General features: G+C 60.5%; 41 protein-coding genes and 1 pseudogene (1 of these 42 running past the window's edge). 22 read left to right on the forward strand and 20 right to left on the reverse strand.

What is annotated here, in order from left to right:
• The 7 genes from EGJ27_RS23245 to EGJ27_RS23275 all read left to right on the forward strand — a co-directional run.
• On the forward strand, positions 1 to 1,569 hold the 3' portion of the coding sequence (locus EGJ27_RS23245; RefSeq protein WP_125833083.1) for an ABC transporter substrate-binding protein. Its footprint begins 30 nt before the window's first position; 1,569 of the gene's 1,599 nt are visible here — the last part of the coding sequence; its start codon lies off the left edge, out of view; it ends in the stop codon at positions 1,567 to 1,569.
• 156 nt (positions 1,570 to 1,725) lie between these two features.
• Entirely contained in the window at positions 1,726 to 3,102 is a 1,377-nt protein-coding gene (locus EGJ27_RS23250) for an OprD family porin (protein WP_125833084.1), read from the forward strand.
• Positions 3,103 to 3,180: 78 nt separating this feature from the next.
• Entirely contained in the window at positions 3,181 to 4,776 is a 1,596-nt protein-coding gene (locus tag EGJ27_RS23255) for an ABC transporter substrate-binding protein (RefSeq protein ID WP_125833085.1), read from the forward strand.
• Between the two features lie 72 nt (positions 4,777 to 4,848).
• Positions 4,849 to 5,859: an ABC transporter permease subunit gene (locus EGJ27_RS23260; protein ID WP_125833086.1), complete on the forward strand. Its 1,011-nt coding sequence runs from the start codon at positions 4,849 to 4,851 to the stop codon at positions 5,857 to 5,859.
• 10 nt (positions 5,860 to 5,869) lie between these two features.
• On the forward strand, positions 5,870 to 6,781 hold the full coding sequence (locus EGJ27_RS23265; RefSeq protein ID WP_125833087.1) for an ABC transporter permease subunit: 912 nt from the start codon (positions 5,870 to 5,872) through the stop codon (positions 6,779 to 6,781).
• 10 nt (positions 6,782 to 6,791) lie between these two features.
• Positions 6,792 to 7,760 carry an ABC transporter ATP-binding protein gene (locus EGJ27_RS23270; RefSeq protein WP_125833088.1) on the forward strand — a complete coding sequence of 323 codons (969 nt, stop codon included), beginning with the start codon at positions 6,792 to 6,794 and terminating at the stop codon, positions 7,758 to 7,760.
• On the forward strand, positions 7,760 to 8,734 hold the full coding sequence (locus EGJ27_RS23275; protein ID WP_125833089.1) for a peptide ABC transporter ATP-binding protein: 975 nt from the start codon (positions 7,760 to 7,762) through the stop codon (positions 8,732 to 8,734). Before EGJ27_RS23270 ends, EGJ27_RS23275 begins: the two co-directional genes overlap by 1 nt.
• A gap of 110 nt (positions 8,735 to 8,844) precedes the next feature.
• On the opposite strand, the gene EGJ27_RS23280 is transcribed toward EGJ27_RS23275, so the two are convergent.
• Entirely contained in the window at positions 8,845 to 9,549 is a 705-nt protein-coding gene (locus tag EGJ27_RS23280) for a hypothetical protein (protein WP_125833090.1), read from the reverse strand.
• A complete protein-coding gene (locus tag EGJ27_RS23285; protein WP_125833091.1) occupies positions 9,546 to 10,709 on the reverse strand; it encodes an alpha-xenorhabdolysin family binary toxin subunit A in 1,164 nt (387 codons plus the stop codon). Before EGJ27_RS23285 ends, EGJ27_RS23280 begins: the two co-directional genes overlap by 4 nt.
• A gap of 364 nt (positions 10,710 to 11,073) precedes the next feature.
• Here EGJ27_RS23285 and EGJ27_RS23290 point away from each other — a divergent pair, with 364 nt between their 5' ends.
• Positions 11,074 to 12,297, forward strand: a complete 1,224-nt coding sequence (locus EGJ27_RS23290; protein ID WP_125833092.1) for an alpha-xenorhabdolysin family binary toxin subunit A — start codon at positions 11,074 to 11,076, stop codon at positions 12,295 to 12,297.
• Positions 12,294 to 13,337: an alpha-xenorhabdolysin family binary toxin subunit B gene (locus tag EGJ27_RS23295; protein WP_125833093.1), complete on the forward strand. Its 1,044-nt coding sequence runs from the start codon at positions 12,294 to 12,296 to the stop codon at positions 13,335 to 13,337. The genes EGJ27_RS23290 and EGJ27_RS23295 overlap by 4 nt, the downstream gene beginning before the upstream one ends.
• 58 nt (positions 13,338 to 13,395) lie before the next feature.
• Here the strand turns inward: EGJ27_RS23295 and EGJ27_RS23300 are convergent, their stop codons facing one another.
• Entirely contained in the window at positions 13,396 to 14,559 is a 1,164-nt protein-coding gene (locus EGJ27_RS23300; RefSeq protein ID WP_125833094.1) for a type III PLP-dependent enzyme, read from the reverse strand.
• 857 nt (positions 14,560 to 15,416) lie between these two features.
• Here EGJ27_RS23300 and EGJ27_RS23305 point away from each other — a divergent pair.
• Complete coding sequence (locus EGJ27_RS23305) at positions 15,417 to 17,531, forward strand: TonB-dependent siderophore receptor (protein ID WP_125833095.1); 2,115 nt, start codon at positions 15,417 to 15,419, stop codon at positions 17,529 to 17,531.
• Between the two features lie 114 nt (positions 17,532 to 17,645).
• Here EGJ27_RS23305 and EGJ27_RS23310 read toward each other — a convergent pair whose 3' ends face one another.
• From EGJ27_RS23310 to EGJ27_RS23325, 4 genes are read right to left on the reverse strand one after another with little or no spacing between them, the layout of a single operon-like run.
• Entirely contained in the window at positions 17,646 to 18,815 is a 1,170-nt protein-coding gene (locus tag EGJ27_RS23310) for a betaine/proline/choline family ABC transporter ATP-binding protein (protein WP_125833096.1), read from the reverse strand.
• Positions 18,812 to 19,465 carry an ABC transporter permease gene (locus tag EGJ27_RS23315; protein WP_125833097.1) on the reverse strand — a complete coding sequence of 218 codons (654 nt, stop codon included), beginning with the start codon at positions 19,463 to 19,465 and terminating at the stop codon, positions 18,812 to 18,814. Before EGJ27_RS23315 ends, EGJ27_RS23310 begins: the two co-directional genes overlap by 4 nt.
• A gap of 13 nt (positions 19,466 to 19,478) precedes the next feature.
• On the reverse strand, positions 19,479 to 20,372 hold the full coding sequence (locus EGJ27_RS23320; RefSeq protein ID WP_125833098.1) for a glycine betaine ABC transporter substrate-binding protein: 894 nt from the start codon (positions 20,370 to 20,372) through the stop codon (positions 19,479 to 19,481).
• A gap of 15 nt (positions 20,373 to 20,387) precedes the next feature.
• Positions 20,388 to 21,101 carry an ABC transporter permease gene (locus EGJ27_RS23325; protein ID WP_125833126.1) on the reverse strand — a complete coding sequence of 238 codons (714 nt, stop codon included), beginning with the start codon at positions 21,099 to 21,101 and terminating at the stop codon, positions 20,388 to 20,390.
• A gap of 342 nt (positions 21,102 to 21,443) precedes the next feature.
• Here EGJ27_RS23325 and EGJ27_RS23335 point away from each other — a divergent pair, with 342 nt between their 5' ends.
• Positions 21,444 to 23,027 (forward strand): peptide chain release factor 3, encoded by a 1,584-nt coding sequence (locus EGJ27_RS23335; RefSeq protein ID WP_125833099.1) that lies wholly within the window; start codon positions 21,444 to 21,446, stop codon positions 23,025 to 23,027.
• Between the two features lie 57 nt (positions 23,028 to 23,084).
• On the opposite strand, the gene EGJ27_RS23340 is transcribed toward EGJ27_RS23335, so the two are convergent.
• Positions 23,085 to 23,981, reverse strand: coding sequence for a LysR family transcriptional regulator (locus tag EGJ27_RS23340; RefSeq protein WP_125833100.1), 897 nt, complete (start codon positions 23,979 to 23,981; stop codon positions 23,085 to 23,087).
• A 240-nt stretch (positions 23,982 to 24,221) separates the two neighbouring features.
• Positions 24,222 to 24,806: an NAD(P)H-dependent oxidoreductase gene (locus EGJ27_RS23345; protein WP_125833101.1), complete on the reverse strand. Its 585-nt coding sequence runs from the start codon at positions 24,804 to 24,806 to the stop codon at positions 24,222 to 24,224.
• A gap of 184 nt (positions 24,807 to 24,990) precedes the next feature.
• On the opposite strand from EGJ27_RS23345, the gene EGJ27_RS23350 reads away from it, so the two are divergent.
• The gene (locus EGJ27_RS23350) at positions 24,991 to 25,293 is read left to right on the forward strand and encodes a putative quinol monooxygenase (RefSeq protein WP_125833102.1); all 303 of its coding nucleotides are present in this window, start codon (positions 24,991 to 24,993) and stop codon (positions 25,291 to 25,293) included.
• Here the strand turns inward: EGJ27_RS23350 and EGJ27_RS23355 are convergent.
• The 3 genes from EGJ27_RS23355 to selD are packed head-to-tail and all read right to left on the reverse strand — an operon-like array spanning position 25,280 to position 28,216.
• Positions 25,280 to 26,044 (reverse strand): sulfite exporter TauE/SafE family protein, encoded by a 765-nt coding sequence (locus tag EGJ27_RS23355; RefSeq protein ID WP_125833103.1) that lies wholly within the window; start codon positions 26,042 to 26,044, stop codon positions 25,280 to 25,282. The two genes, EGJ27_RS23350 and EGJ27_RS23355, sit on opposite strands and share 14 nt — an antisense overlap.
• 40 nt (positions 26,045 to 26,084) lie before the next feature.
• Positions 26,085 to 27,182: a tRNA 2-selenouridine(34) synthase MnmH gene (mnmH, locus tag EGJ27_RS23360; RefSeq protein ID WP_125833104.1), complete on the reverse strand. Its 1,098-nt coding sequence runs from the start codon at positions 27,180 to 27,182 to the stop codon at positions 26,085 to 26,087.
• Positions 27,182 to 28,216 (reverse strand): selenide, water dikinase SelD, encoded by a 1,035-nt coding sequence (selD, locus tag EGJ27_RS23365; protein WP_125833105.1) that lies wholly within the window; start codon positions 28,214 to 28,216, stop codon positions 27,182 to 27,184. The genes mnmH and selD overlap by 1 nt, the downstream gene beginning before the upstream one ends.
• Before the next feature lie 310 nt (positions 28,217 to 28,526).
• On the opposite strand from selD, the gene EGJ27_RS23370 reads away from it, so the two are divergent.
• Genes EGJ27_RS23370 through phnE form a run of 4 tightly spaced genes read left to right on the forward strand, consistent with a single transcriptional unit; the run spans position 28,527 to position 31,757 of the window.
• Positions 28,527 to 29,378, forward strand: a complete 852-nt coding sequence (locus tag EGJ27_RS23370) for a putative selenate ABC transporter substrate-binding protein (RefSeq protein WP_125833106.1) — start codon at positions 28,527 to 28,529, stop codon at positions 29,376 to 29,378.
• Entirely contained in the window at positions 29,375 to 30,172 is a 798-nt protein-coding gene (locus EGJ27_RS23375) for a phosphonate ABC transporter ATP-binding protein (RefSeq protein WP_125833107.1), read from the forward strand. The genes EGJ27_RS23370 and EGJ27_RS23375 overlap by 4 nt, the downstream gene beginning before the upstream one ends.
• Positions 30,166 to 30,993, forward strand: a complete 828-nt coding sequence (locus EGJ27_RS23380) for an ABC transporter permease (RefSeq protein ID WP_125833108.1) — start codon at positions 30,166 to 30,168, stop codon at positions 30,991 to 30,993. Before EGJ27_RS23375 ends, EGJ27_RS23380 begins: the two co-directional genes overlap by 7 nt.
• On the forward strand, positions 30,990 to 31,757 hold the full coding sequence (phnE, locus tag EGJ27_RS23385) for a phosphonate ABC transporter, permease protein PhnE (protein ID WP_125833109.1): 768 nt from the start codon (positions 30,990 to 30,992) through the stop codon (positions 31,755 to 31,757). Before EGJ27_RS23380 ends, phnE begins: the two co-directional genes overlap by 4 nt.
• Positions 31,758 to 31,802: 45 nt before the next feature.
• Here the strand turns inward: phnE and ggt are convergent, their stop codons facing one another.
• Complete coding sequence (gene ggt / locus EGJ27_RS23390) at positions 31,803 to 33,530, reverse strand: gamma-glutamyltransferase (RefSeq protein WP_125833110.1); 1,728 nt, start codon at positions 33,528 to 33,530, stop codon at positions 31,803 to 31,805.
• A 299-nt stretch (positions 33,531 to 33,829) separates the two neighbouring features.
• Here ggt and EGJ27_RS23395 point away from each other — a divergent pair, with 299 nt between their 5' ends.
• On the forward strand, positions 33,830 to 34,594 hold the full coding sequence (locus EGJ27_RS23395; RefSeq protein ID WP_125833111.1) for a response regulator: 765 nt from the start codon (positions 33,830 to 33,832) through the stop codon (positions 34,592 to 34,594).
• Between the two features lie 29 nt (positions 34,595 to 34,623).
• On the forward strand, positions 34,624 to 35,964 hold the full coding sequence (locus EGJ27_RS23400; RefSeq protein ID WP_125833127.1) for a HAMP domain-containing sensor histidine kinase: 1,341 nt from the start codon (positions 34,624 to 34,626) through the stop codon (positions 35,962 to 35,964).
• A 246-nt stretch (positions 35,965 to 36,210) separates the two neighbouring features.
• Here the strand turns inward: EGJ27_RS23400 and EGJ27_RS23405 are convergent, their stop codons facing one another.
• The 3 genes from EGJ27_RS23405 to EGJ27_RS23415 all read right to left on the reverse strand — a co-directional run bounded on the left by EGJ27_RS23405 (position 36,211) and on the right by EGJ27_RS23415 (position 40,755).
• Complete coding sequence (locus EGJ27_RS23405; RefSeq protein ID WP_125833112.1) at positions 36,211 to 38,181, reverse strand: TonB-dependent receptor domain-containing protein; 1,971 nt, start codon at positions 38,179 to 38,181, stop codon at positions 36,211 to 36,213.
• 116 nt (positions 38,182 to 38,297) lie between these two features.
• Positions 38,298 to 39,182 carry a 3-hydroxyisobutyrate dehydrogenase gene (mmsB, locus tag EGJ27_RS23410; RefSeq protein ID WP_125833113.1) on the reverse strand — a complete coding sequence of 295 codons (885 nt, stop codon included), beginning with the start codon at positions 39,180 to 39,182 and terminating at the stop codon, positions 38,298 to 38,300.
• Between the two features lie 46 nt (positions 39,183 to 39,228).
• Entirely contained in the window at positions 39,229 to 40,755 is a 1,527-nt protein-coding gene (locus EGJ27_RS23415) for a CoA-acylating methylmalonate-semialdehyde dehydrogenase (RefSeq protein WP_125833114.1), read from the reverse strand.
• Between the two features lie 161 nt (positions 40,756 to 40,916).
• On the opposite strand from EGJ27_RS23415, the gene EGJ27_RS23420 reads away from it, so the two are divergent.
• The 4 genes and pseudogenes from EGJ27_RS23420 to EGJ27_RS23435 all read left to right on the forward strand — a co-directional run.
• Positions 40,917 to 41,864 (forward strand): LysR family transcriptional regulator, encoded by a 948-nt coding sequence (locus tag EGJ27_RS23420; RefSeq protein ID WP_125833115.1) that lies wholly within the window; start codon positions 40,917 to 40,919, stop codon positions 41,862 to 41,864.
• Positions 41,865 to 42,237: 373 nt separating this feature from the next.
• A complete protein-coding gene (locus EGJ27_RS23425) occupies positions 42,238 to 43,401 on the forward strand; it encodes a polymorphic toxin type 44 domain-containing protein (RefSeq protein ID WP_125833116.1) in 1,164 nt (387 codons plus the stop codon).
• Entirely contained in the window at positions 43,382 to 43,792 is a 411-nt protein-coding gene (locus EGJ27_RS23430) for a hypothetical protein (RefSeq protein ID WP_125833117.1), read from the forward strand. The genes EGJ27_RS23425 and EGJ27_RS23430 overlap by 20 nt, the downstream gene beginning before the upstream one ends.
• Before the next feature lie 333 nt (positions 43,793 to 44,125).
• Positions 44,126 to 44,230 (forward strand): annotated as a pseudogene (locus EGJ27_RS23435) (LysR family transcriptional regulator); the annotation flags it as partial.
• A 31-nt stretch (positions 44,231 to 44,261) separates the two neighbouring features.
• On the opposite strand, the gene EGJ27_RS23440 reads toward EGJ27_RS23435, so the two are convergent.
• The 4 genes from EGJ27_RS23440 to recC form a co-directional block, all read right to left on the reverse strand.
• Entirely contained in the window at positions 44,262 to 44,531 is a 270-nt protein-coding gene (locus EGJ27_RS23440) for a PepSY domain-containing protein (RefSeq protein ID WP_125833128.1), read from the reverse strand.
• 121 nt (positions 44,532 to 44,652) lie between these two features.
• Positions 44,653 to 46,746, reverse strand: coding sequence for an exodeoxyribonuclease V subunit alpha (gene recD, locus EGJ27_RS23445; RefSeq protein ID WP_125833118.1), 2,094 nt, complete (start codon positions 46,744 to 46,746; stop codon positions 44,653 to 44,655).
• Positions 46,743 to 50,435 (reverse strand): exodeoxyribonuclease V subunit beta, encoded by a 3,693-nt coding sequence (gene recB, locus EGJ27_RS23450; protein ID WP_125833119.1) that lies wholly within the window; start codon positions 50,433 to 50,435, stop codon positions 46,743 to 46,745. Before recB ends, recD begins: the two co-directional genes overlap by 4 nt.
• Positions 50,432 to 53,908 carry an exodeoxyribonuclease V subunit gamma gene (recC, locus tag EGJ27_RS23455; protein WP_125833120.1) on the reverse strand — a complete coding sequence of 1,159 codons (3,477 nt, stop codon included), beginning with the start codon at positions 53,906 to 53,908 and terminating at the stop codon, positions 50,432 to 50,434. The genes recB and recC overlap by 4 nt, the downstream gene beginning before the upstream one ends.
• Positions 53,909 to 54,126 lie beyond the last annotated feature (218 nt).

Consider the following 54,126-nt stretch of genomic DNA (forward strand, 5'->3'; position numbering starts at 1 on the left):
CTCGGTATGGGTCTGTTGGCGATGACCCCTATGGCCCAGGCCGCGAGCAACCTGGTGTTCTGCTCCGAAGCGAGCCCGGCCGGTTTCGACGGCGCTCAATATACGGCGGCAACCGATAACGATGCCTCAGAACCGATCTACAACCGCCTGACCGAATTCAAACAAGGCGATACGTCGGTCGTTCCGGGCCTGGCAACTTCCTGGGATGTTTCCCCCGACGGGCTGACCTACACCTTCCATCTGCGACAAGGGGTGAAGTTCCACAGCAACAAGAACTTCACGCCCAGCCGCGACTTCAACGCCGACGACGTGTTGTTCACGTTCAATCGCATGCTCAAGCCCGATCATCCGTTTCGCGTCGCTTACCCCACCGAATTCCCGTACTTCACCGGCATGGGCCTGAACACCAAGATCAAGTCGGTCGAGAAGACCGATCCCCTGACTGTGGTCTTCACCCTGAACAACGTGGACGCGGCGTTCGTGCAGAACATCGCCATGAACTTCGCCGGCATTCTGTCCGCGGAGTACGCCGAGCAGTTGATGGCCAAGGGCAAGGCACGGGATATCAACCAGGAGCCGATCGGCACCGGACCGTTCGTGTTCCAGCGCTATCAGAAGGATTCGCAGATTCGTTACCGAGGTAACAAGGAATACTGGGACCCGAGCCGGGTGAAGATCGATCAGCTGATTTTTTCCATCAACACCGACGCCTCGGTACGCCTGCAGAAACTGCGCAAGAACGAATGCCAGGTCACCCTGAACCCGCGCCCGGCCGACCTCGAAGCGCTGAAGGCCGACAAGACCCTGAAGGTGATGGAGCGTCCGGGTTTCAACCTCGGCTACATCTCCTACAACGTGCGCCACGAGCCGTTGGGCAACCTGCAAGTGCGCCAGGCCCTGGACATGGCAGTGAACAAGCCGGCCATTATCAATGCCGTTTATCAGGGCGCGGGCCAACTGGCCGTCAACGCCATGCCGCCGACCCAGTGGTCTTACGACGACACCATCAAGGACGCACCGTACAACCCGGAAAAGGCCAGGCAATTGCTGCGCGCCGCCGGTGTGAAAGAAGGCACCGAGCTGACGTTGTGGGCCATGCCGGTGCAACGCCCGTACAACCCCAACGCCAAATTGATGGCTGAAATGCTCCAGGCCGATTGGGCCAAGGTCGGCATCAAGGTCAAGATCGTCAGCTACGAGTGGGGCGAGTACCTCAAGCGCACCAAGAACGGCGAGCACGATATCTCGCTGATCGGCTGGACCGGTGACAATGGGGACCCGGACAACTGGCTCGGCACCCTGTACAGCTGCGCGGCGATCGGCGGCAACAACTACTCGATGTGGTGCGACGAAAAATACGATCAACTGATCAAGGCGGCCATCCAGACCACCGACAAAGGCCAGCGCACCGACCTGTACAAACAGGCGCAGCAATACCTCAAGCAACAAGTGCCGATCACACCCATTGCGCACTCCACCGTCAACCAGCCATTGCGCAGCGAAGTCCAGGGCTTCCACGTCAGCCCGTTCGGTCGCAATAACTTCTCAGGCGTCAGCGTCGCCGATTAACCCCGCGTTTGAGCTTCTCGCTCGCTGCCGATTTCCGGCAGCGAGCGATATCGCCTGAGCAATCGAATACGTTACAAGCCGGACCAACCAGCCCGGCACTACCAAGCCAGCCCCAAAAAACTGGCGTTTTTATAAGAAAGACAGGAGCAATTGATCGTGAAAACCACCGGTACTGCAATATTGGCGTTGTCCCTTTCGTCATTCGGGGCCATGGCCGTGGCGGATGAGAGCACTCACAGTTTCGTACCCACCCAATTGAGCGCCACCAGCGCCCAGGCCGATGCCAACGGGTTCTTTGAAGACCAGCACGTGACAGGTTCCACGCGTAACTGGTATTCCAACGAGCTTCGTCGGCGTGACGACCGGTTCAGCTATCAGAAGAACGGGGTTGCGACACCGACTCCACGCCGGATCAACTGGGTGCAGGGCACCATCGTCAACTACAGCTCGGGCTTCACCCAGGGCACCGTGGGTTTTGCCACCGAACTGGCGCTGTACAACGCCATTGCCCTGGATCGTGATCGCAAGGATCTCGCCGGCGGCGCCAACCGCACCCTGACCGAGAACGACGGCGATGCCGTAGGCCAGTGGAGCAAGATGGGCCTGGCCAATGTCAAGGCGCGGGTGTCCAACACCACCCTGACCATGGGTCGCCAGTCGGTGAACACGCCGGTTATCGCTTACATCGGCAACCGGGCGCTGCCTTCCAGCTTCCAGGGTTTTGCCCTGCAGAGCGACGAATTCAACAACCTGTCCTTGCAGGCGGGCAGCTTCGACCGCGTGTCTCCGCGCAGTGAACAGAGCCTGGCCCGATTCCGCTCCGAATACGCCAACTCCACGGCCACCGCGGATCGCCTGGATATGTTCGGCGGCGACTACAAGCCGTTCGATAACGTGACCACCAGCCTGTACGCCTCCAACCTGGAAGACTTCTGGAAGCAGTACTACTTCGGCTTCACCCATGAAATCGGCAACAGCGATGCGCTGAGCCTGAGCACAAACCTGAACTACTACAAGACCAAGGACGCCGGTCAGAGCAAACTGGGGCCAATCGACAACGACACCTACAGCCTCTCCTTCACCGGCACGCACAAGGCGCACAGCCTGAGCATCGCCTATCAGGAAGTCGCCGGTGACGAATACTTCGATTATGCCCATGAAACCAACGCCATCTTCCTGGCCAACTCCCTGCTCTCGGACTTCAACGGACCAAACGAGAAATCGCTGCAGATCGGTTACGTGCTGAACATGGCCGAATACGGCGTGCCGGGCCTGAAATTCAACATCTACCAGGCACGCGGCTGGGGCATCGACGGTACCCATTACAAAGGCACCGCCTACGACGTGAAGAACATGGACGGTGAAACTCACTATGAATACGGAATCGGCACTTCATACGCCGTACAATCCGGCCCTCTGAAGGCCACAGCCATTCGCGCCACCTACACCACTCACCGGGCCAGCGAGTTCCAGGCCGATGGCAACCTGAACGAACTGCGCGTGGTAACGACTATTCCGTTCAACATTCTATAAGCAGCGCAAAGCCGCAGCCGCTGGCGTCATCACGCCACCGGCTGCGGCTGTACCGCTGGTATCGACAGGAGGTTTCGATTGAAAAAGCTCTCACTTCGCGCATCGATTGCCGTGGCGCTGCTCAGCACCGCCGCAGCCGTTTCGGCCAAGCCGCTGGTGGTTTGTACCGAGGCGAGCCCTGAAGGCTTCGATATCGTGCAATACACGACAGCTGTCACGGCCGATGCCTCGGCAGAAACCATCCTCGAACGCCTGGTCGCCTTCAAGCCCGGCACCACCGACACTATTCCGGGGCTGGCGGAAAGCTGGGACATCAGCGCCGACGGCCTGACCTACACCTTCAAGCTGCGACGCGGGGTCAAGTTCCAGACCACCGATTACTTCAAGCCCAGCCGCGAGATGAACGCCGACGATGTGGTGTGGAGCTTCCAGCGCCAACTGGACCCCAAGCACCCATGGCACGCATTGTCGCTGGTCGGCTTCCCGTACTTCGAGAGCATGGGTTTCCAAAGCCTGCTCAAGAGCGTCGAAAAAACCGACGACTACACCGTCAAGTTCACCCTGACGCGTCCCGAGTCGCCGTTCCTTCGCGACCTGGCGATGCCGTTCACTTCGATTTATTCAGCCGAATATGCCGACCAGCTGCTCAAGGCCGACAAGACCGCAGAGCTCAACAGCAAGCCTGTCGGTACCGGTCCGTTCATCCTGACGCGCTATGCCAAGGATGCGCAGGTCCGCTATAAAGCCAACCCGGATTACTGGAAGAGCAACGTGCCAGCCGAAGCGCTTATCTTTGCCATTACGCTGGATAACAACACACGCCTGCAAAAGCTCAAGGCCAATGAATGCCAGGTTGCGCTTTATCCGAAACCTGACGATATTGCCAACATCAAGGCCGACCCCAATCTCAAGATCGACGAGATGGAAGCCATGATGACCAGCTACGTCGCCATCAATACGTCGCACAAGTATCTGAGCGACGTGCGTGTGCGCCAGGCCATCAACCTGGCGTTCGACAAACAGTCCTACATCAAGGCGCTGTTCGGCGAAGGCAAGGCAACCGCAGGTGTCGGTCCGTATCCTCCGACCATGATCGGCTATGACCATGACAACAAAGGCCCGGCTCATGATCCGGCCAAGGCACGCGCCCTGCTCAAGGAAGCCGGCGTACCGGAAGGCCAGGTGTTCACCCTGTTCGCTCGCAATGGCGGCGCGGTGACCAACCCCAACCCGATGGTCGGAGCCCAGATGCTGCAGGCAGACCTGGCTCAGGTTGGCATCAAACTCGATATTCGCATCATGGAATGGGGCGAAATGCTCAAGCGCGCCAAGAAGGGCGAACATGACATGGTTTTTGCAGGATGGGCCGGCGACAACGGCGACCCGGACAACTTCCTCACCCCCAACCTGAGTTGCGAGGCGGCGAAGAACGGCGAGAACTATGCCCGCTGGTGCAACGAGGCGTTCGAGAAGGCGATCACCAAGGCCCGGAAAATAACCGAACCGGCTGAACGTGCCGCCCTCTATAAACAGGCACAAGATGTATTCAATCAGGAACAACCCTGGATCAGCCTGGCTTATCCGAAATTGTTCGTAGCAATGCGTAAAAATGTCGAGGGCTTTCATATCAGCCCGCTGACCAATAACAATTTCACCTCGACCGGGGTGAAGTAGAAAAAAAGCACCGCCTGCGCCCCACAAGGGCAACGGCGGTACGCCTGACCGGCTGATGAGGTACACGACCAGATGTTTAGTTTTATTGCCCGCCGGGTGGGGTTGTTGATCCCCACCTTCTTCGGCATCACGCTGTTGACCTTTGCCCTGATTCGCCTGATTCCGGGCGACCCCGTGGAAGTCATGATGGGCGAACGCCGGGTTGACCCGGAAATGCACGCCCAGGCCATGGAACGTCTCGGCCTGAACAAGCCGCTGTATGCCCAGTACATCGATTACATCGGCAAGCTCGCCCAAGGCGATCTCGGCGAATCGTTGCGTACTCGCGAAAGCGTCTGGACAGAATTCACGTCGCTGTTTCCGGCGACGCTTGAGCTGTCCCTGGCGGCACTGATCTTCGCCGGCATCCTCGGCCTGCTGGCCGGGGTAATCGCGGCCCTCAAACGGGGATCGCTGTTCGACCATGGGGTCATGGGCATCTCCCTGGCCGGGTATTCGATGCCGATTTTCTGGTGGGGCCTGATCCTGATCATGTTCTTCTCGGTGAGCCTGGGCTGGACCCCGGTTTCCGGGCGGATCGACCTGCTGTACGACATCCCGCCGGTCACCGGCTTCATGCTGATCGACACCCTGCTCAGCGATGAGGAAGGTGCGTTCCTCGATGCACTGCATCACCTGATCCTGCCAGCCATCGTGCTGGGCACGATCCCGCTGGCGGTCATTGCCCGTATGACCCGTTCCTCGATGCTCGAAGTGCTGCGTGAAGATTACGTGCGTACCGCACGGGCCAAAGGCCTGTCGCCGGCTCGCGTAGTGTTCGTCCACGGTCTGCGCAATGCGTTGATTCCGGTATTGACCGTGTTCGGCTTGCAGGTCGGCACATTGCTGGCCGGTGCGGTTCTGACCGAAACGATCTTCTCCTGGCCGGGTATCGGCAAGTGGTTGATCGAAGCCATCGGCGCCCGGGACTACCCGGTCGTGCAGAACGGCATCCTGTTGATCGCCTGCCTGGTGATCCTGGTCAATTTCGTGGTGGATATCCTCTACGGCTTTGCCAATCCACGCATCCGTCACCAGCGCTGAGATCATCGATATGAGCACACCTACTCCTGTGGCAGCAGTCGATCAAAGCCTGCTTTACCCATCCCCGTACAAGGAATTCTGGCAGGCATTCGCCAGGAACAAGGGCGCGGTCGCCGGCCTGATGTTCATGACCCTGATCGTGTTCTGCGCACTGTTTGCCCCCTGGGTCGCGCCGCATGATCCCAGCGAGCAGTACCGCGACTTCCTGCTGACCCCGCCGGTCTGGCTGGAAGGCGGCCAGTGGCAGTTCATCCTCGGTACCGACGAACTGGGCCGCGATCTGCTGTCGCGTCTGATCCAGGGTTCGCGCCTGTCGCTGCTGATCGGCCTGTCCTCGGTGGTCATGTCGCTGATTCCGGGCATCCTGCTGGGCCTGCTGGCCGGGTTCTTCCCGCGCATCCTCGGCCCATCGGTCATGCGCCTGATGGACATCATGCTCGCCCTGCCCTCGCTGCTGCTGGCTGTGGCCATCGTCGCGATCCTCGGCCCTGGCCTGATCAACACCGTGATTGCCATCGCCATCGTTTCGCTGCCGTCCTACGTGCGTCTGACTCGTGCGGCGGTAATGGGCGAACTGAATCGCGACTACGTGACCGCTGCGCGTCTGGCCGGCGCCACCCTGCCGCGCCTGATGTTCATCACCGTGCTGCCCAACTGCATGGCGCCGCTGATCGTACAGGCGACCCTGAGTTTTTCTTCGGCGATTCTCGACGCTGCGGCGCTGGGCTTCCTGGGCCTTGGCGTGCAACCGCCGACGCCTGAGTGGGGCACCATGCTCGCTTCGGCCCGCGACTACATCGAACGTGCCTGGTGGGTGGTGAGCCTGCCGGGTCTGACCATTTTGCTCAGCGTGCTGGCAATCAACCTGATGGGCGACGGTCTGCGCGATGCGCTGGACCCGAAACTCAAGAACGCCGCCTGAGGAGATTCGCATGTCACTTCTGGAAATCAAGAATCTCAACGTCCGCTTCGGCGACGCCAAGGCCGTACCCGTGGTGGATGGCCTTTCCCTGCGCGTCGACAAGGGCGAAGTACTGGCCATCGTCGGCGAATCGGGCTCGGGTAAATCCGTGACCATGATGGCGCTGATGGGGCTGATCGACGCCCCCGGCATCATCACCGCCGACTCGCTGACCTTCGACGGCAGCGACCTGCTCAAACTGAACTCGCGCCAGCGTCGCCGCATCATCGGCAAGGATCTGGCGATGGTGTTCCAGGACCCGATGACCGCGCTGAACCCCAGCTACACCGTGGGTTTCCAGATCGAGGAAGTCCTGCGTCAGCATCTGGGTCTGTCCGGCAAGGCGGCGCGTCAGCGTGCCCTGGAACTGCTGGAGAAGGTGGAGATTCCGGGCGCCGCGGCACGTCTCAATGCCTACCCGCATCAGCTGTCCGGCGGTATGAGCCAGCGCGTCGCGATTGCCATGGCAATTGCCGGCGAACCAAAACTGCTGATCGCCGACGAACCGACCACCGCACTGGACGTAACCATTCAGGCACAGATCATGGACCTGCTGCTGAGCCTGCAGAAAGAACAGAACATGGCGCTGGTGCTCATCACCCACGACCTGGCAGTGGTCGCCGAAACCGCGCAGCGGGTGTGCGTGATGTACGCCGGCCAGGCGGTCGAGGTCGGCCAGGTGCCGCAACTGTTCGACGTTCCGGCTCATCCTTACAGCGAAGCGTTGCTGGCGGCGATTCCCGAGCACAGCATGGGTGCCGAACGCCTGGCGACGCTTCCGGGCATGGTTCCCGGCCGCTATGACCGCCCGCAAGGCTGCCTGCTGTCGCCACGTTGCCCTTACGTGCGCGACAACTGCCGCACCGAACGCCCCGGCCTGGACCCTAAAGCCCAGAGCCTGGCGCGCTGCTTCTATCCCTTGAATCAGGAGGTGGCGTGATGAGCGTCGTACTTACCGCCCGCGACCTTACCCGTCATTACGAAGTCTCTCGCGGCCTGTTCAAGGGCCACGCCACCGTGCGCGCCTTGAACGGCGTTTCCTTTGAGCTGGAGGCCGGCAAGACACTGGCCGTGGTGGGCGAGTCGGGCTGCGGCAAGTCCACCCTGGCGCGCGCACTGACGCTGATCGAAGAGCCGTCTTCGGGATCGCTGAAAATTGCCGGCCAGGAAGTGACCGGTGCCAGCAAGGCCGAACGCAAGCAACTGCGCAAAGACGTGCAGATGGTGTTTCAAAGCCCGTATGCGTCGCTCAATCCTCGGCAGAAAATCGGCGACCAACTGGGCGAGCCGCTGCTGATCAACACCAACCTGAGCCGTGCCGAACGCCGTGAAAAAGTGCAGGCGATGATGAGTCAGGTCGGCCTGCGTCCCGAGCACTATCAGCGTTATCCGCACATGTTTTCTGGTGGTCAGCGCCAGCGGATTGCCCTGGCCCGCGCCATGATGCTGCAACCCAAAGTGCTGGTGGCGGACGAGCCGACTTCGGCGCTGGACGTGTCGATCCAGGCGCAGGTCTTGAACCTGTTCATGGATTTGCAGCAGGAATTCAACACCGCCTACGTGTTCATTTCCCACAACCTGTCGGTGGTGAGGCATGTGGCCGATACGGTGTTGGTGATGTACCTGGGGCGCCCGGCGGAAATGGGGCCGAAAGAGCAGATCTACGAACGCCCGCTGCATCCTTACACTCAGGCGCTGTTGTCCGCCACACCGACCATCCACCCAGACCCGCTCAAGCCGAAGATCAAGATCGTCGGCGAATTGCCCAACCCGCTCAACCCGCCTAGCGGTTGTGCGTTCCACAAGCGTTGCCCATACGCCACCGAGCGCTGCGCCACTGAGGAACCCGCACTGCGTCTGGTCGACAACCGCCAGGTTGCCTGCCATTACGCAGAGCAGTTCGTGGCGGCGTGATGCTCCACTGGTAAAAGCTGGCTCCTACGGGTTTGTAGCCCGCAGGAGCCAGCTTGCTGGCAAAGAGACCGTTACGATGGTGACGAATCGCGCATCGAGTTAACCGCATTTCAGCTTCTCCACTCCCGGCGTAAGCGCTGCAGATAGTCCACCAGCTCAGCGGCGTGGAGCTGGAAATCGTCCGCCAGCCGGATACCCGGCTCACCCTCGCCCAGCGCGTTGTGGCAGAAGTACTCCACCGGCGAGATGATTTTTTTTATCTCATCCACATACCCGCGCCTGGCCTCATCGACTCGCAACGGCCCCTGCATGTCTTCCAGATAAAACTCAAGCGTCCGTCGCCGGGCCTCATCACTGAAAGCGCTTACGCCCTCCAGCTGCCGTTCGGCGTTCCTGGCCAGCTCACGTGTGTCGTTGACCACCGCCGCCTCGACCGAAGCCAGGTGTCCGGTCAGCGCATCGACATAACCGCGGGCATTGCGCATACCCCCAAGCAGCTCGTTTACCGCCTGTTCCTGGTAGGACAGCAACGCCAGGTTTTCCTGTTGTGTACGTCCTTCACGTTCCAGCTCGCGCATGGCCGCACGATAAGGCTCCAGTTCAACGCCGCGCAGACTGGCGCAAACGCCGTCGAGCATCGTGATGATTTCAACGTCGACCACGTAGACCCTGTCGAGCACCGTGAGCAACTGGTCACGTAGAACGCCTGCGGTTTGTGCACCTGCACATTGCGCCATGACGCTGCGATGACGAGTGATCGCAGCGAGGTCGGGCCGGGGATACGAACGGGTTGTTCCTGAACGGTCGATATTCATGGCTGCACCTGCGCAATGGCATTGTTGAATGCTGTCAGCAGATCCTGTGAATGCCGCTTGATTTCGCTCCACGAGAGAATCATCGAGCGCAGACGTGCGACGAAGACGACAAGAAAGGTCGCGTCGGTCAGGTTGTGCAGGCGCTTGGCCGAGCCGTCGATGTAGGTCTGGATCAATATCCACAGGCTCTCCAGGTTCGAGGCGCCGGAGGCGGCTGCATCGACCCGGATGCGAAGTTCCTGAACCATGGTCTGCAACTGCGCCAGCGAGGCCAGCAGCGCGTGATCGGTCCGGATCCTGGCTATCAGCTCACGCTTGCGCGCAATCAGCCATTCCAGGCGGGTCCGCTGCGGTGCCTGCCCGTTCGGAAAGACCAGCGAATGGGCGAAGGATGCCAGGCACCACTGTTGTTGCAGAAAGTCTTCAAGACTGTCGCTTTGGGCCTGGATTTCCCGATTGATCTCTTCCAGCTCGGCATTCAGCTCAGCCAGCCGCAAATCCCGGTTGTTGCGACGGATCAAGGTCAACTTCAAGCCCAGCGAAGGCCCGATACGGGTTTTCAGTTCACGCTTGAATGCCGAAAGCCCGGAATTCACCCGGCCGGTGCTGCGGCTGCAATCCTGAATGACGATGCGCAGGTCATCGAGCAGTGCATCCAGCGTCGCCTTGCGGTTGCGGTCGTGCGCGGTCCACTCCACCACCGGCAGATGCGCCATCACCGCTGGAGTCAGTTCGCCGAGCACACCAATGGCGTTGCGGTAGCCCTCAAGGCCCTCCACGAAAGTGATGAGGGTCTCGCCGCTGCTTTTGAGCGCATCGGAAAAGTACACCAGATCGGTGCCGACATCCTTGATACCGGTTTCCAGACCAGACCATTCGTGGGCATGGCCTTGCATGGCCTGGTACAGCTCATGGATATCGGTCGGTTCCAGCCCGGCGATGTCCGCCACGTCATAGCCCAGCACCTGACGGACCTGATCGAGCCCCGATGGCAGTTCGAGCGCCGAGGCCACGTAGCGCCTGATGGTGCGCACGTCGGCAGGAGAGACGATAAGGCCTGGTTCTCGCCCGCCCTTGTCCGAAAAACCGGCCATGGCTTGCACGTAACGCGTGGTCACGTCGTTCAATGTTTCGATGGGTATTTCTTCGCTTGCCTGCATGTAACCATCCTTTATTGGCGGTGATTTATGCGCCCCGCCATTAAGCGGCATGTTAGTTGTGATAACCAAGCTTACTGCACCTGCCTTAAGTAACCAGAGGCAACCATAGACGTCCCTTGTAGGAATCAGCCAGCCGTCAAAAGTATTACCTACATAATAATACCTACACAAACACACCGACCTATTGTAATACCCGCCCAACCAACCCGACTTTACAGCTGTGATTACGCGCATCCTCCTACACACAAAGTAGAAAGCCAGCACTTACTCAAGCGCGCTTGAGCTGCTAACTTCCTCTACATGCTTTAAACCGATGCCGGGATTGCCTGAACGCCCCGCTCAAAACAACCATAGGAAATCAACGATGCTTAGCACTGCACTGGCCGAGAAAAACGACCTGAAAGACGAGAGCCTGAACGTAACGGATATTTTGGAAAAGCCGGTTCACACCGCCATCCAGAATTACTTACAGGCGGCTGCGGGAGACCACGAAAAAGCGGTTCGAAAGCCCGGACTTTATCTGGGAAGCGACGATCTTGAGAAAATAAAACGCCTGACCAGACAGGTCAATCAGCTACCGACCAAGCCTGAAGAAGTTGCCAGCTATCTGGGCTACTCCGAAAGCTTTATTGCCGGATTGAGGCCCTCGGACATTGCAAAGTTGCATCAACAACTAAAGGATCTTGCTACAACGTGGTACGGCATTGAAAAAAAGATGATTGAAGTCGGCAATACGCTGATCACCTTCAACGGTATTTTGAAGTCATACGGCAGCTCCATCTGCAACCTCATCCGGAAGCTGGAAGGTTACACGTCGTATCAGGGCGTCATCGCCGACATCACCCCGGAAGACCTGGCAACCCTGCCATCGGTCCCACTCAAGACCGATGCGCAGAGGGCCATTCACCCACTGCTGGCCCTTATCAAGGAAATAGTCAATACCGTTGATGAACATAAGAAGTCAGCCAACAACGTCAAAAACCTCATCACATTCTTCAGAACCGACTTGCGAACTGCCAGGGACGAAATTACACGCAAGCTCGCTTTAATCGTAAAAACAGACGGGAACGAACTCGCTGCCGAACTGAACGAAGAAATATCGCGATTCAACGCTCGAATTGAAGAACTGGGCAGAAGCTACAGCACCTACACCATCTATAAATGGGTCGGCCTATGGTGGGGCCCGGCTGGCCTGGGAATAACCTGGTCAATTTTCGGTTCGGATGCCAACCGCATAAAAGCAGAATACGAAAAGGAAATTCAAAACAAGAAGAAGCTGGAAAGCAGACTTGCCAATATCAACCAGGGTATACCTGCCCTGCTCCGACTTGAGGCCGATCTACAGAACATGCAATTGCTGATCGAAGAAGCGCTCAATGGGGCGGGCAACTTGGAGAACATATGGTCACTGATCGGGGCTTATATCACGGCTTCCGTAAGTAAAATCAGAGACACCGACGACGCCACTGCCCTCTTCATCTTCGAAGCCCGCATCTCCCATATGCTCAACCAATGGGACAATGTGGAACGACAAGCCCAAGGCCTTGTAACTGCGATCAACCAAGACGCCGTATCCATTCCGGCATGAACAGCAAACTGCTGCCATCCAAGCATTTGAGCAATCAACAAATGACCATTACTTATTTGAACGAACCCTTTAACTTCATAGGCCCCGACACGGCTGTTATCCGCACCAGCAGAGCCCTGCTTGAAAGAAAGCTGGCTGCGCGCGAAACGCTGTATCTCCCCGCGCTCAAAGAGCGGCTGACAACCCTGAGCAAACTTTTTTATCAGCTGGATGATTACGCCAGGGATATGCTTGCATCGGCGCCCGTAGAGCTGCAGACCCAGGAAATCAGCTCGCTACTGGCTGAAATCTCCGATTCAGCCGCTCTTGAACCGAAATCCACGGCGAACTCGGTCGCTGAAAGGTATCGGGCTGAACTTTCAATCACTCTCAAAACCACTCTGCACACCATGGACGAACATGCCGCAGCTTTGGGAGAGCGTCTTGATAACCTTCGCGCCTGGGCGCTCGGTGACAGCGCGTCGTACATCGCCGCTCAGGATCGCCAACGCGCTTCCATTCAGCGAGCACTGGAGGCTCTCACCGCACAGAGCGCACAGCTGGAGCGGGTCAAGCAACCGTTGACCGACGCCATGAAGGTCTATGAAGACATGACGATTCTTGACAGGTGGATTCCCATCCTTGAAGACGTCATCAAACTCCGACCTCTTCACCCCGCCATCAACACGCTGCAGGCAGGTGTAATCGGTGTGAAAAACATTCTGAGCATCGCCAGTGAAGCGGTGAAGTACGGAGATTTGCTTGAGGCCAGGGATCGCGTCCAGGCCGATCTGGACGGTAAGTACAGACAGATCGCCGATCACAAGCAGCAACTCAGGGAGCTGTCGGCGCGCAACGATGACCTGAGCGAGCTGCAGGACATTGCCGCACCCAAGCAACAATATGAAGAGCAACTGCAAAAGCTGGTGACTACCTTGCAGACGTTCATCACGCTACGCGAGCGACAAGCCAACGAACCTGTCGTGGACTTCGCCCGGGCGTTCATTCTTCAAGCCGATGCGTTGTCCAAGGTACTGCGTACGGTTCTGAAAACCTGGTAAGACAATCGCCCATAAAAAAGCCCGCGATCACTCGCGGGCTTTTCCGGTTCGGGCCTGGTTAGAGGTAGAACGCTTTCAATGGCGGGAAGCCGTTGAATTCCACCGCGCTGTAGCTGGTGGTGTAGGCACCGGTGGAGAGCCAGTACAGGCGGTCACCGATGGCCAGGTTCAACGGCAGGCCGTACTTGTAGTTTTCGTACATGATGTCGGCGCTGTCGCAGGTCGGGCCGGCGATGACGACTTCTTCCATCTCGCCTTTCTTCTCGGTCCAGATCGGAAACTTGATGGCTTCATCCATGGTTTCGATCAGGCCGGAGAACTTGCCCACGTCGGTGTAGACCCAGCGCTCGACGGCGGTACGCGACTTGCGCGCAACCAATACCACTTCGCTGACCAGGATACCGGCGTTGGAGATCAGCGAACGGCCCGGCTCCAGGATGATTTCTGGCAGATCGTCACCGAAGTCTTCCTTGAGGAAGCGGATGATTTCTTCGGCGTAGGTTTCCAGGCTGTTGGTACGAGTGATGTAGTTGGCCGGGAAGCCGCCACCCATGTTGATCAGCTTGAGAACGATGCCGTCTTCTTCCTTCAAACGCTCGAAGATCACCTTGACCTTGGCGATCGCGGCGTCCCAGACGCTGATGTCACGCTGCTGGGAACCGACGTGGAACGAGATGCCGTAAGGCACCAGGCCCAGGTCGCGGGCGAGGATCAGCAGGTCCATGGCCATGTCGGTCTGGCAGCCGAATTTACGCGACAGAGGCCAGTCGGCGGTGGTCGAACCTTCGGTCAGGATGCGCACGTAGACTTTCGAGCCGGGCGCGGCCTTGGCGATGTTGCGCAGGTCCGCTTCGGAGTCGGTGGCGTACAGGCGCACGCCCTTCTCGTAGAAGTAGCGGATGTCCTTGGATTTCTTGATGGTGTTGCCGTAGCTGATGCGCTCCGGGCCAACGCCGCAGCCCATGACCTTGTCCAGCTCGTAGATGGACGCGATGTCGAAGCTCGAACCCTTGTTCTTGAGCAACTCGATGATTTCGACCGCAGGGTTGGCCTTGACTGCGTAATACACCTTGGCGAATTCGAAACCTGCGCGCAGGTCGTCGTAGGCTTTGCTGATGATGTTGGTATCGATCACCACGAACGGGGTTTCTTGCTTGTCAGCGAAAGCCTTCATCTTCGAGAAAGTTTCGGCTGAGTAGTAGTCTTCGACCTTGATCGGCATGCTCGGGGACTCCATGAGGCAGACAGATGAATAAATGGGTGCTGGAGCGTGTCATCAATGGATTCTCAGTGAAATGAATCCATTGATGACACGCCCCGCGAACGCCCTCCGTATCCCCACTTTGGTTCGCCTACTTCCCAAGGCATGTCGCCGAAAGCAAAAAGGCCACGGAGGCTTGCCTCCTTGGCCTTGCTGTCTCGTCGTCAGTACTTGAGCCGGATGGATCGTTTCCAGCATGGACGTTCGGCGCGAACTGTAGGACCTGAGAGGCTTGAGATCAACAAAAAATGTCGCGTTTTTGTACGCAGCAATCCGGCAGTCCTTAACACCCACTTATGTAACCGACCCACATGACAGCCTGATGTTCCTCAAACGCCGGACTTGGCGACGAGAAGGCGGTTTTTCGTAGAGGGTTTTGCATGTGCTGCAGGCTCATTCTTCCGTAGTAGCGGACTTGTCCGCGAAGCGGCCAATGCATCCGTAGCGTATGCGTCGGCTGTACCTGCATCTTCGCGAGCAAGCTCGCTCCTACGACGAAAGTGTGCTGGAGCGCGGGGCGGAGTTGAGGTCTTTGCCGGCTGCATTCGGTCACTTTCATCTACGTGATTGATATTACTCGTGAATGAGTGGATTTCTTTCAGGCCCTTTTGATCGCACACAGCTCCACCGGCCGTGGGCTGGAGATATGCCTCTGCCGAATACAGCCGTGCATCACTTTACCGTCACTATTAATAATAGGAATACTTATCGTTGCGATGTAGTTTTTCGAATATAGTTCCCGGCTCAAACCGATGGCTTCTGCGCAATTGAATTAGGCGACCCGCGTTGGAGCGTTCGAATAATCAAGGGAAACGAGCATGACCGATAACAAAACCAGCTCTACCACACGCTTGGCACGGCAACGCGCCACCGCTCTGTTCTGCGCGCCGCTGGTTTTCGTGCCGCTGGGCGCAACGGCAGAAGAGGTCAGCAAAGAAGATAACGCGTATCGCCTGGGTCCGATTATCGTTGATACGCAGGCCTATTATGATGACGACGCCAATTCGGTTGTTGCTCGAGAGCTTTGGGTTGGCGGCAAGGTCGCCACCAGCATCCTGAATACGCCGGCTTCTGTTTCAGTCATCACCCAAAAAGAAATGGAGCAACGCAGCGTAAACACCACAGAGGAGCTCCTGCAATATACGCCTAGCGTTATCACCGACTATTACGGCACTGACGACCGTAACGATTACTTTACTATCCGCGGGTTTCAAGCCACGACTTACCGTGACGGGATGACTCTGGGGTCAATGCGCGGTGTACGTGAAGAGCCGTTTGCCTATGAGCGCGTCGAGGTGCTGCGTGGCGCCAACTCCACCTTGTTCGGCCCGGCAGATCCCGGCGGTTCGGTTAATTTCGTGACCAAGAAACCGCGCTTCGACAAATTCGGCCAGGGTTATGTCACCTACGGTTCTTTCGACCATAAAGAAACCGGTATCGATGTAGGGGACTCGTTGAACGAAGATAAGACGCTGGCTTACCGCCTGACCGGCAAATTCCAGGACAGTGAGCGCGAATACGATCACTCCAGGGACGACAACGAGTTCTTGATGGGCGGCCTGACCTGGGCGCCAACCGCCTACACGTCGGCCACAGTGGTTGTGGATCACCTTAAAACCAAGAGTTCGCCCAACAGCGGCGGTTACCCGTTGGACAAGGAGTACGACCGCAGCAAATTCTTTGGCGAGCCGGATTACAACTTCCACGATGTAGAGCGCAACACCATCAGCGGTACCATCAGCCACGATTTTGACAATGGCTTCGTTCTGAGCAGCAACCTGCGCTACAGCAAATTGACGGACGACTTTGGCTACGTTTACATCAGCGATAACGCGGGCCGGACCGGCACCACGGTTGATCGTTTTCTCTTCGGGACCGACAGCGAAGCCGAGCAAATCAACGGCAACCTGATGCTGAAATACGATGTGCGCTTCGAAAATATCGACAGCAGTTCGATTGTGGGTGTGGAGTATCGTAACGACGAAAGCGAAGACACGTCGGTATACGCGTTGACCACACCTATTGATGTCGCGAATCCGGTGTACACCGGCACGCCTCGTGGCGTTGCGCCATATAGCCGCAATAAGCAGGACTACACGACCAAGTCCGTATTCATGCAGCAGAACTTCTCTTTTTATGAGCGTTTCATCCTTACCGCCGGGGTGCGCAACGATTCTCTGGATCTTTCCAGCACCGACATCACCGACACCAAAACCTCGGATAGCTTTTCGGAGAACTCAGTCCGTGGTGCTTTGACCTATATCGTCAACGACGAAGTTTCCACTTATGTCAGCATGGTGGAGTCTGTTTCCCCACCAACGATTGGTGTCACTCCGCAACGCGGCAAGCAGTATGAGGTTGGCGTGAAATATGCGCCTACGGGTATGAATGCGTTGTTCTCGGCAGCGGTATACGACCTGAACCAGGAAGACGTCACCATCGCCGTCGTTCAGCCTAATGGCACCATCGAACAGGAAACCGTCGGCGAGTCGAAAGTGCGAGGCCTTGATCTTGAGGCCAAAGCCGAGTTGACCGAAAACCTCAGCCTGATCGGCGGGTATTCCCTCATGAAGTCGGAAGTCGTGCGCGGTACTTTGTTCACCGGCACTTCACTCAAGGGCAACGAGTTTGCCGCCGTGCCAAAGCACTCCGCTTCGCTGTGGAGCTACTACGACATCCCGAACACTAAAATGAGTGCTGGCCTGGGTGCGCGTTATATCGGCTCCTACTATTTCGATGCCGCCAACACTGGCGACAAGAGTGACGCCACCACGCTGTTCGATGCTGCGTTCAAATACCAGATCGCCAAGGGCACCGATCTGGCAGTTAACGTGAGCAACCTTCTGGATGAACAGCATGTGGTCGGTTCCGGCACTGCCGACTTCTACAACCCTGGCCGTGAGGTCACCGCAAAAGTGAGTTACAGCTGGTAAAAGCCTTCTGCCTGAGGTGTGTCCGCGAAGAAGCCGTATGAGCAGCAACCTGTGCATCGCTCATACGGACGTTTTCGCGGACAAGCGGAACGCCGTCCGGTCCGCTCCCAAAGATCAGATGCTCGCCGCCTCCGCCGCAATATCAGCCGGCGAAACAATGCTGGTCTTCATACCCCGCGAACGACCCGAACTCAGGTAGGCCGCGATGGATTCCTGGGTCACTTCGCCGAGGAATACGTTTTCGGCATCCAGCACCGGCAGCCAGGCGCGGTTGAACTCGTACATGCGCGACAGCAGGATGCGCAGGTGTTCGTCGTAGGCCGCCGTGGCGTTGAATGGGCGCAGGAACTGGGCGCAGGTGCCGGTCTGGCGATGCAGGTCGCGACGACGCACATAACCCATGGCCTTGTTCTCGGCATCGGTCACCACGATGTAGCGACGGTCGTTTTCGTCCATCACGTCCAGCGCGTCGGCCACCGGGGTTTCCGGGCTGACCGACGGCGCGTTGTCCGCTGCATCTTCGGCCTTGACCAGCAGCAGGCGTTTCAGAGTGCTGTCCTGGCCGACGAAGTTGCTCACGAAATCGTCCACCGGGTGCGCCAGCAGCGTGTCCGGATGGTCGATCTGCAGCAGCTTGCCGCCGCGGAAAATAGCGATCTTGTCGCCCAGCTTGATGGCTTCGTCGATGTCGTGGCTGACCATGATCACGGTCTTGTTCAGCGCGCGCTGCATCTCGAAGAACTCGTTCTGGATCATTTCGCGGTTGATCGGATCGACCGCGCCGAACGGTTCGTCCATCAACAGCAAAGGCGCGTCGGCGGCCAGCGCGCGGATCACGCCGATACGCTGCTGCTGACCACCGGACAGTTCACGCGGGTAGCGATGCAGATACTGCTTGGGCTCAAGCTTGATCATGCTCATCAGTTCGCGCGCACGGTCGTGGCAACGCTTGGCATCCCAGCCCAGCAGCTTGGGCACGACCACGATGTTCTCCTCGATGGTCATGTTCGGGAACAGGCCGATCTGCTGGATCACGTAGCCGATGTTGCGACGCAGGGTCACTTCGTCCAGACCGGTGGTGTCTTCGCCATTGATCAGGATCTTGCCAGAGGTCGGCACGATCAGGCGGTTGATCATCTTCAGCGTGGTGCTCTTGCCGCAGCCCGACGGGCCGAGGAAGACGCAGATCTCGCCTTCGTTGACGGTGAGGCTGACCGAATCGACAGCCTTCACTTCTTTGCCGTTGCTCTGGAAAGTCTTGGAGAGGTTCTGGAGTTCGATCATTTCAGGAGTCCTTTTGGAGTCAGCGCGCGTTGCAGCCATTGCAGAAGAAGGTCAGCGATGATGGCCAGGATACTGACCAGCACGGCGCCCACGATCAGCATCGACATGTCGCTGCGGCTGATAGAAGCAAGAATGAGTACACCCAGACCACCGGCACCGATGGTGGCGGCGATGGTCATGACACCGATATTCATCACCACGGCGGTGCGAACACCGGCCAGGATCACCGGCACGGCAATCGGCAGTTCAACCATGCGCAGACGCTGGCCGAAGGTCATGCCGATACCCTTGGCGGCTTCGCGAATACCAGGTTCGACGCCAGTCAGCGCCAGATAGGTGTTGCGCATGATCGGCAGCAGCGAGTACAGAAACACAGCGGTGATTGCCGGCATCGGGCCAAGGCCCTGGCCGAACTTGGAATAAAACGGCAGCAGCAACCCGAACAGGGCAATCGATGGCACGGTCAGCAGCACCGTGGCGCTGGCCTGCAGCGGGCCGGCGAGGGCCGGGAAGCGGGTCATCAGGACGCCCAGGGGAACGCCGACCACAATTGCCAGGATGACCGCGATGCCGACCAACGTGATGTGCTGCCAGGTCAAATGAATGACCTGAGCCCAGTCCAGATGGGAGAAGGCGCTAAAAATGCTCATATCGTCTCCTTCCTTAGTTCAGGGGATGTTGGCGCAGAAAATCGGCGGCAACTTTGGATGGGCTTTCATGATCGACGTCGATGCGGGCGTTGAGGTCGATCATCGTCTGGTTGTCCAGCAGGTCGGCCAACGGCTTGAGCAGCGTGGCGATCTGCGGGTGCTTGTCCAGATACTCCTGACGAATCACCGGCGCTGCGGTGTAGTCCGGGAAATAACCCTTGTCGTCCTTGAGCACCTTGAGCTTGAACGCATTCAGGCGCCCGTCGGTGGTGTAGACCAGGCCAGCGAACACCTGGCCGTTACGCAACGCGGTGTAGACCAGCCCGCCATCCATCTGCCGCGTATTCTCGCGACCGAGATTCATGTCGTAATGCTTGACCAGCCCGACCAGACCGTCGGAACGGTTGGCGAACTCGGTGTCCAGCGCTACGAGATGACCCTCTTTGGCTTCATCTTTCAGGACGTTGGTCAGGTCGGTCATGGTGTTGATGTGCGGGTACTGGTCCGCAACTTTTTTCGGCAGCGCCAGGGCGTAGGTGTTGTTGAATTTCGACGGGGAAAGCCAGGCCAGGCCTTTCTTCGCGTCGACTTCCTTGACCCGTGCGTAGGTCTGCTCACTGTCGAGTTTTTCATCGATATGGTTGTAGGACACCAGGGAAACACCGGTGTACTCCCACAGCAGGTCCAGCTGGCTGGTTTCCTGTGCGCTACGCGCCAGGTTACTGCCCAGCCCGCCGGTAATCTGCACATCGAAGTTCTTGGTGCGCAGATACTGAGCGGTGATTTCAGCGAGGATGGTTTGCTCGGTAAAGACCCGTGCGCCGATGCGCAGCAAGGGTTTATCCGCAGCTTGGGCCAATGCCGGGAACAACAGGGCAAGGCCTAGAAACAAGCATATCTTTTTCATTGGAATTCCTTTCGCTCAGCGAGTCAGGCCACGTTCCAGCCACTTACGACTCGCGAGAGTCACCAGGCCATCGAGCAGCAGGGCGAGCAACGCGGTACACGCCGCACCCAGCACCAACTGCGGCTGATTATTCAGGGCGATGCCGGGGAAGATCAGACTGCCGAGGCTGTTGGCGCCGATCAGGAAAGCCAGCGGCGCAGTACCGACGTTGATCGCCAGTGCAACGCGCACACCACCGATGATGATCGGCACGGCGTTGGGCAATTCCACGCGCAGCAAGACCTGGCGCGGCGTCATGCCGATGCCGGTGGCGGCTTCCTTGAGCGAACCCTGAACGTTCTTCAAGCCTTCGTAGGTGTTGCGCACGATGGGCAGCAACGAGGCGAGAAACAGGGCGAAGATGGCGGGGCCACTGCCGATCCCGAGAATACCGAGAGCGATGGCCAGCACAGCGAGAGGAGGAACGGTGTTGCCAATGTTGAAGATCTGCATGAAGCGTTCAGCGCGGCCGACCATGCTGGGTCGGCTGAGGGCAATGCCCGCCGGAACCCCGACCACGATGGCCGCCAGCATTGAAACCGCTACCAGAAACAAATGCGCTTGCAGGTAGAACAACAGATCATCTTTATAGCGTTCAAACGTATCGATGCCGATCCAGTGGACCAGCAGGGCCAGGAGTACGATGGTGATCGCACCTCCCAATAGCCCCTTGCCATAGCGATTAGCCACGGGCGGACTCCTTATTTCAGTCGGCGAACATAACGACACGGCATCGGAGCAGATGCCGGCCAGAGCGTTCGCGAAGAGCAGCGGGTGGGTCGCCGGTAAGGGTTTAACCTCGGCGAAAACACAAGCCATGAGCGCAGCTTCGTCAAGCTAACTTGCTGATTTATCAGCCCTTGATCTCAGCCATGCGCTGGCTGATGCGAAGGAGTGGACGTCTCCACAGCCGGAAAGGTTCCCATGCAAGACAGCATTTGGCCACCCTTAATCGACTGAACGGTTCGGTTATTGCCCTGAGTTGAGCTATAATCTGCGCCCTTTTTTTGACTCTCTTTCAGGCGATTTCCCATGACCCAACAGGCCGCCGAAGTCGCGAAACGCCGCACCTTCGCCATCATTTCCCACCCGGACGCCGGTAAAACCACCATCACGGAAAAACTCTTGCTCATGGGCAAGGCTATCTCTGTGGCAGGTACGGTCAAGTCCCGTAAGTCTGATCGTCACGCGACGTCCGACTGGATGGAAATGGAGAAACAGCGCGGCATTTCCATTACCACTTCGGTCATGCAGTTTCCTTATCGGGATCACATGATCAACCTGCTCGACACCCCGGGCCACGAAGACTTCTCGGAAGACACCTACCGCACCCTGACGGCGGTGGACTCGGCACTGATGGTTCTGGACGGCGGTAAGGGCGTCGAGCCGCGCACCATCGCGCTGATGGACGTCTGCCGCCTGCGCGACACGCCGATCGTGAGCTTCATCAACAAGCTCGACCGCGATATCCGCGACCCGATCGAACTGCTGGACGAGATCGAAGCGGTCCTGAAGATCAAGGCCGCGCCGATCACCTGGCCGATCGGCTGCTACCGCGATTTCAAGGGTGTTTACCACCTGGCCGACGACTACATCATCGTCTACACCGCCGGTCATGGTCATGAACGCACCGAAACCAAGATCATCCAGAAACTGGATTCCGACGAAGCTCGCGCTCACCTGGGCGACGAATACGACCGTTTCGTCGAGCAACTGGAACTGGTTCAGGGCGCCTGCCACGAATTCAACCAGCAGGAATTCATCGACGGCCAGCTGACTCCGGTGTTCTTCGGCACCGCGCTGGGCAACTTCGGTGTCGATCACGTACTCGATGCCGTGGTGGACTGGGCGCCGAAGCCACTGGCACGCGTTGCCAACGAGCGCATCGTCGAGCCGCAGGAAGAGAAGTTCAGCGGTTTCGTGTTCAAGATCCAGGCGAACATGGACCCTAAACACCGCGACCGTATCGCATTCATGCGCATCTGCTCGGGCCGCTACGACAAGGGCATGAAGATGCGTCATGTCCGCCTGGGCAAGGACGTGCGGATCGGCGACGCGCTGACCTTCTTCTCCTCCGAACGTGAACAGCTGGAAGAGGCCTACGCCGGCGACATCATCGGCCTGCACAACCACGGCACGATCCAGATCGGCGATACCTTCACCGAAGGCGAAAGCCTGGGCTTCACTGGTATTCCGCACTTTGCACCGGAACTGTTCCGCCGCGTGCGATTGAAAGACCCGCTCAAGTCCAAGCAACTGCGTCAGGGCCTGCAACAATTGGCCGAAGAAGGCGCCACCCAGGTGTTCTTCCCGCAGCGCAGCAACGACATCATTCTCGGCGCGGTCGGCGTGTTGCAGTTCGATGTGGTCGCCAGCCGTCTGAAGGAAGAATACAAGGTCGAATGCGCCTACGAGCCGATCACCGTCTGGTCGGCCCGCTGGATTGACTGCGCGGACAAGAAGAAGCTCGAAGAATTCGAGAACAAGGCAGTGGAAAACCTGGCATTGGACGGCGGCGGTCACCTGACCTACCTCGCGCCGACGCGGGTCAACCTAGCGCTGATGGAAGAGCGCTGGCCGGACGTGAAATTCCGCGCTACCCGCGAGCACCACTGATCCAGCGAGCGGCGTCCCTGCACCCCATGCAGGGACGCCGTGCGCGACTGGCGCCGGTCAGTGCGCGTATTCCTTGAGCTTTTCCTGCATGAAATCCAGAAAGCACTGAATCCTCAATGCCAGCTGGGAGTTGCGGTAGTACACCGCATTGATCAGCTGCCGATAGCCGCTGTTGGCTTCATCCAACACGCTCACCAACTGCCCTTGGCGAATGTCTTCATGGGTCATGAAGTCCGACAGGCAGGCAATCCCCTCCCCCGCCAACGCCAGATGCCGCAAGGTGTCGCCGCTCGACGCCGACAGCGCCGGCCGGATTACCAGCCGATCGCCTTCCGCATGCCGTAGCGGCCAGTGGTTGAGTGCGTCCACCTGGGTGAAACCCAACAGCGTGTGATGCGCCAGCTCCTCGACGGTGTCCGGCGTGCCGTGGCGTTGCAGGTAAGCGGGGCTGGCGACGATGTTGAGCGGGCAACTGCCGAGAAAGCGGGCATGCAGCGTCGAATCGGGTAATGGACCAAGGCGGATGGCGATGTCGGTGCTCTGCTCCAGAAGGTCGATGAACCAGTCGTCGCTGTTGAGTTCGAGCTGGATATCGGGATACAGCCGCCGAAACTCGGCGACGTGCGGCACCACCGAATGCAGCATGAACGGCGAAGCCGCATTGACGCGCAAGCGCCCGGCAGGGCTTTGCCGGGATGAACTCAGGTGCTCTTCGAGGCTTTCCATCTGTTCGAGAATTTGCCGGGCACGCTCCAGAAAGAACTTGCCCTCCTCGGTCAGGTCCATGCGCCGCGTGGTGCGGTTGATCAGCGTGGTTTCCAGCTTGGCCTCCAGCCGCGACAAGGTCCGGCTGATCCCCGAAGGCGTCTGGCCCATTTTCTCGGCAGCGGCGGAAATCGACCCGCTCTCGATGACGGAGACAAACACCTGCAACTCGTCGGATCTGGCTTTCACGAAAGTCCCCTGCGTAAAACACGTGGGGATGTTAGCACTGCGTGGCACTAGCTTGATGCCGACGTGGACGTTGTGGGCGGCAGCTTGCTGGCGACAGCGGTGTAACAGTCACTCTTGCAGCGGCAGATATGTCGTCGTCGCGAGCAGGCTCCCTCCCACAGTCCTGCGCTGGCGATTGAGAAACCATGCGACTGAACCGACCTCTTCGCCAGCAGCCTGGCTTCTACAGTTCGGCCTTCCTTAAACAGCGAAGACTTTCGCCAAATGCGCTTCGTAGCGCTTCACGTCGTGCTCGACGTTGGGCACTTTCATCACGTCCACTGCCAGGAACGTCGGCAGGCTGGTCATGCCCAGGAACTGGTTGGCCTTGTGGAACGGGAAGTACACGGCGTCCACACCCTTGGCTTCGAAGAAGTCGGTTGGGTCATCAAAAGCTTGCTGCGGCGCATTCCAGGTGGCGGAAATCATGTATTGCTTGCCGTGCAGCAAACCGCCGCTGCCGTATTTCTGCGAAGCGTCGGAACGAGTGCGGCCATCGTTGGCGTACAGGCTGCCGTGACCTTCGGTGAACACCTCGTCGATGTACTTCTTCACCGTCCACGGCGCGCCCATCCACCAGCCGGGCATTTGCCAGACAATCACATCGGCCCACAGAAACTTCTGCACTTCCTCGGCGACGTCGTAACCGCCATCGATGAAAGTTTCCTTCACATCAAAACCCGCGTGATCCATGAAGGCCACGCCCGCTTCGTGCAGCGTCGCGTTGTAGCGGCCGTCGGAGTGGGCGAATTGTTTGCCGCCGTTGAGGAACAGTATCTTTTTCATTGCAAGCCTCTCGATGTTCGCCCCTTTTGCAGCGAGGGCGAAGGTCATTAACTGATGGGCCGCAGAATAAAGAGGTATCGGCTTATGAAAAAGAATGACTTCGGCAAATTACATTTGTCTCAGGCTCACGAATCACCTGGCCATTGTTGACTTAGAATGGCACCCGTCATTTCAGGAGAGACTCATGAGCGAACAGCTAGGCTTCATCATTCACGCTTACACGCGTCCGGAAAAATCGGCGGAGTTCGAAGCGTTCTTTGCCGCCCACGTGGCTGCCAGCCGTCTGGAGCCAGGCTGTATCGAGTACCACATGTTGCGGGACCGGCAGGATCCGACGCTGTTCATCTTCTACGAGATCTGGGAATCCCAGGCGCATCTCGACGTGCATTCGGCCTTGCCGCACATGGCGGAGTTCGCCGGCAAGCGCATGGAGTATCTGGTCCGGGACTTCGAGTTTCATCGAGTGGACACGATCAGCCCGCGATAAGCAGATGCAATCCGAGCGCGCCCATGCCGATAAAGAACACGCGCTTGAACACCACGGCGCTGATCCGCTGCCGCAGCCACTGGCCAAGCATCATGCCCAGCAGCGCCGGAATCAGCGCCAACATCGAAGCGCCCAGTTCGCCGCCGCCCAATGCGCCGGTCCACATCAGCCCCAAGGCCAGTGCCAGCGTCGAGACGGTGAATGACAGACCGAGCGACTGCACCAGTTGATCGCGCTCAAGGCCCAATGCCTGCAGATACGGCACGGCCGGAATCACGAACACGCCCGTCGCCGAGGTAATCAACCCGGTGATCAGGCCACATAGCGGCCCCATCCACTGCTGCGCTCGGGCCGGGATTTTCAGCGTCGGCAGGAACAACCCGCTCAACGCATAGAGAAACAAGGCGGCGCCCAGCGCGCGCGTCACCCAATGCCCGCCACTCATGCCCAGCCACAGCGAACCTGCGCAGGTACCGATGAATACCATCGTGAGCATGGGCCACAGTCGCGCCAGCAAGGCACGCAAATGCCCGCCGGTCGCCAGTTGCCATACGTTGGTGAAAGTCGACGGAATGATGAGCAGCGCGGCGGCCTGCGCCGGCAGCATCGCCAGGCCCAGCAACCCCATTGCCACCGTGGGCAGGCCCAGGCCGATCACGCCCTTGACCGTACCGGCCAGCAGGAACGTACCGATGACCAGCGCCGTCAAGGCCCAGCCGAGGGTCTGGTAGAAATCGAGGATCGCGTGCATGCCGTCATCCTGAGGCTGGATCGCTTTAAAACTCTGGCCCCTACAAGGTGTTGCGTTGTTTCAGGTAGGCCACGACTTCCGCCTGTGTTCCGGCGAACTCGATGCGCGATGCCTTGTGCTCACGCTGGTAGGCGTACATCGGGTCGTAATATTCGCCGAGCAGGCCCTCGATCCAGCCGCGATGCAGCTCCACCGCACCGCTGCGCTGTTGGTCTTCAAGCGCCGTCTGCATGATCGCCAGCAAACGCTGATGCCGCTCGCCGCCCAGACGTTTGTGAATATTGTTGAGGCTTTGCAGCAGCCGCTCGCTGAACAGGGTAAAGCCGGTCTCGCCGCCGCGTGCTTCGATGAACTCGGCGCACAAGTCCACGACGTAATCCTTGAGGATGCGCTCGACGCGGTTCTCGAAACTGTCCTCCAGCCACACCATCGGATAATCCTGCATGCCTTGATGCAGTTCCAGCGGCACGTTGCAGCTACCGACCAGACGGCTTTCGTCTTCCAGCACGAACTGTTCGATGCCCGCCGCACGCTTCTTGAGAATGTCGATGGCCAGGCGATTCTCGAAATCGATCTGCGCCGGCTGGGCGGTGGCGCGCTTGCCGAAACTCGACCCGCGATGATTGGCGATGCCTTCCAGATCCAGACTATTGGGCAGTTGCGCCAGCACTTCGGTCTTGCCGGTGCCGGTCATGCCGCCGAGTACCACGAACGCGCATTCGGTGACCGCCGCGTGCAGCGTGTCCAGCAGGAAAGTGCGCATGGCCTTGTAGCCGCCGGTCACCAGCGGGTAATCGACGCCGCTTTCTTTCAGCCAACGCTGCACGGTTTGCGAGCGCAGGCCGCCGCGGAAGCAATACAGGTAGCCGTCGGGATGGGCCTTGGCGAACGCCGTCCAGGCGGCAATGCGCTCGGCCTTGGTCTGGCCGGACACCAATTGGTGGCCCAGCTTGATGGCGGCTTCCTGGCCGTGCTGTTTGTAGCAAGTGCCGACCTTCTGCCGCTCGATGTCGGTCATCAGCGGCAGGTTGAGCACACCGGGAAAAGCGCCTTTGGAGAATTCAACCGGAGCGCGGGCGTCCATCATCGGAACGTCGTTGAGGAACAGCGCGCGGTAGTCGGTGGTGTTGCGAGCCATCAAAACACCTCGACCGCGTGGCTCTGTCGCTCGACCAGCGTGCCGATGGCATTCAACTGCAGGCCCAGTTCGCCGGCCACCGCCAGAAACTCCGCTTCGCCTTCAGGGCTGACGGCGATCAACAAGCCGCCGCTGGTCTGCGGGTCGCACAGCAAGTCGCGCTGGGCATCGGTGATGGCGGCGATCTTGTCGCCGTAGCTGTCGAAGTTGCGCAACGTGCCGCCGGGCACGCAGCCCTCGGCGATGTAATGATCGACGCCCGGCAGGCGCGGTACGGCAGCGTAGTCCAGGCGCGCGGTCAGGCCCGCGCCGTCCGCCATTTCCACCAGATGCCCGAGCAGGCCGAAGCCGGTAACGTCAGTCATGGCCGCAACACCCGCCAGCTTGCCGAAGCGGCTGCCGGGCTTGTTCAGCGTGCACATCCAGTCGCGGGCCAGGCCGATGTCCTGCTCGCGCAGTTTCGATTTCTTTTCCGCTGTGGTGAGGATGCCGATACCCAGGGGTTTGGTCAGGTACAGCGTGCAGCCGGTCTGGGCGGTGTCATTGCGTTTCATGTGCTTTTTCTGCACCACGCCGGTGACCGCCAGGCCGAAGATCGGCTCCGGCGCATCGATGGAATGCCCGCCGGCCAGCGGAATGCCCGCTTCGTCGCACACCGCACGGCCGCCACGAATCACTTCGCGGGCCACTTCCGGTGGCAGCACATTGACCGGCCAGCCGAGAATGGCGATGGCCATCAGCGGGTCGCCGCCCATCGCATAGATGTCGCTGATGGCATTGGTGGCGGCAATGCGCCCGAAGTCGTAAGGGTCGTCGACGATGGGCATGAAAAAGTCGGTGGTCGACACCACACCGCGCTCGTCGTCCAGGGCGTAGACCGCAGCGTCGTCGCGGGACGCATTGCCGACCCAGAGCTTGGGGTCCAGGTTCTGCGCGCCACTGCCGGCGAGGATCACGTCCAGCACTTTGGGCGAAATCTTGCAGCCACAACCGGCACCGTGGCTGTATTGGGTCAGACGGATCGGCTCGCTCATCGCAACACTCTCGGACACTGGGAAACAGGGTGTGGAGTCTAGGGGGTGCGGTCGGGGTAGTGCAAACCGCGTTGCCCCGTTCGCCGCAGGAGCAAGCCTGCTCGCGGCGGCGGCATTACAGGCCGCACATTGGTCGTGGATGTACGAAGTTCAACGCGGGCAAGCGCGCTCGTACAGACTCTTCGACGAAGACCGAGCATTTGATAACTGGCCTTTCTCGCACCGGTTCTTATAATCGCCGCAATTCCTGCAAAGCGTCGTCTGGCGCTCTGTCCTTCCGTTTTTTCCGCCATTTAACCGGAGAACTCCCATGTTCAAGCGTACCCTCGCGCTGGCCGCCGGCCTTGCCCTGTCTTTTTCCGCTCTGACCAGCCACGCCGCTGACACATTGCGGGTCTCGGCCATTCCCGATGAAGCGCCAACCGAACTGCTGCGCAAGTTCAAGCCATTGGGCGCGTATCTGGAAGAGCGCCTGGGCATGAAGGTGGAGTTCGTTCCGGTGGCCGACTATCCGGCCGTTGTCGAAGCCCTGGCGACCGACCGTCTGGACATGGCCTGGCTGGGCGGTTTCACCTTCGTCCAGGTCAACCTCAAGACCGGCAATGCACTGCCGCTGGTTCAGCGTGAGCAGGATGCGCAATTCACCAGCAAATTCATCACGTCCGACCCCAGCGTGAAATCCCTGGCCGACCTCAAGGGCAAGACGTTCGCCTTCGGCTCGGTGTCGTCGACGTCCGGCAGCCTGATGCCGCGCTTCTTCATGCTCAAGGACAACATCAAGCCTGAGACCTATTTCAGCCGCGTCGCCTATTCCGGCGCCCACGACGCCACCGCCGCCTGGGTTCAGGCCGGCAAGGTCGATGCCGGTGTGCTGAACGCCAGCGTGTGGGACAAACTGGTCGCCAGCGGTAAGGTCGACACTGACAAGGTCAAAGTCTTCGCCACCACGCCCACCTACTTCGATTACAACTGGACCGTGCGCGGCACCCTCGACCCGGCGCTGGCGCAGAAGATCAAGCAGGCGTTCCTGGATCTGGACCCGGCCAAGCCTGAGCAAAAGGCGATCCTCGATCTGCAGGCTGCCAGCCGTTTCATCGAAACCAGGCCTGAAAACTACAAGGGCATCGAAGAGGCCGCCCGCGCTGCCGACCTGCTGAAATGACGCTGCGTCTATCCGGGATAGACCTTCGCCACAGTAACGGCACACTTGCGCTGCAAGGCGTGCAGCTGGACATCGCAAAGGGCGAGCGGGTGGCGATCATCGGCCCGTCCGGCGCGGGCAAGACCACCCTGCTCAACCTGCTGGCCAGCGCCTTGCCGCCCAGCGCCGGGCAACTGAACGTGCTGGGCGCCAACCCGTGGCAGCTTTCCAGTCGCCAGCGCCAGCGCTTGCGCAGCCGCATTGCACTGATTCATCAGGCGCCACCGCTGCCGCCGCGCCAGCGGGTGGTCACTGCGGTGCTGGCCGGCAAGCTCGGCCAGTGGGGATTGGGTAAAAGCCTGCTGAACCTGCTGCATCCGCTGGACGTTCCCGGCGCACGTGCGGTTCTCGCCCGACTGGATCTGGCCGACAAGCTGTTTGATCGCTGCCAGCAACTGTCCGGCGGCCAGCTGCAACGCGTCGGCATTGCGCGTGCGCTGTATCAGGCAGCGGAATTGTTGCTGGCCGACGAGCCGGTATCGGCCATGGACCCTCGTCTGGCGGACCACACCCTGGCGCTGCTGTGCGAGCACGCCGTCACGCACAACGTGACGCTGATCGCCAGCCTGCACGCGGTGGACCTGGCCCTGGCTCATTTCCCGCGGATCATCGGCGTGCGCGACGGACGAATCCATTTCGACCTGCCCGCCGGCGCTGTCGAAACCCGGCATCTGGATACCCTGTATGCCAACGCGCAGCTGAGCCAGCGCCCGAGCGCCGCCGCGCCCGTCATCCTTACGGCGCCGCGATGCTGAGCCGTGATCGTCGTGACCCCGCTGCCGTACCGCGCCTGCTGCTGGCGCTACTGGCGATCCTGTTGCTGTGGCCCGGCATCCGCCTCGCCGAGCTGAATCCGCTGGTGCTATTGCAGCCGGAAAACACCCGCTCCATGGGCCATTTTCTTGCTGATTTCTGGCCGCCTGCGCATTCGGCCGACTTCCTCGACCTGCTGCTCGACGCCACGCTGCAAACCTTGGCTATCGCTACGGCGGGCATGGCACTGGCGCTGGTGCTGGCCGTGCCGATGAGTCTGCTGGCCAGCCGCGCGCTGTCGCTGTCCGCCGCTTCACGCAATGGTCGCCCCGGTTGGCTGGGCCAGTGCGTGCGCTGGCCGGTGCGCGGGTTGCTGATTTTCCTGCGCAGCGTGCCGGAAATCGTCTGGGCCTTGTTGTTCGTGCGTGCAGTGGGGTTGGGGCCTACAGCGGGCGTACTGGCGATTGCGATTACCTACGCGGGCATGCTCGGCAAGGTCTACGCCGAGATTTATGAGTCCGTCGACCAACGCCCGGCCCACGCGTTGATGCAGGCCGGCAGTGGTCGGATCGCCGCGCTGGTCTACGGCATCCTGCCCAGCGCTGGGGCCGAGCTGACGTCCTACACGGTTTACCGCTGGGAATGCGCCGTGCGCGCGTCGGTGGTGATGGGCTTCGTCGGGGCCGGTGGGCTTGGGCAACAGATCGACCTGTCGATGCGCATGTTCGCCGGTGCCGAAGTGGCCAGCATGCTGCTGACCTTTCTGGTTCTGGTGCTGCTGGCTGATCAGCTCAGTCGTCTTTTGCGCGGGAGGTTCACATGAGACGCGCAGGCAACCTGCTGCTGGTGCTGGCGATCATTGCGGCCGTCGTTGGCTCGTTCATCTATCTGGGCTTGGACCTCGTCGCGATAAGCAGTCCTGACAGCCTGGGACAGATGGGCAGTTACGCGCTGCGCTTCATGAGTCCGGACGTGAGCCGCGAGCATCTGTTCGCTATCAGCCACGGCGCGCTGGAGACTCTGGCGATGTCGGCGCTGGGCACGTTGCTGGCGGCAATTTTCGGTCTGCTGCTGGCCTTGCCCGCGGCCGGTCGCCTGGGTTGGCCGCTGCGCAGCACCAGTCGCCTGTTGCTCAATGCGTTGCGCGCAATTCCCGAACTGGTCTGGGCGGTGTTGATGGTGTTGGCGGCCGGACTCGGACCCAATGCCGGAACCCTGGCGTTGGCGCTGCACACCACCGGCGTGCTGGGCCGGCTGTTTGCCGAAGCGCTGGAAAACACCCCGCCGCAGCCCGCCGCCGCGATCCGCCTGCAAGGCGGCAGTGCCTGGCAGGCATTCTGTTACGGCACGCTGCCCAATCTGTGGCCGCAGTTGCTGGCGTACACCCTGTACCGCTGGGAAAACAACATTCGCATGGCGAGTATTCTCGGCCTGGTCGGCGCGGGCGGTCTGGGGCAGATGCTCTACGTCAACCTCAGCCTGTTCCAGGAAGCCCAGGCAAGCACGGTGATTCTGGCCATGCTGGTGCTGGTGTTCGCGGTGGACGCGCTCAGCGGCTGGAGCCGCCAGCGCTGGGTGCGAAGCTAGCGCCGCCGCTCGGTACAAGCCGCAGCGGCGCTGATTCAAACGCCCTCAGTAGCCCAGGGAAAGCCCGGTGTTGCGGCGCGGGTCGTTGGCGCCGTAGAAGCGGTTCTTGCCGACCGGCTCGCCGCCCAGTGACGGCGCGCCCACCAGAATCGCCGCGACATGATTGAGCGGTTGCGGACCGGCGAACTTGTGGCCCCAGCTTTCCAGGATCTTCAGGGTGTCGGGGCTCACGGCGAAGGTGTCGATATTGGTCTCTTGCGGCTGCCATTGTTGATGGAAGCGTGGTGCATCGACCGCTTCCTGAATGTTCATGCCGTAATCGATCACATTGAGCATGGTCAGCAAGGTCGCGGTAATGATCCGGCTGCCGCCTGGCGTGCCGACCACCATTACGGTCTTGCCGTCCTTGGTGACGATGGTCGGGCTCATGGACGACAACGGCGTCTTGCCGGGTGCGATGGCATTGGCTTCGCCCTGCACCAGACCGTACATGTTGGGTACGCCGACTTTCACCGTGAAGTCGTCCATTTCATCGTTGAGCAGCACGCCGGTCTTGCTGGCCATGACGCCTGCGCCGAACCAGTTGTTGAGGGTGTAGGTCACGGAGACCGCGTTGCCCCACTTGTCGACGATGGAGTAATGGGTAGTGTTGTTGCCTTCATGAGGCGCGACGCCCGGTTTGATGGCGTTGGAATCGCCTGCCTTCTGTGGCTCGATGGCGGCGCGCAGCTTGGCCGCATAGTTGCGGTCCAGCAGGTGCTCGACCGGGTTCTTGACGAAATCCGGGTCGCCCAGATAGCTGTTGCGGTCCACATAGGCATGGCGCATGGCTTCGATCTGGTAATGCATGCCCTGGGCCGAACGGAAGCCCAGCTCTTTCATCGGGTAGCCTTCCAGAATGTTGAGAATCTGGCAGATCACCACACCGCCGGAGCTGGGTGGCGGCGCCGAGACCACGTGGTAGCCGCGATAGTCGCATTCGACCGGTGCCAGTTCGCGGGTCTTGTAGTTGTCCAGATCGGCCTGGGTGATGATGCCTTTGCCCGCCTGGCTGGAATCCACCAGCGCCTTGGCGACCCAGCCTTTGTAGAAGCCGTCGTTGCCCTTGCCGGAAATCTCGCGCAGGGTTTTGGCCAGGTCTTTCTGCACCAGTTTCTGGCCGACCTGCATGGCCTCGCCCTGATGCAGGAAGATCGCGCCGGAGTCGGCCATATCGGCCTTGAACACGTCCGTGGCGGTGGACAACAGGTCGATATCGCCCTGCTCCAGCACGAACCCGTCTTCGGCCAGTTTGATGGCCGGTGCGATCAGGTCCTCCCGCTTGAAGGTGCCGTATTTTGCGCGGGCCATTTCCATGCCCGACACGGTACCCGGCACGCCGACCGCCAGATGGCCGACGGCGCTCAGGTCCGGCACCACGTTGCCCTGTTTGTCCAGGTACATGTCGGCGGTGGCCGCCAGCGGCGCTTTTTCGCGGAAGTCGAGGAAGGTCTTGCGACCGTCCGCCAGCTGCACGGTCATGAATCCGCCACCACCGAGATTGCCGGCGGCCGGGTAAACCACTGCCAGCGCGTAGCCGACGGCGACAGCGGCATCTACCGCATTGCCGCCGTCCTTGAGTACGTCCACGCCCACACGGGTCGCGAGGTGCTGGGCGCTGACGACCATGCCATTTTCAGCGGCAACCGGTGCCTGGGAAGCGGCATGAGCGGGGACATGAATCAGGATGAATGCCGTCGCGATGAGCGATCTGGCGAAAGGCTCGAACTTCATGGTGATCTCTTCTTTTTCTTGAGGGGCAAAGGCGGGTGCCAGGCAATCGTCCATGGCTGACGGCTCTGTTCGTAGGTGCGCCGTGCATCCATGCGGCGGCCGAACCCCTTTCAAAGTAGCGGGTCGCGGGTGGTTTATCTAATGTCAGCGGCGCATGTCGGAAAAATTCCGGTATCCAGCCGGTTACCAGGTCGCGACGCAACGCTTGCAAATGGGATACCATCGCCGAGCCAAATGAGAATCATCCTCTACAACTCTTACGCTGATGGTTTTGCTCCATTGGTTTTGCAGGACACTCGATGAACACCGCTTTACCCTCGTCCACACCGGCCCCGCGCATTCTGGTGGTCGACGATCACCGCAAGATTCGTGATCCTTTGGCCGTCTATCTTCGCCGCCATCTGTTCGATGTGCGCACGGCGGAAGACGCGGCGGGCATGTGGCAGCTGCTCGGGCAGCAGAACTTCGACGCGGTGGTGCTGGACGTCACCCTGCCCGATGGCGACGGTTTCGAGTTGTGCAGCCGGTTGCATCGGCGCAATAACCTGCCGGTGATCCTGCTGACCGCCCGCGACACCTGCGCCGACCGGGTGCGTGGCCTGGATCTCGGCGCCGACGACTACGTGACCAAACCGTTCGAGCCTCGCGAGCTGGTGGCGCGTATCAACAGCGTACTGCGCCGACGGAGTTCGCAGCAGCCGACGTCCAGCGCGCCTGTTTGCGCCCGGACTACGATCACCCAGTGCTATGAATTTTCCGGTTTCAGCTTCTCGGCCGCCAGCGGAACGCTGATCCGCCGCGACGGCTCGGCGGTTCGACTCAGCACGGTGGAAAGCCGTCTGCTGGGCGTGCTGCTGGACCATCCCAATACCGTGCTCGACCGCCAGCGCCTGATCGACCTGACCGCACGGCCCGGCAGCGAGGTTTTCGACCGCGCCATCGACCGGCAGATCAGCCGCCTGCGGCGCAAGCTCGACGACAATCCGCTGGATCCGGAACTGTTGCGCACCATCTGGGGCGGCGGCTACATGCTGGCCGCCAGTGTGGTGCCGCAGGCTTCATGACGTTTTTCAGACGCCTGTGGCCGACGCGCATGACCCAGCAACTGGGCGTGTTGCTGCTTCTGGCGCTACTGGCTTCCAATGCCATTGCCATGTTGTATCTGCAACGCACCGGCGCGCTGATCCATCCGCTGTCTCGGACGCTGGCGGTGGAAAGGCTGATTACCGCCTGGCACGCGGCGCAGGGGCTTTCCGCGCGAGATGCGTCGAGGTTGCTGGCATCGATGCAGACGCCGGATTCGCACTTCTGGGTCGGCACCGAAGCGGCTGCCGAGAACATCGACATGCGCGCCGAAGAACTGCGACTGGTGAGCGATCTGCGCAAGCGTGTGAAGTTGCCGGTGGCAACCGTGATCGGCATGCAACTGGAACGCATCAGCGGCGGCCCGGCCCGTGAGCATGTGTTCGTCGCCGCCGGTTGGGCACCCCTGAAGCTGCGCACCAGCATCGAGTTGGGCAATGGCGAATACCTCAACGCGATCCAGCATCCGGCAGGCGGTTACGAATGGGGCCGCATGCTGGCCTATACCTTGCCGGTGACGACCATTCCCGTGCTGCTGATCGTGATTTTCTTCATGCGCCGCGTGGTGCAGCCGGTCAGGACCCTGGCGCACGCCACCGAACGGGTCAGCCGGGGTGAATGGATTGCGCCGCTGCCGCTGTCCGGTCCGCAGGAAGCACGAGACCTGACCACTGCCTTCAACGTGATGCAGGAGCGCATCGCTCGACATATCGAAGGCCGCACGCGGATGCTGGCTGCAATCAGCCATGACCTGAACACGCCCATCACTGAACTGCGCTTGCAAATGGAACTGCTGCAAGACAGCCCGGAACGCGACGACATGCTGGAAAGCCTCGACGAACTACGGGCCATGGTCCGGGAAACGCTGAACTTCGTGCGCGGGGATGCAGTGCAGGAAGCGACGGCGGATGTCTCGCTGACGGCGATGCTCGACGACCTTGCCAAGCGCTACGCGACCATGGGTAAACCCATCGGCTGGCAGCGTGGGGATGACATCCACTGCCGATGCCGGCCACTGGCACTGAAACGGGTCCTGACCAACCTCATCGACAATGCGCTGTGTCATGCGGGGGATGCCACTGTGGCTTTACGTATCGAGGCCACGGGCGATATCCGGATCGAAGTGCTCGACCACGGCCCAGGCATCGAACCTACGTGGCTGGCGCAGGTGTTCGAGCCGTTCGTGCAACTGAGCCAGAACGGCACGAAAACCACTCAGGGCGGCGGCCTGGGCCTTGGCCTGGCCATCGCCCGCTCCTGCGTCCAGGCCCACGGCGGCGAACTGATTCTGGAAAACCGCCCACCGGCCGGGTTATGCGCAATCGTCCGATTGCCTGCCGCCCATCCATAACGCCCCACGACCTCCGTAGCGCTTGTCCGCGACGGCGGCATTCCAGGCTATAAACCTGTAATGGATGTACCAACCTAATCGCCAGCAAGCTGGCTCCTACAAAATTTGGGGCGCAGCTCAATCGTGCAGATGCTGTAGGAGCGGACTTGTCCGCGAAGGCGGCGGTATAGACGACGAATAAGCAGCGGTTGTACCGGCCCTTTCGCGGACAACTCCCCACAGGGTTGTGGCCAGTCGAAACGTTGATCAGAACCGCACTGTCGTACTCGCCCACAACGTGCGGCCGTAGTTGACGGTGCCGTAGGTTTCATCGTCCAGGCGTTTGTCGGTCAGGTTGTACAGCGCGGCATTCAGCGAGATGTTGCGGGTCAGTTCATACGAGCCGCCGAAGTCTGCCGTGGTGTAGGCCGGTGCCGGCTCGCCGCTGAGGGTCGTGCCGTATTCCTTGCCGTAATAATGGGTCGCCGCCCACAACTGCGCGCGGTCGTTGAGTTGCCACTCGGCACGCACGTTGGCTTTCGATTTAGGGGTCAGCGCCAGCGGAGCACCGGCGTTGGCGCCGCTCTTCTGCTCCGAATCGGTGTAGGTGTAGTTGCCTTTGAGCGCGATCACCGGGGTGATTTCCCATCGTCCATTGACTTCCACACCCTGAATCACGGCCTTGTCGACGTTGACGCGGTCCATGATGACGTAGCCGTTCCAGGTCTGGTCAGTGGTCACGGTCGACAACTTGTCCTGGAAGTCGTTGTAGAACACTGTCGCGCCGGCCGACAGGTCATTACGGTTGGACCACAACGCTGACAGCTCGTAGTTGGTGCTGGTTTCCGGCTTGAGGTCCGGGTTGCCGAACATCACGTAGCGGTTACGACGCAGGTAGGAATAGTCCGGCACTACCGCGCGCAGCTCCGGCGCCTTGAAGCCACGGGCCACGCCGCCCTTGAAGGTCCAGTCATCGGTTGCACGCCACACGCCATAGACCCGCGGGCTGAAATGCACGCCGTATTCTTCGTGATGGTCCATGCGCAGGCCGGTGGTCAGCGAGAAGCTGTCGGTCACCGACCACTCGTTCTCGGCGAACAGCGCTTTCTGCACCACCGAGAATTCATAGTCCTTGCGATCTCCCAGACCCTGGTTCCAGTCGGTAACGGTGGTGTCGTTCCATTGCAGCCCGGCGGTGGTGATGTTGCGTTCCGTCGGCATCACCAGCTTGGCATCGAATACCGTGTTCTCGACCGTCGGTTTGCGACCCAGAATATCGGTCTGGTCTGCGCTGGCCTTGCCTTCACGGCTGGATTTTTCGTACGCCAGCGACACATCGGAGGTCGCCCAGCCCCAACGGCCCTGGTGGGAAAGCGACCAGTGATCGCGGTTGTTTTCCTGCTCGCGGGTCGCCCAGTTGGCGCTCAGCCCGTCGCCGTTTTTCAGACGCTGGGCGCCACCTTCCAGCAGGATGTCGTGGTCCGGCGTCGGCGTGAAAGCCAGGCGCGCAGTGAAGTCGCGGTGGTCGGCCTTACTGTAGCCATTGGTCAGCTCGACATCATCGTCCGCCTGACGATCCAGATAGCGGCCCCAGACCTGCAAGCCCAGCCAATCTTCCTTGAGCGGACCGCTGAGGTAGAACTGCGACTGCCGTGCGTTGCCTTGGTCGCTATGCTGACGCGCCGAGTAATCGTAAGTGACCGAACCGCCCCACTCCGAAGTCACCTTGCGGGTAATGATGTTGATCACGCCGCCGATGGCATCTGAGCCGTAGAGGGACGACATCGGGCCGCGCACGACCTCGATGCGCTCGATGGCCTCGGCCGGTGGAATGAAGCTCTGCTCGTAGCCGCTGTTACCGTTGACCCGCGATTCGCGAGCGCTCTGGCGTTTGCCGTCGACCAGGATCAGGGTGTAGTCGGCCGGCATGCCGCGGATTGAAATGTCGGTTTCGTTGGCACCGCCGTTGACGGTGACGCCTTCAACATCGCGCACGGCGTCCGTCAGGTCGCGGAAGGATTTTTTGCGTAGCTCGTCACCGGTGATGACGGTGATCGACGCCGGCGCGTCTTCCAGATTCTGCTCGTAACCGGCAGCGGTCACCACCACGTCTTCGATCGACAAGACATTGGCCGTTTCAACGACGTTTTCGGCAGCCTGTACCTGGCCGGACACCAGGCACGCCAGCGCAAGTTTGACCATCACTGCGGTGGGCCGCAAACGGAGAGCAGAGTGCATGAAACATCCTTACGATTCAAAGCAAAAGAGAATCGTAAGCATCTACATTCGCGAAGGTTGGACAAGATGTGACAGGTCGGCACTCATCCCGCCCATCGTTGTCACGCCCGACGCTATCACTTGCGGCGATAACCCTCGACGATGGCCGAGAAATCCTTGCCGCCTTCGCCGCGCAGGCTCATGGCCTGATACAACTGGTGCGCGAGCGCCCCCATGATCACCGGCTGCCGTGCAGCGCGCGCCGCGTCAGTGGCCAGGCCCAGATCCTTGAGCATCAGCTCGGCGCCGAAGCCTCCGGTGTAGCCGCGCGAAGCCGGTGCGGTTTCGACGATGCCCGGCCATGGGTTATAAGCTTCAGAACTCCAGCAGCGACCGGTGGAGGTATTGATGACGCCGGCCAGCACTTCGGTGTCGATCCCCAGCGCATTTCCCAGCGCCATGGCTTCGGACACGCCGATCATGGAAATCGCCAGCAGCATGTTGTTGCAGATCTTGGCGATCTGGCCGGTCCCGACTTCCCCGCAGTGCACGATATTGCGCCCCATCTGCCCCAGGATCGGCTTGAGCTGTTCGAACAGTTCCGGTGCGGCACCGACCATGAACGTCAGGGTTGCGGCCTGGGCGCCGCCGGTTCCGCCGGACACGGGCGCATCGCCGAGCATCACGCCCTGTTGCGCCGCCAGCGACGAGATGTCGCGGATGGTTTGTGGGTCGATGGTGCTGCAATCCACCGCCGGCACACCGCGGGCGATGCCCGCCAGGACGCCGTCTTCGCCGAGATAGACACTGCGCACATGCTGGGCGGCGGGCAGCATGGTGATCACCAGCTCGCTGCCTTGAGCGGCATGCCTGGGTGATTCGCTGACCGTTGCGCCCAACCCGGCAAGCTCCGCCAATACATCCTTGTTGAGGTCGAACAGTTGCAGGCGATGCCCGGCCTTGATCAGGTTGCGGGCCATGGGTGCGCCCATGTTGCCCAGGCCGATGAATGCGATTTTCATGGTCATGCTCTCTGTCGATGCGGTGCCGGATGTCCGGCGCCCGGAATCAACGCAGGTTGATGGTGGTGTTCACGCCGTGGTTGACGCTCTCGTCGTCGAACCAGCGGCTGGTGACGGTCTTGGTCTGTGTATAGAACTGCACGACCTGCTTGCCATACGGCCCCAGGTCGCCCAGCTTGGAACCCCGCGACCCGGTAAAGCTGAAGAACGGCACCGGCACGGGAATCGGGATATTGATGCCCACCTGGCCGACGTCGATCTCGCTTTGAAACTTGCGCGCCGCCGCACCGCTCTGGGTGAAAAGGCCTACACCGTTGCCGAACGGGTTGGCGTTGACCAGCGCAATGGCCTGGTCGAGGGTGTCGACTTCCAGCACCAGCAGCACCGGACCGAAAATTTCCTGGGTGTAGATGCGCATGTCGGTGGTCACGCCGGAAAACAGCGTCGGCCCGATGAAATTCCCCTGCTCATAGCCTGGCACCGAGATATCCCGGCCATCCAGTTCCAGGGTGGCGCCGTCCTCCACGCCGCTGTCGATCAACTCGACAATGCGCTGCCGGGCCTTGCGGGAAATCACCGGGCCGATATCAGTCCCCGGTTCGTGGCCGGCGTTGACCTTGAGCTGCTGCGCCAGCGCCTTGAGATCGGGCAGCCACTGGCGGGCTGCGCCGACCAGCACCACCACCGAGGTTGCCATGCAGCGTTGTCCCGCTGCACCGAAACCGGCACCGACCAGCGCGTTGAGCGTCTGCTCGCGATGGGCATCGGGCAGCACCACCGCATGGTTCTTGGCGCCCATCATGGCCTGCACGCGTTTGCCGTGCTGGCCGGCAAGGTTGTAGACGTGGGTTCCGACGGCCGTCGAGCCGACAAACGAAATCGCCTTGATATCTTTGTGGGTGCAGAGCGCATCCACTACCTCCTTGCCGCCATGCACCACGTTGAGCACTCCGGCCGGCACACCCGCCTCGACGGCAAGCTCTACCAGCAGCATGGTCGACAGCGGGTCCTGTTCGGAAGGCTTGAGCACGAAGGTGTTGCCGCAGGTGATGGCCATGGGAAACATCCACAACGGGATCATCGCCGGGAAGTTGAACGGCGTGATACCGGCGCAGACACCCAACGGCTGGCGCAGCGTGTAGGTGTCGACACCGCTGGCGACGTTCTCGGCGAACTCGCCCATTTGCAGTGTGCCGATCGAACAGGCGTGCTCGACCACTTCCAGGCCGCGAAAAATGTCGCCTTCGGCGTCGGCCAGGGTTTTGCCCTGTTCGGCGCTCAATACCGCAGCGATGCGTTTGCTGTGCTCGCGGATCAGCGCCTGAAACCGGAGCATGATGCGCATACGAGCGCCGATGGGCGTCTCGCGCCAGGCCGCAAACGCCTGCTGCGCGGCACTCACCGCCGCGTCGACTTCCCGGACGGTCGCAAACGGAACCTGGGCCAGTACCTGCTGGGTCGCCGGGTTGATGATGTCGTGCCATTCATGACTCTGTGACTCGATTGCTTCACCGCCGATCAGCAGTTTCACGCGAGCCACAGCCGTATTGTTGTTGTTCTGCGAGGCGTTCATGTCGAGCGTTCTCCGTGAGTGAAGACCAGCCGGGGCAACGACCTAGTCGCACCCTTCAATTGAAGGGCGGACGGCGTCGTTCAAGAGGGTTGGTCAAGGACACGCAATGGAGTATAGATGTGCAAACTTCTAACAAGAACGCACATAAAAGCAGGTTGAACATGCAAAAAAACATCACATCCCTGGGCGGCCTGAACTGGGATGACTTGAAGTTTTTCCTCGAAGTAGCCCGCACCCGCAAGGTCAGCAGCGCCGCCAAACGCCTGGCCGTGGATTACACGACTGTGTCGCGACGCATCAACTCGCTGGAAACCGCCCTTGGTACCCTGCTGTTCGAGAAATCGCGCAACAACGGCTTCATCATGACCGCCGAGGGCCAGCGCTTGCTGGGCTACGCCGAATCCATCGAAAGCACGCTGCATCTGGCCTGCGAACAGGTGTCCGGCTCGGGTGTTGCGTTGTCCGGGCATATTCGAATGGGTTGCACAGAAGGCTTCGGCAGCTTTTTCATCACCCCGCAGCTCAGCCATTTCCTGGATGCCTATCCGACCATTTCGGTGGATATCCTGCCGCTGCCGCACTTCATCAGCCTGTCCAAGCGCGAGGCCGATATCGTCATTGCCCTGGAGCGTCCGGAGCATGGCCCGTACGTGTGCTGCAAACTGTGCGACTACAGCCTGCGCCTGTACGCCACCCGGGAATACCTCGACAGCCATCCGCCCATCGAGCGCAAGGAAGATTTGAGCGCGCATCCTTTTGTCAGTTACGTCGACGACCTGGCGTTCAGCTCCGAGCTGCTGTACCTCAGCAACCTGCTGCCCACCGCCCAGGCGCAACTGCGCAGCACCAGCGTGATCGCCCAATACACCGCCGCCCTGCAAGGTCGGGCGCTGGCCATCCTGCCGTGCTTCCTCGCTGCCCAGGATTCACGCCTGCTGCCGGTGCTGGCGGACGAGGTGAACATCACCCGGCAGTTCTGGATGTACTGCCGCGAAGACCTGCGCAAGCTCAAGCGGATTACGCTGCTGTGGGATTACATCCGGGAAGTGGCCGAGCTGAACCGGCCGTTATTACTGGGCGAAACGCGAGACCTTCGGTTTACAGACTGAACATGTGCAAGGCGTAAGGGAGACCTATCGTAGCGAGGTTTGGCACGCCACTGAAACGACTTGTGACAGGGGTTATGACAGGACTTGTGACAGGACTTGTGACACCTCGCAGCAACCCGAACGGTATGGCTGAAAGCCCTCATCCAGAGGCGCGTATGGGCACGCGATAAGGACCCACGCAGGCGCCCCACCCATGGGGGGATGCGCGGACGCACCCGTATTGTGACTCCGCTCAGTGGGATTCTTCGCAGCTCCCACTGTTCGAGATTGGGACTTTTCCTACAGACCGTCCTCTGCGACTCCGGTAGCCTGCCACGCGCCAGCTCGAAGGCTGGTTATTGTCTATGGACGAAAAACGCAAGGACGATGTTCGATGATTTCTTCTGCTCGACTGGGTGACAAACACGTCTGCCCATTACCGGGGCACGGCACTACCCCTATTGCTTCTGCGAGTGGCGACGCAAATATCAACTTTATGGGCTCTGCTCGTGTTGGCGATACCTGTGGTTGCGGGGCGGTCATCATTACAGGTTTCCCTTGTATACAAGTGAATGGCCGTCCTATGGCCCACTTAGGGAGTCCTACCAGTCACGGCGGGACAATCATTACGGGCTCAGGCGATGTCGGGGGTGGCTTCGTCATGGGTGACGCTGGTGGCGCGACCATTATCAACTTCATGGCGCTGGGGGCCTTCCGGGCAGACGGCTCCGTGGACGATGAGAAGATGGCGACCTTGTTGGCCGACCCGAATCTCAAAGAGAAGGCCTTAGCGGCGAACGCTTTAGTAGACCCTAAGGCAGCCGGTAAGAAGCCTGAGGATAAGCCCGAGGAGAACGATGGACCTGAAGGTTGTACCCACCCGAACATGATGGCGAAGCTGGCGGATTACATCGCGGACGAGATGAATCGTAATATTCACGACTCCTCGGTTTTAAAGATGAAGGAACTGCTCAGCTATAACGTTGCGGAGGAGACCCGCAAGCAAATTGAGCTACCTTGGTACGCACAGATTGGTGCGACCAGCCCTCAAACTATCGGTTCGGCCAATGCCGCAGCTGCGCTGGCTCTTTGGACTGAACGAGTAGGTCAGGACCGAGTTTGGGACCACAAGCCAAAGATCCATGCGAAGTTTGGTAGGTATCACCATAGGCAAGGCAAGTACGACTACTTCTACGATATCTGGTCGAACATCCACTATGGTTATGTGGGTATGGCTGGCGGACTCACCGAAGGCGTCCTTCTGGATGGTGCTGGAGCCGAGCAAATTGTTTCAGATCAACTCCGACGGTGGGAAGAGCAGATATTTGTCGCAAAAGATGAGCAAAGGCTTCGCGGGCCTCATGCCACAGAAGGGGTAGAAGGGCTAAGAGCCTGGGATGACGTCCCTGATCGAATTTCAATTAGTATTGGCATCAAACTCTTCAACGATTACCCACATGGGGGCGTCCCGCCTCAGGCAATTATGGACGCAGTGCTTGCAGTCACACCGGAAGGATGGGGACAGGGAGTCCGTATTCATGTATGCGAGAAATATTAAGGCCCGATATGTTATTGGGACACTCATTATTTTCCCAATCCTTTTCTGGTACGTGGCGACCCCTGTCGTGCGTGTCCACTACTCCAAAGAGGGCACAGAGGAGCTTCGACTGATTTGGAACACGCAGCACAATATCCATAAGGAAAGGATGCTTCCGGGGCAAGCCACATTTGATACTGGGCATATTTTCCCTAATGAGAAATTCTTTATGATGTTCGATTGGTGGACCGATAAGGGGCTTCGGAGGTGCATCGACATCACGCCAAAATGGGGCGGTGCGTTGGACATCTACCTCAGTGGAACAGGTCGCATCGACATCGCTAAAACCTCTCCTAACGTTATTGCTCGCTTGAAGGCGTGTGAGGGTGATGCAGATCCTTTCCGCCCCTAAGGTGCCCCGCAAGCGCCACGACAAGTTACCCACCACAGTCACAGAGTAGAGGCAGACGACAACCTAACGGCGACATCACCGCAAATGGCAACAGCTGAAGTTTTGCAGCAACACCGGAACGATGGAACTACGCTTCCTGACTTAACCGAGGTGATGTTTCTGAGTTTTTCCGTTCTTGCAGGGCCCTATCTCTTACAACGACAACCAAGGCTACCGGAGACTAATTACATGGATGCAAAATCAATAAACGACACATTTAGTAATTTAACGAGGCGCGTTGACGCTGGGGAGTTCTCGGAAGCTTTCTCGGGGGCAGTGGACTTACTTAAAGAAAAGCTCAAGCGGATTACGCTGCTGTGGGATTACATCCGGGAAGTGGCCGAGCTGAACCGGCCGTTCTTGCTTGGGAGTACGGGCGTGGTGCGGTTTGCGGAGTGAGTGACCACGTCGTTAAAGCCTGGCGGGCAGGTCAGTCGTCCTTTTCGTCCTGGGTGATCTTGCCGCTGTGAGGGTCCATACGGAATTCATACTCCATACCGTCCTCCTTGATGCCCTTGCCTTCCCAGTGGCCGTCGTCGGCCTCGATCCTGGTGACCAGCACGTAACCCGCGCCCTTGAGGATTTCCTGGGTCCTTTGCATGCTGATCCAGTCGGCGCCAGGCTGATCGGCCCATGCGGTGGAGCTGATCATTGCACTCAATAGCGCCAGTGCAGCCAGAGGCTTGGTCAGTACGTTCATCATACGGCTTCCTTGATGCTCGGTAGTGGCCGAGGATTGACCCGTTCTTCAACGGGTCGTTCATTGCCGCACTGCTGGTTTTTGTTACCAGGCCCGCTGCCACAAGGTTTTCGGACTGGCGTTACAACTCGAGCATCAATCCGCTCAGGCGCTTGACCTTGCGCCGCAGTGCTTCCTCGAATACGCCCTGGCGTGGCTCGATCAGGCTGAACCAATGCTTGGCGCGAGTAATGCCGGTGTAGATGAGTTCCTTGGTCAGCACCGGGTTCAGGGCTTCGGGCAGGATCAGCGCCGTATGGGCGAATTCCGAGCCTTGGGATTTGTGCACGGTCATGGCGTACACGGTTTCCACTTCAGTGAGACGACTGGGCAGGACGAAACGCACCCCGCCGCTGCCGTCGTTACGCGGGAAGGCGACCCGCAGCACTCGCTTGTTCCGGTCATCCCGCTCGGGCAGGCGCAGGGTGATGCCGATGTCGCCGTTCATCAGGCCCAGGCCGTAATCATTGTGGGTCATCAGCACCGGTCGGCCTTCGTACCATTGGTGCTCACTTTCGATCAGCCCGGCGTTGAACAGGCCGTGAGTGATGCGCTGGTTCAAGCCCTCCACACCCCATGGCCCTTTACGCACCGCGCACAGCAGCTGGAAAGCATCGAAGGCATCCAGAACGGCGCGCGCCCAGCGAGTCCAGCATTCGTCGTCCAGCGCGGCGTCGGTCTGCGGGCGTTGTTGATCCATCACCCCCAGGTAATGGCGGTAGCCCTGGGGTGCGTCAGAACCCGTTCGGTGCCCGTCGAGCATCAGGCGTTCGAACTTGTGGTCCTGTTCGCCTTTGAGTGTCAGGGCGAACAAATCCGAATGGCTGCGGGCGGTCAATAACGCCCGAGCTTCGCGATCCTGCTGCTGGTTGACCAGCCGCGACAGTTGGCCGATGCCGCTGCCCTGCCCGAAGCGCCGCGAGTGGCGCAGCATCACCACCTGCTGGGCCAGCGGATGAGTCTGCGCGTCGCCGGGCAGCAGCGAGCTGTTGCTCAGGTCTTCACCGCTGACGGCCTGTAGCCAGGCCTGCGTCTGCGGGCTGTAATAACCGCTTTCGGCGTCACGACACAGGTCGCCCAACACCGCGCCCGCTTCCACCGAGGCCAGCTGATCCTTGTCACCCAACAGCACCATGCGAGCATGCGGCGGCAGAGCGTCCAGCAGATTGGCCATCATTTCCAGATCGATCATCGAGGCTTCGTCGACCACCAATACATCTAGTGGCAGCGGGTTGCCGCCGTGGTGACGGAAATGACGAGTGCCCGGCCGGCTGCCGAGCAGACGGTGCACCGTGGTGACTTCGCTGGGGATCTTTTGCCGGACCGCGTCGTCGACGTCCAGGCTCTGGACTTGCTGGCTGATGGATTCGGTCAGCCGTGCCGCGGCCTTGCCGGTGGGCGCGGCGAGGCGGATGCGCAACGGTTGGCCGCTTTGGACCGCCGGCGCCTGAAGCAAGGCCAGCAAACGCACGACCGTAGTGGTCTTGCCGGTGCCCGGCCCGCCGGTGATGATGCTGAATGCGCGTCGTGTGGCCAGCGCACAGGCCAGTTTCTGCCAGTCGATGACCGCGTCCGGCGCGCAATTGGCCGTTCCGAACAAGGCGTTCAGGCGTTGCGGCAGATCCTCGGGGGTCGGCTCTTCTTGAGCCAGACGCTGACGCAGCGCGGCGGCGATGCGCCGTTCGTAGGTCCAGTAGCGGCGCAGGTACAGACGTCGGTCCGCCAGAACCAGCGGTTTGCGCATGGCCTCAAGACCTGAATCGGCACCCTCGGCTACCAGCACGCTGCCGGCCAGTGCCCGGCACCACGCCGCGCCATCCACAGTCGCAAGCACTTGGGAGGGCAGCAGCATCGGCGTGCTTTGCAGATCGCCCTCGGGCGGCAACGACAAGGCGAAGTCGGGTTCTTTCAACGTCTCGTACAGATCGAGGCAGACATGACCGTGGCCCAGTTGATGACTGGTCAGCGCTGCGGCCACCAGCACCAGCGGATCAGCCTGCGGGTCCAGCTCGCGGAGAAACGCGACGAAGGCACGGTCCAGCGCCCGCAACCAGCCACGCTCGACCCAGCGTTCAAGCAACAGCAGCAAGTCGTCGAGCCGCGTCAGCGGGCTCAGCTCTGCAAGGCTGTCGTCAGCCGGCGCCACGGTCAACAATTCGGAAAACGAGCGGCTCATGCAAATGCTCCAGGAGGTTGGGTTGCAACGGGTTTGCCCTGGAACAGCAGATCCAGCGCCTCGATCAGCTGGCGTGGCGGCCGGGTGAAGTACGCGCCCTGGCTCGCCGCGCGGCTACCGCGCAGGAACAGATAGACCGCGCCGCCCATGTGCCGGTCATAGTCGTAGTCGGCCAGGCGCGCCTTGAGCTGGCGATGCAGAGCCAGCAGGTACAACACGTATTGCAGGTCATAGCGGTTGTCGAGGATCGCCGCTTCCATTGCGGCCTCGGTATAGGCCGCGTCGTCGAGGCCCAGCCAGTTGGACTTGTAGTCGGCTACGTAATAACGCCCTTGATGCTCGAACGTCAGGTCGATGAAGCCCTTGAACATGCCATTGAGCGACATGGATTCGATCGCGGCTCGCGGTGCATTGTGGTGGGTATAGCGTCGTACCAGCGCGTCCAGACGGGCGACATCCACCTGATGACTGGCGAACCAGAACTCCATTTCGACCCGGTACTGATTCGGCCGATCCAGCTCGCCCAGGGCAACCGGCTCTGCGTCATCACCCAGGCGCAAAGGCATGCCGAGCAGGTGTTCCAGCCAGCCGGCGAGGGTCTCGATCCAGCCTTCCCAGCCACGTCGGTTGCAACGCCGCGCGACGGCATCCTTCAACAACTCCGGCTGACGCGCAGCACCGGCGAAGCCCTCGTTGCCTGCCCATTCCAGCAGTCCATGCAAAAAGGTGCCGGGGTTCGGGCCGCGCGGGAAGCGGTGGATATCGCTGCCGCCGGCCGCCACGTCGCGGGGCGCTTCGGGGTCCAGGCGTTCGTCGTCGAACAGCTTCTGCGCCTGCGGGCTGTCGGGAGACTGGTCGGCGCCTGCGGTAATGACGTCGCCAATCCGCAATGCACTGTAAGACGCGATCCACCAGTTTTCCGCTGCCCGGCGCTTGGGCTCCAGCGGCTTGAGCAGCGACGCTTCATTGCGCGGTGGGCTGAAGGTCAGCGGAGTCGGTTCAGGCAGCAGCTCCAGCGCAATGTCGGCGCAGCTGTTCGCCAGCTCATTGAGCCAGATACTCAGGTCGACCGACTCAGCGAGCGGTGCACCACCGCCCAGCAGATAGCCCAGTGCCGAGCGATGCAGCATCGAGCTGTTGGCGTTGCCGCGCTTGAGGTCGGCGATGCCCAGCCAGCAGGCATGTTCGGATCGGGTCAGCGCGACGTACAACAAGCGCAGATCTTCGGCCAGACGCTCATCGTCGGCGCGCCGGATCAGGTCTTCGGTCGGCTGCAGACTGATCTGCACCCGGTCATCGTCGTCGTGATAGACCAGTGGCAAGCGGCTGCCGTCCACCGGTTTGCAAGAGCAGATGAAAGGCAGGAACACCAACGGGTATTGCAGGCCCTTGGATTTATGAATCGTCACGACCTTGACCAGTTGCTCATCACTTTCCAGCCGCAAGATCTGCTCTTCCCCGGCCTGCCCGGCCAGCGCCAGATGCTCGCCCAAGTGGCGAATCAGCGCCTGCTCGCCATCCAGTTCGGCGGCGGCCTGTTGCAGCAGTTCGGAAAGATGCAGCAGGTTGGTCAGGACACGTTCGCCGTCCGGCCGGTTGATCAGCGTTTGCGGTAACGCGAAGTCGTGCAGCAAACGGCGCAGCATCGGCAACACCCCTTGGCTGCGCCAGATGCTGCGATAGCCACGGAACTGCATCACGCGCTGCTCCCAGGCCAGTTCGTCCTGATTCAGACGTTCCAGTTCAGCCAGTGGCAGGTTCAATGTGATGCAGGCCAGCGCGGCGCGCAGGATCCGCTCGGCATCCGGATCGGCGCAGGCCTTGAGCCAGGCCAGCACGTCCTGCGCTTCCTGAGCGGCGAACACCGAGTCCTTGTCCGACAGGTACACGCTGCGCACTCCCCGGACCGACAATTCATTGCGGACCGCCTGGGCTTCCTTGCCGTCGCGGACCAGGATCGCGATATCGGCGGGCAAGACGCCGCGCAGTGGCTGATCAGGCGCTGCGAAACCCGCCCGTCCCTGCTGACCGGCATTGAGCAGACGGGTGATCTCGCTGGCGCAACTGGCGGCCAACTGCTGTCGATAGGTGACACCCGACGCCGGCTGCTCGGTCTGCAAGTGCCACAACGTCAGTGCCGCAAGCGGTTGACCGTCCTGTTCAAAGCGTTCCCTGCGGCCTTGGGCCAGGGCATTGCCGAACGGCACAGGGTTGTGGTCCGCGCCGCGAAACAGGAACGCACCTCGTCCCTCGGGTCGCCGCTCGGCGCGCTCGAAGACCTGATTGACCGACTCGACCATCGCATGGCTGGAGCGGTAGTTGGTATCCAGCGTGTGCCAACGGCCGGTAGTCGCAGACCGGGCCCGCAGGTAGGTGTAGATGTCCGCGCCGCGAAAGGCGTAGATCGCCTGCTTGGGGTCACCGATGAGGAACAGGCCGGTGTGCTGGTCATTCTCCTCAAGGCGGTAGATGCGTTCGAAAATCCGGTACTGGACCGGGTCGGTATCCTGAAATTCGTCGATCAGCGCCACTGGAAACTGCTCGCGGATCAGGTCGGCCAGTCGCTCACCGCCGGCACCCTGGAGCGCGGCATCGAGCCGCAGCAGCATGTCGTCAAAACCCATTTCCGCACGGCGGCGTTTTTCTTCTTCGAAACGCGCACTGACCCACTGCGCCGCGTGTTGCAGGACGGCGGCGTCGGGTTTCGGCAGGCCGTCCAGCGCTGCCTTGAGTTCCAGCATGGCTTCGAAAGCCGGGTGCGACGGCGCATTGCTCTTCCAGGCTTCAGCGATGCCGTCGGGGGTCAGGCGGGTGAAACCGGTGCCCAGGTCCAACGCTTCGACGGCTTCATCCGCCGCCCAGGCCGAGAGTTTCTCGAACCATGGCCGAAAGTAACGCTCCTGCATCTTGCGGCCGTCGACGATCTTGCGGGTAACACCGTCCTGGCAGAGGGCGAGCAGTTCAGTGGACCAGTCCGCCCACGGCGCCTTGAGGGTCTTGAGCGTTTCGCGTCGGTCCAGCAACGAGGCGGCAATCAACTCGGCCGGTTCCTGGGTCTGCGGGGCGCGCTCGCGTCCGAACAGACCACGCACTCGCGGCAACAACGCGGCCGGGCCACTCCAGTTATCGCGCACCCACTTCAGCGCATCACCATTCATGGGGTAGCAGAAGCGGCGCCAGTAGTCGCGCAGCACTTCGCCAAGCAGCTCGCTGTGATCGGTTTCCAGGGTCTGGGTAAACAGGCTGCCGCTGTCGAAGGCGTGTTCGCGCAGCATCCGCTGACACCAGCTGTGGATGGTCGAGACCGCCGCTTCGTCCATCCACTGCGCGGCGACATCCAGGCGATTGGCGCAGCCGGGCCAGAGGTCGGCGCTGAACTGCCCGCGCAGTTGTTCGATCAGAGCATCGGGTGACGGAATCTCATCGCGGAAGAAACGCGCCGCTTCGGCCAGACGGGTTCGGATGCGGTCACGCAGTTCCTTGGTTGCCGCGTCGGTGAAGGTCACCACCAGAATCTGGGGCGGCAACAGCTCTCGACCGAAACCCGAGCCCTGGTCGCCATGGCCGAGCACCAGCCGCAGGTAGAGCGCGGAAATGGTGAAGGTCTTGCCCGTACCGGCGCTGGCCTCGATCAATTGGCTGCCGCGCAACGGAAAGCGCAGTGCCAGAGGAAGGCTTTGCTTGCTCATGAGCGGGTCTCCCCGCCGGACAATGACTGCCAGGCTGCGTCGTAGATCGGTTTGTACAAGGCTTCGCACCAGCCAGCGAACTCTTCGCTGTCCATCAGGGCATTGAAATCTGCGAACTGGCGGCCAAGCGCCGCACTTTCCCGGCGTTCACCGTCGGTGGTCTGGCCGTCACCTTCGTAGGCTTTGCGCGCAGCGGCTTCGGCCTTGTCAGCCGGTTGGGCGAGCCAGGCGAAAGCAGTCTTCGTCGCCACGGGCAACGGCTGACGCATGCCGCATTGCCAGGCGGTCAGCAAATCACCCAGCATGGTCGCGGCGGCCTGGGTTTCCAGCGGGGCAAGCAGCAAGGTTTCGTCGCTGGCGACTAGTGCCGTGCTCAGTGGCAACCCACAGGCGCAGGCGATCAGGTGGGTGACCCAAGGGCGAATCAAGCGATGCCATTTGCGGGTTTTCTTCGAGCCGATGCCGTTGGGAATGACGCTGACGATCAGCAGTTCGCCGCGGCCATTGCGATGCAGCCCACCGAGCCAACCGTCGAGCCCGACGCCGTTGTGGGTAAAACTGACCGGCAATGCACTGTTCAAGGGCTCCGGCCACAGGGCCAGCAGCTCTTGATAGCGCTTGAGCACGTCCGGCAGCGGCTCGATCAGTTCTTCCTGCAAAAGGGCGCCGAACCCGGCCATGGGCAGCAGTCCGCTGCCCTGCAGTTTGAGTGCGTGCCCCTGCAACACGCGGTCAATCTCGTCAGGACCGGCGAGCGCAGCGGTGAGCAGGCTTTCGCTCAAACCGTAGCGCTGCAAGGCATCGAGCACAAAAGGCTCTTCGTCCGCCAACGGTGCCTGGGCCACCTCGAAGTGAATTTTCAGGCGCTGGCTGAAGAAGTGCTTGACCGGGTTGCGCAGAAAATCCTGCAACTGGGCAATGGTCAGCGGCTCGTCCTGTTCGTGAGGCGCCAGAACCGGGTGAGCGGCCGGATCGGTGTCGGTTTCATGGAGCAATCGCCATTCGCGGGCGAAACTGAAAAAACCACTGCCGGCATGGAAATAGCTGGCACTGAACGGCTGCAATGGATGATGCACGGTTAGGGCGTCGAGCAAGCGTTCACCGGCATCCTGCCTGCTGCCCGGCTCGGGCTCTCCGGCCAGCGTCCAGCCTGCGGCGAGGTGATCACGCAACTGGCCGATGAGCACCGACGCGGGGCGGTCGCTGTTGTCGCGAATGCTGCGGCCAACCCAACTGATGTACAGCTGGTCGCGCGCCGAGAGCAGCGCTTCGAGCAACAGGTAACGGTCGTCTTCACGGCGCGAGCGATCGCCGGGACGGTAATCGCTGCCCATCAGGTCGAAGTCCAGAGGCGGCTGGGCGCGTGGGTAATCACCGTCGTTCATGCCAAGCAGGCAGACGATCTTGAAGGGGATGGCGCGCATTGGCATCAGGGTGCAGAAATTCACCGAACCGGCCAGGAACCGCTGCGACAGGCGTCCCTGATCGAGCCCGGCCAGCCAGGCTTCGCGGACCACCGTCAGCGGCAATTGGTCCAGCAGACCTACGGTTTCGCAGGTCTCCAGCCAGGTTTCCCGCAAGGTCTCGAGCTGGGCGAGCAGGTAGTCGTCGTGCTCGCTGTCAGCCAGGAAGAACACTTGTAGCAGCGCTTGCAGACGCGTGCCCCAGACAGCCGGCGTGGCTGGTTGCGACAGCTCGCGGTGCGCGACTTCCAGGGCATCGACCAAGGCCACCAATGGCCCGATCAGCGCCGCGTCGAGGCCGCCGATTTCGTCGTAGGGTTCGATGCCATCGTAGGCGTTTCCGGCTCCCACGGCATAGCCAAGCAGCATGCGCCGCAGGCCGAAATGCCAAGTGTTTTGCTCAAGACTTTCCGGCAGGCCAAGACCCTGGCGTTGTTGCGCGTTCAACCCCCAGCGGATGCCGGCGCCTTCGATCCAGCGGTGCAGTGTCGCCAGATCACGCTCCTGAATCCTGAAGCGTGCGCGCAGCGCGGGGACGTCCAGCAGGTCAAGGATTTCACTGACCGGGAAGCGGCTGTCCGGCAGTTTCAGCAGGTGTTCGACGGCAATCAGCAGGGGTTCGCGGCCGCGTTGGCCCTGGTCGGCAAGCGTGAACGGAATGAAGCGCGGATCATCGCGCTCCAATTGCCCGAACACGGCGCGAATGTGCGGCGCGTAGCTGTCGATGTCCGGAACCATGACGATCACATCCCGAGGTCGCAGGTTGCGGTCCCTGCTGAACCGTGCGAGCAGCTGGTCATGGAGAATTTCCACCTCACGCTGCGCGCTATGGGCGACCTGGAAGCGGATAGAGCGATCGGCCAGGCGGTCGACGGGCGGCCACATCTCGCGGGTCTCGTTCAAGGGACGCAATTCGAGAATGTCGTCCTGAAGCTGGTTCAACAGGTTACGCGGCTCGCTTTCACTGAACAGGTCGATGCGTTCGTCCTTGAAGGAAGAGCGATAACTGCGCGGATCATCGTGACTGTCGAGCAGGTTGATATAGTCCCGGCCCTGCTTGCCCCAGGCGGCAAGCAACGGATGTGCATGCTGGTGCAGCGCTTCGGGATCGAGGATGACGGGCATACTAGCCTTGCGCGCCTGGCGTTTGTATTGATGGCGCAGCAGATCCTTGTCGGCGACGATATCGGCCCAGTGGTGCCGACACGGATTGTGGACACATAGCAGCACCTGACTGAACCTGGCCAGGCCGGCCAGCGCTTCCAATGCCTGCGCGGGCAACGATGAGATACCGAACACAATGACCCGCGCCGGCAAGCCGGGTGGTGCTTCGGTCAGGTTGCCGATGCGCTCTATGAAGCGTTGATGCACGCCGGCACGACTCTGGGCCATCCCTTCCTGCCCGACATCGTGCAGCAATGCCCGCCAGAGCTCGGCCTGCCAGCAGTTGGCGGGAGTCAGCGGCTTGGCTTCGCCTCGGACGTTGCGCAATTGATGGCGCCCTGCCGCCCAGTCTTCCAGCCAGTCGGCGCGGTAGACCTGATATTGGTCGAACAGGTCAGCCAGGCGTTCCGACAGCTGGTAACGCTTGCGTAAGTCGGTGTCGGCAGTGAGAAAGCGCTGCAGCGGCTCGAAGTGGGGCTGGTCGATAAGTTCAGGCAGCAATCGCATCAGACGCCACGTCAGCGGCGCTTTGTCCAACAGGGAGGTGGCAGGGATCTGATCGCGGCCAAGCACTATTCGATAGAGCTGCCACATGAAACTGCCCGGCAACTGAACGTCGATAGCCGCAGCAATCCCGCAGCCCCCCAAGTCGTCCTCGGAGGCATCTTCGGCCAGAGCCAGTTTCAACCACTGGGCAATACCGTTGCTCTGTACCAGAGCGATCTCGTTCTCCAACGGCGCCAGGGGATAGAGGCGCATCCACGACACAACCAGGCTGCGCAATTCATCCAGACGGTTGCCGTGAACCACCATGAAACCGGCGCTTAGAGAGGTTGTATCAGACATGCGTGCATCCTGGAGCGGAGGAGTAATTCCCAATCCCGAACCTTAAGGGCAAGCGTGCACGATTGCCAGATGCAATTGGTAGCTGACCCTGTAGGAGCGGGCCGCTCTATAGGCGCTCTACGTGATGCTTGAAACCCGGAACCGGAAAAGACAAAACCCCTGACTGCATGCGCAATCAGGGGTTTCGGAATGAATCTTGACGATGACCTACTCTCACA

This window comes from Pseudomonas sp. v388, from assembly GCF_003935425.1.
GTDB lineage: Bacteria > Pseudomonadota > Gammaproteobacteria > Pseudomonadales > Pseudomonadaceae > Aquipseudomonas.

Bases quoted from the DNA above. Each gene is read 5' to 3' on its own strand.
- EGJ27_RS23260 (WP_125833086.1), top strand. From the start codon at position 4,849: ATGTTTAGTTTTATTGCCCGCCGGGTGGGGTTGTTGATCCCCACCTTC.
- EGJ27_RS23265 (WP_125833087.1), top strand. From the start codon at position 5,870: ATGAGCACACCTACTCCTGTGGCAGCAGTCGATCAAAGCCTGCTTTAC.
- EGJ27_RS23270 (WP_125833088.1), top strand. From the start codon at position 6,792: ATGTCACTTCTGGAAATCAAGAATCTCAACGTCCGCTTCGGCGACGCC.
- EGJ27_RS23275 (WP_125833089.1), top strand. From the start codon at position 7,760: ATGAGCGTCGTACTTACCGCCCGCGACCTTACCCGTCATTACGAAGTC.
- EGJ27_RS23280 (WP_125833090.1), bottom strand. From the start codon at position 9,549: ATGAATATCGACCGTTCAGGAACAACCCGTTCGTATCCCCGGCCCGAC.
- EGJ27_RS23285 (WP_125833091.1), bottom strand. From the start codon at position 10,709: ATGCAGGCAAGCGAAGAAATACCCATCGAAACATTGAACGACGTGACC.
- EGJ27_RS23290 (WP_125833092.1), top strand. From the start codon at position 11,074: ATGCTTAGCACTGCACTGGCCGAGAAAAACGACCTGAAAGACGAGAGC.
- EGJ27_RS23295 (WP_125833093.1), top strand. From the start codon at position 12,294: ATGAACAGCAAACTGCTGCCATCCAAGCATTTGAGCAATCAACAAATG.
- EGJ27_RS23300 (WP_125833094.1), bottom strand. From the start codon at position 14,559: ATGCCGATCAAGGTCGAAGACTACTACTCAGCCGAAACTTTCTCGAAG.
- EGJ27_RS23305 (WP_125833095.1), top strand. From the start codon at position 15,417: ATGACCGATAACAAAACCAGCTCTACCACACGCTTGGCACGGCAACGC.
- EGJ27_RS23310 (WP_125833096.1), bottom strand. From the start codon at position 18,815: ATGATCGAACTCCAGAACCTCTCCAAGACTTTCCAGAGCAACGGCAAA.
- EGJ27_RS23315 (WP_125833097.1), bottom strand. From the start codon at position 19,465: ATGAGCATTTTTAGCGCCTTCTCCCATCTGGACTGGGCTCAGGTCATT.
- EGJ27_RS23320 (WP_125833098.1), bottom strand. From the start codon at position 20,372: ATGAAAAAGATATGCTTGTTTCTAGGCCTTGCCCTGTTGTTCCCGGCA.
- EGJ27_RS23335 (WP_125833099.1), top strand. From the start codon at position 21,444: ATGACCCAACAGGCCGCCGAAGTCGCGAAACGCCGCACCTTCGCCATC.
- EGJ27_RS23345 (WP_125833101.1), bottom strand. From the start codon at position 24,806: ATGAAAAAGATACTGTTCCTCAACGGCGGCAAACAATTCGCCCACTCC.
- EGJ27_RS23350 (WP_125833102.1), top strand. From the start codon at position 24,991: ATGAGCGAACAGCTAGGCTTCATCATTCACGCTTACACGCGTCCGGAA.
- EGJ27_RS23355 (WP_125833103.1), bottom strand. From the start codon at position 26,044: ATGCACGCGATCCTCGATTTCTACCAGACCCTCGGCTGGGCCTTGACG.
- mnmH (WP_125833104.1), bottom strand. From the start codon at position 27,182: ATGGCTCGCAACACCACCGACTACCGCGCGCTGTTCCTCAACGACGTT.
- selD (WP_125833105.1), bottom strand. From the start codon at position 28,216: ATGAGCGAGCCGATCCGTCTGACCCAATACAGCCACGGTGCCGGTTGT.
- EGJ27_RS23370 (WP_125833106.1), top strand. From the start codon at position 28,527: ATGTTCAAGCGTACCCTCGCGCTGGCCGCCGGCCTTGCCCTGTCTTTT.
- EGJ27_RS23375 (WP_125833107.1), top strand. From the start codon at position 29,375: ATGACGCTGCGTCTATCCGGGATAGACCTTCGCCACAGTAACGGCACA.
- EGJ27_RS23380 (WP_125833108.1), top strand. From the start codon at position 30,166: ATGCTGAGCCGTGATCGTCGTGACCCCGCTGCCGTACCGCGCCTGCTG.
- phnE (WP_125833109.1), top strand. From the start codon at position 30,990: ATGAGACGCGCAGGCAACCTGCTGCTGGTGCTGGCGATCATTGCGGCC.
- ggt (WP_125833110.1), bottom strand. From the start codon at position 33,530: ATGAAGTTCGAGCCTTTCGCCAGATCGCTCATCGCGACGGCATTCATC.
- EGJ27_RS23395 (WP_125833111.1), top strand. From the start codon at position 33,830: ATGAACACCGCTTTACCCTCGTCCACACCGGCCCCGCGCATTCTGGTG.
- EGJ27_RS23400 (WP_125833127.1), top strand. From the start codon at position 34,624: ATGACCCAGCAACTGGGCGTGTTGCTGCTTCTGGCGCTACTGGCTTCC.
- EGJ27_RS23405 (WP_125833112.1), bottom strand. From the start codon at position 38,181: ATGCACTCTGCTCTCCGTTTGCGGCCCACCGCAGTGATGGTCAAACTT.
- mmsB (WP_125833113.1), bottom strand. From the start codon at position 39,182: ATGAAAATCGCATTCATCGGCCTGGGCAACATGGGCGCACCCATGGCC.
- EGJ27_RS23415 (WP_125833114.1), bottom strand. From the start codon at position 40,755: ATGAACGCCTCGCAGAACAACAACAATACGGCTGTGGCTCGCGTGAAA.
- EGJ27_RS23420 (WP_125833115.1), top strand. From the start codon at position 40,917: ATGCAAAAAAACATCACATCCCTGGGCGGCCTGAACTGGGATGACTTG.
- EGJ27_RS23425 (WP_125833116.1), top strand. From the start codon at position 42,238: ATGATTTCTTCTGCTCGACTGGGTGACAAACACGTCTGCCCATTACCG.
- EGJ27_RS23430 (WP_125833117.1), top strand. From the start codon at position 43,382: ATGTATGCGAGAAATATTAAGGCCCGATATGTTATTGGGACACTCATT.
- EGJ27_RS23440 (WP_125833128.1), bottom strand. From the start codon at position 44,531: ATGAACGTACTGACCAAGCCTCTGGCTGCACTGGCGCTATTGAGTGCA.
- recD (WP_125833118.1), bottom strand. From the start codon at position 46,746: ATGAGCCGCTCGTTTTCCGAATTGTTGACCGTGGCGCCGGCTGACGAC.
- recB (WP_125833119.1), bottom strand. From the start codon at position 50,435: ATGAGCAAGCAAAGCCTTCCTCTGGCACTGCGCTTTCCGTTGCGCGGC.
- recC (WP_125833120.1), bottom strand. From the start codon at position 53,908: ATGTCTGATACAACCTCTCTAAGCGCCGGTTTCATGGTGGTTCACGGC.